Raw genomic sequence first — 54,868 nt, 5'->3', positions numbered from 1 at the left:
CGGACGCGTGGCATCATCGAAGTGATGCAATTACATCGGTGGCGGCTTTTATTGGTATATCTATCGCTTTAGTATTGGGTAAGGGATACGAGAATGCGGATGATTATGCCGCGTTATTTGCAGCTGGATTTATTTTGTATAATTGTTACCATATTTTTAGACCTGCTCTTGGTGAAATCATGGATGAAAATGTTTACGAGGAAGTGATCGAGGAAATCAGAAAATATGCTTTGGAGGTAGCGGGTATAAAAGCGACGGAGAAATGCTATGTTCGAAAGTCGGGAACAAAATATCACGTCGACCTACATGCGATTGTGGATAGTGAGATCACGGTGAAAGAAGGTCATGCACTGGCTCACGAACTCAAAGATTATCTGATCGAACATATACCCGACCTTGGTCATGTTATGATCCACATCGAACCGAGTACATATATAGACTAAACGGCCCTGTTTGGCAAGAATTAGCCTGTTCGTATATCAAATAGCGATGTTCGTATAATTTTGTCAATTTGTATTTATTTTTCCTTTAGCTTTATTCTAAATAACAATTTATTTCTCTGGAAATAGATTGTCTGTAAGTTTTCTCCTCCTGTTCACGATGAGGGTGCTTTGTTAAATATACATGCAGTTATGTTGGATGGATTGTTGGGAGAAGCTTATATCGTAAATAACATTGTATGCTAGTCAACAAAAGAATGAAAATAGTATTTGCCGTAACAGTAATTTTTGGAATGTTGTGTACACATGATGCGTTAGCGCAATTTGGAATGGGGCTTAGAGCCGGCGGGAATCTATCTGGTACAAATGGTTCGGCTTTTCGTTCCGGTAAAAGAATCGGTTTTCATATCGGAGGGGATCTTAGCTATCATTTTAACAAAAATCTAGCATTGCAGGCCGAACCGGTCTATAATTTAATGCGGATCCGTAATAACGATCAGACTGCAGAAAGTGAATATGGGATAGGAGCCGGAACCAGAAAATTGGAATATATGAGTGTGCCGTTGTATCTAAAGGTAAATTTTACCCGTACAATTGCGATTATGGGGGACTGGATTTCAATTTTTTGCTCAATGATGACCGTTATAAACTGAACAATGGAGCGAATGCATTTCGAAGTAAGCCCAGAACAGGTTACAGTTTAGGTGCAGAATTGGGTAAGGTTTATTTTCGGTATCGAAAATTTAATAGAACAAATGATATCATAGACAATTGGACTGCGGATATTGAACAATATCAACTGGGACTCAAATTCGAGCTGTTTTAAATCGATTTCAGTGCAAAATCCATTTGTGAAAGACTTTGCTAAACTATTGGTTTTTAATGCATAAAAATTGATATTGGCAATATAAACAGGAGAGGACCATCCCAATTTAATTGGGATGGTTTTTTGTGTTAAAAGCTACTACTTTTGTGCTTGAGTCTTTACGATTGCCTTATCAATGCTATATGCTAGAGGTTATTATCGGCAGATAACATTTCAATTTGCCATCTGATATGGTCCATTGTAATTGGATATTCGACCTCATTGACAAGATTCTCATAGATGTCGTTGAATAATAGATTATAATCTCCTCTATGTGGAAGCGGATAAGAAATATGCTTTTGATTTGTGTTGTCGATAGTCACCAATTTACCCTCACTGCCATTCGGTTCTACACCATAAGCTGGATTATCGGGAAGCATGCCATCTATCAATTGCTGTTCTTGCACATCAGCCATCGTTTTTATGAAGCTTCCTTTGGTACCATGTACCACAAAAGCGGGCAAAGGATCGGCCACAGCAAGGCTCCCCGTTAGAAATACATTCAGTTCATTGGGGTAGCGTAAATGATAATGGAAGTAGTCTGCTACTTGGGAGTTGGGTCGGTTAATTGAAGTTGTTTTACTAAATTTCAATGGTTTTCCGAAGAGCGAAATAGCCTGATCTATAATATGAGGCCCCAGATCATAGGTGAGACCACTGGAGATATATTGGTTGTTTTCCTTGAAATATTTTTGACCTAATTCCATTTTATAGCGGTCGAAGCGGAAAGATACTTCAGTTAATTTACCAAGATTGCCACTTTCAATAACTTTTTTACATCGAGAAAATGGCTGTCATAACGTCTGTTTTGATAAAAGAAAATCCGCTTCCCACTTTTTTTGCTGACCTCGGAAAGTTCGTTGAACTGCGTTATATTTTCCACGGCTGGTTTTTCGATCAGAACATGTTTTCCTGCTTTTAGGGCCTCTGTCGCGAACTCAAAGTGTGTATGATTTGGCGTGTTTACAATCACCAGTGCTATCTTATCGTCTGCCAATAACTGATCTACGGTATCATAGCTTTTGATTTCGGGATAAAGGTCTTGTGCTATTTTCTGTGACCGTTCGACAACGGCGACAAAGTTAAAATGTGGATTGCTATGGATGAAAGGTGCGTGGAAGACGCGACCCGACATACCAAAGCTTAGAATTCCGGTATTGATCTTGGTATTTTTCATTTTTATATGATCTTGTTGAAGCAAGGTTATTTGCTGTTGAGTATTCTTTTTGTAATTACATCTACGAACTGTTGGACCGAAGTAGGGTCTGGATATAAATATAAGTATATCTTGTCTTATTTTAGATCGATCCTTACATATTTGGATTGATTTTTCTTTGGGAAAATCACATTTTTTGTCCACTTTATCTGGATTTTGCCTATCCATACCTATATACCATCATTGTTTATTACAAATCTATGATAACAATAGGCCAGCGAAATACGCCGGGTTTAGAAGATCTAAAGAACTACAATTCTTACTCAAGTAAATATATCCAGTTGTTTTCATTCTTAAGAAGGACTTCATGTAGTATCACTTAATATGATCAAAGACAAGATAATTCTTGAAAAACGATGAGCTATGTGTAATAGTTTGATGAATTTTATTAGGTTGATTATTAGTTTATTGTGTATTATTCATTGGAGGGATAGTTTTTTGCCTTCGGTATTTTACAAGTTATGCAATATATAATATAGAGTTGGATGGTAAGATATGGGAGCGAAACCAGGTCATCGGACTCTACTATTTATAGTATAAGAGATATGGAAGTTTTAATCAGCTCATTAACAAGTAATGGACACAAATTAACACCTCAACGCCTACATATTATCAAGCATTTGTGGCGCAAAGTTATTATCGACAACATTGACGACCTTTATGTTGAGTTGCGAACAATACAGCATATCAGTTGGGCAACTTTGTACTCCACAATTAAATTGCTGCATGCTCTTGGTTGGCTCGAACTGCGTGGGAATGGTCCTAGAGGACGATATTATCGTTGGATCAGGAAAGATTTCAAAGCTGTGGACCTGTGCTAATCGCGGCAGATTCATGATCATATTTTTATCGACGAGATCTGGCCTTGGGAATCTAAAATTGTCCTTAATCTCTCCATAACAGCTATTTTGATTGTTCGCAAATAAAAAGTGGCTATTGGCACAGATCTATTGCAAACAAACTCGCATGACTACTGAAAAGTGTTTCATGTTGCAAGTTATGGATAGGGAAAGTAAATTGTCGTGTTGTTGAGTAAAAATATAGCCGATATAAAATGGAAAAAGGGCAAACCAATTTGTTTTGATTTGCCCTTTTTTGGGTAAGTAATCGGGCTCGAACCGACGACCCCTAGAACCACAATCTAGTGCTCTAACCAACTGAGCTATACCTACCGTGATTTTGATGATACAAAAGTACGATTAAACCCTCTTCCCTCCAAATATTTAAATGAAAAAAACAGGTATTAAAGTCAACTAGGTGAAGATTAGTTTATTAAATTTTAATAAAAAACGATTGTAATAGCCCGTAGGACGTGATTTGAGATTTTTACTTAAAATCAGGTCGATTTTTGTTAGGTAATTGAATCAAAAGTATAAAAAAGCGATCACCCGACTAGAGTGATCGCTTTTTTTATACAGTTATTGTGATATTAGATCATCTCAACACTTCTTTTTACAAAAGATGTTAGATCTGCACCAGATAACAGGCCTCTTGACAAAAGTGCTAGATCAAAGGCTTGTTTCGCCAGTTTCGCACTTTCTTCATCAGAAGAAGATAATATTCTTTTGATCAACGGGTGATTACCGTTAACCGTTACTTTGTAATTATCCGGCAATGAACCATAAAAGTTCATACCACCACCGCCAGTTTTGGCCATATCTTTCATACGACGCATAAACTCATCTATAGTAACGGATACGGGTAAGTCACTCTCACGAAGGGCATCTACCTCAACTTTCATATCCTGACGCGAAATCGCTTTTTCGAAAACTTCCAAAGTTTTTTTGATTCCTCTTCGGATAATGAAAGTTCGATCTTCTCATCTTTTGAATTAGCTTGTCGATCACATCTGCGTCTACACGTTTAAGCTGTACCTTTTCGCCTCCTTTTTGTTCCAAATAGGAGGTGAAATGTGTGTCAAGTGGGCCATCAAGTACCAAAACATCGTAACCTTTGTTTAACGCTGTTTGGATAAAACCATCTTGCTGAGCAGCATCATGTGTATATAAGTAAACAATATTACCATCTTTATCGACTTGAATATCTTTTACCTTTTCATAGTATTCCTTGATTGTAAAGCTCGCGTTGTTGGTGTTTTTTACCAAGCAGAAATCACTCGCTTTTTCCGCGAACTTTTCATCGCTTAGCATGCCATACTTGATAAACAAGCCAATGTCTGTCCATTTTTCTTCAAAACCTTTGCGGTCAGTTTTGAATATTTCATTTAATTTATCCGCAACTTTTTTGGTAATATAGCTGTTGATCTTCTTAACATTGCTATCTGCCTGTAAGAAAGAGCGTGAGACATTCAATGGAATATCTGGAGAATCAATTACCCCATGAAGTAACATCAGGAATTCCGGTACAATATCCTTTACTTCATCAGTAATGAATACCTGTCTAGAGTAAAGCTTGATTTTGTTGCGTTGGATTTCCAGCTCGTTTTTCACTTTAGGGAAGTAAAGAATACCAGTCAAGTTAAATGGATAATCTACGTTAAGGTGGATCCAAAACAATGGCTCATCCATCGAATAAGGATATAGTTCGCGATAGAAGGCTAAATAATCCTCGTCTTTTAACTCTGAAGGGGACTTTGTCCAGGCTGGATTTGTATTGTTGATGATATTGTCAACTTCTACAGATTTATATTTTGGTTTACCTTCCTCATCTTCTCCATCTGGCTCAGAGCTTGTCTTCGTGCCAAAACGAATTGGGATAGGAAGGAACTTTGCATATTTGTCCAAGATGTCCTGTAGACGAGCTTGACTCAAAAACTCTGTGGACTCGTCATTGATATGCAAAATGATGTCTGTACCACGTGTTGTTCTAGTCCCTGTTGAAATTTCGTAAGAAGTACTACCGTCACATGTCCAATGCGCTGGTTCGGCTCCATCTTGGTAGGATAATGATTGAATTTCTACGGTGTCTGCCACCATAAATGCAGAATAGAATCCTAATCCAAAGCGACCAATAATTTCATTTGCATCGTTAGCTTCCTTGAATTTCTCCATGAATTCTGTTGCTCCCGAAAATGCGATTTGATTAATATATTTTTGATTTCTTCGGCAGTCATACCAATACCATTGTCTGAAATCGTAATGGTTTTGGCCGCCTCATCAAACTTCACATCTACGATTAACTCACCTGTTTCGCCATTGTATTGCCCCAAAGATGCTAAACGTTTAATCTTTTGGGAAGCATCAACTGCATTAGATACCAGTTCGCGCAAGAAAATTTCATTATCTGAGTATAAGAATTTTTTGATTACGGGAAATATGTTCTCCGTGTGGATTGAAATACTACCTTTTTCTGGATTCATAATTTGTATGTTGCTATATTTAATTTTATGATTTTGGTGATTAATGAACAATCTGTGTTCCAAATAGCGATTGTAGGACAGGATGGCAGAAATTCATTCATTTTGTCATAATCGTTCAATGTACCCTAGTAATCGTATTTGAACCTATGTCAGGATAGCTTAGACAAAAAATATAGAGGCTCGGGATGGAAGCAAGCAAATGTTTGAATCGGTCGATCGGTAATCCTGTAGAAGATTTAGCTCTGCGAATAATCTTAATTTAATTCAGGGCTCTGTGGGAAGTTGGCGACATGCGCATATTTTGGACCTAGTCCGATAATAGCATCCTTCCAAAGCAATTCACCATTACCCTCAAAAATAATCTGATGATGGTATTTATTTTGAACAGCCCAGCTGTTTTCGTTTATTTCCTTATCCAATTGTCCGCTTGACCAACCTGAATAGCCGATGAAAAACTTAATTTCATCAGATTTAAGCTGATCCTGTTGAATCGCGTCAATAAGTTTTTCTTCATCACCGCCAAAATAGAGGTTTGGACCAACCTCTTCACCACTTAGTAGAAGATCAAACCGACTATGTACAAAAATAGGCTCTCCTGTGCCACAGGTCCACCTATATAGATCGGGAAATGACATTGCGCTATTGATTCCAATAATTGACCAATATAGACATTCGTTTTATTATTCAATACAAAGCCTAAGCTACCTTCTTGGTTATGATCACATAATAGGATAACAGACCTTAGGAATCGAGGGTCTAACATGAATGGCTCTGAAATCAGCAGGCTTCCTTTTTGTGGGTCTAATTCATTAAACATAGGACGCAAAATTAAGTATATGTCGAAATTAATCCTTTTTGTTTAACTCATGCGAGATTTGTGCCAAAAAAACGTTTTTGGCAATTTCTACTAAGTTTATAGAGAAAAAGCAATGATTTTAGTAAGTTTGTAGGAATATAAAAATAGGTTTCTATGTCCATTCAACATAAAGATATTGCAGCGATCAGACAAGATTACGTATTGGGTAACCTATCTGAATCGGATGTGGATCATGATCCCATCCATCAGTTTAAAAATGGTTTGATGAGGCTACTCATAGTGAGGTGATCGAGCCCAATGCGATGGTGTTGTCCACTGTCTCGTCACAGCATTTACCTTCTTCAAGGATTGTTTTATTAAAAGATATTTCAGAAGGAGGGTTGGTATTCTTTACAAATTATGAGAGCCGAAAAGGGGAAGACATGAAAGATAATCCGCATGCTGCGCTTTTATTTTTCTGGCCTGAGCTACAACGGCAAATCCGTATTGAGGGTATTATCGAGCTAGTGAATGAATCAGATTCGGATGAATATTTTCAATCGCGTCCTAAGGGTAGTCGCATAGGTGCCTTGGCATCCCCAAAGCCGTGAGATTCCAAACCGAAATTTTTTAGAGAGTAGAGTAGAAGAGCTTCAGAAGCAATATTTGGATGATGTGACTATACCTCGTCCAGCGCATTGGGGTGGTTATATTCTAAAACCAATCTATTTTGAATTTTGGCAGGGACGTGCTAGCCGTCTTCATGATCGGATCGTCTATAAAAAGGTTTCGGATTCTTGGAAAATCACGCGTCTAGCTCCATAACATAATATGACATTAAGAAGAAATTAAATTAAAACTAGTTTCCGCATTTGGAGATTCAGTAATCCAGAAAGAGGAGATGACTGGCTTACAAGCCGCTTTGTTTATCCATGTTGAAGATCTAGTTCCTGTTTGCTCTTTTCTTAGGGATACCGAGGGTCTATATTTTGATTTTTTGAGCAATATAACTGCTGTAGATTACGAAGATCACTTTACGATCGTCTATCATCTGAGTTCATTGCCTTATCAACATACAGTCGTATTGAAAGTGGAACTGGAGGGCAATCGCTCGTTGGATGAGCTGCCAGAAATCCCGTCTGTTACTCCCATTTGGCGTACAGCAAATTGGCATGAAAGGGAAGCTTTTGATCTGATGGGAATTTATTTTTCAGGACATCCGGATCTAAGAAGAATACTCCTGCCGGATGATTGGGAGGGTTATCCACTACGAAAGGATTATCAGGAGGCTGAAAAATATCATGGCATTAACATTAATTGATCTGTATGGCGAATCCAAAATATAAAGAAGCGTTAGATCGTTATGAAAGGCATCTCACGGAAATTTCTACGCAAGAGATGGTCTTGAATATGGGTCCGCAACACCCTTCAACACATGGTGTATTGCGTTTGCAGTTGATTACGGATGGGGAAATTGTCAAGGAAGTCGTTCCGCATTTGGGGTACCTGCACCGATGTTTTGATAAACATGCGGAATCTTTAAACTATGGGAAGACAATTCCCTTTACCGATCGTCTAGATTACTTGGCATCCATGAATAATAGCCATGCATTTGTGATGGGGTGGAACGTATGTTGGGGTTGGATAGTAAAATCCCCAAAAGAATAGAATATATTCGGGTACTGGTCTGCGAACTCAATCGCATTGCATCACACCTAATTGCTATTGGTACCTACGGCATCGATATCGGTGCCACAACTCCTTTTCTATGGTGTTTTAGAGATCGTGAACATATTATGAATATGTTGGAATGGGCATCCGGTTCGCGTATGTTATATAATTACATCTGGGTCGGTGGTCTTTTCTATGATTTGCCTGTTGGTTTTGAAGCGCGTTGCGCAGAATTCATCAACTATTTTAAACCCAAATTGATTGAATTGGATGAGATATTGACCCAGAATCAGATATTTATATCTAGGACAGCGAATATAGGTGTCCTACCGGCGGATGTTGCAATCAATTATGGTGTTTCGGGTCCTATGTTACGCGCATCAGGTATTAAATGGGATTTGAGGCGGATTGATGGATACTCCGTCTACCCAGAAATAGATTTTGAGATTCCAGTGGGGAAGGGAACTATGGGGAATATCGGAGATTGCTGGGATCGCTATAAAGTTAGGGTAGATGAGGTGCATGAATCTGTTCGTATCGTTGAGCAGTGCCTTGAGCGGCTGCAGAAAGATTTTAAGCGTACAGCTGATTTTGATCCACGTGCACTCGTGCCCAAAAAGGTGAATCTGAAAGCGCAAGATTACTATGTGCGTGCGGAAAACCCGAAAGGCGAGCTCGGTTTTTATTTTGTGACGAAAGAGAAATCCGATATTCCATTACGGGTAAAATCGAGGGGGCCAAGTTTCAATAACCTTTCTGTTATTTCCGAATTGGGAAAAGGAGTGTTGATTGCTGATCTCATTGCTATACTGGGGTCGATTGACATTGTTTTGGGTGAAGTAGATCGATAAATTGCAGTATTCTGCACATTATGAAGATGTTTTGATAAAAAATGGGATATTGTATTGAAAATGTTGCATGAAAACGCATAAAAATTTGCATATGTAAGCAATATTCATCATATTTGCAGTCTCATAATTTAAGTTTATAATTGGTTAATGAAAGCTCGTTACTCCCATAGTAGCGGGCTTTTCTTTTTTTAGTTATTATACAAAATATCCCATTTGTGAAGATTTCATCGAAATTCCTAGTATAGAATTTGGCTTAAATTATTACCTTTACGGGTCTTAAATAAAAGAAAAGTGGCGGAGAGTTTAGTAATTATTCCAACATATAATGAGAAGGAAAATATTGAAAAGATTATTCGTAAAGTTTTTTCCTTATCACATGCATTTGATATCCTAATTGTGGATGACGGGTCGCCTGATGGCACAGCAGATATCGTAAAAAATTTACAATTGAACGAGTTCGCTGACCGCTTATTTATAGAAGAACGGAAAGGGAAGCTGGGCTTGGGGACCGCTTATATTCATGGGTTTAAATGGGGCTTGCCAGAGAACATTATCAATATATCTTTGAAATGGATGCTGATTTTAGTCACAATCCGGAGGATTTGGTCCGTCTGAGACAAGCCTGTGTGGATGGTGCTGATATGAGTATTGGTTCTCGGTATATAAAAGGCGTAAATGTTGTCAACTGGCCGATGAGCCGGGTCTTGATGTCATATTTTGCGTCTGTATATGTCCGTTTTATCACAGGAATTAAAATTCAGGATGCTACGGCTGGTTTTGTCTGCTTTACACGGGAGGTGTTGAAGACTATTCCTTTGGACAAGATTAAATTTGTTGGCTATGCTTTCCAAATTGAGATGAAATTTACGGCCATACAATATGGTTTTAAAGTTGTGGAGGTACCTATCATATTTACGGATAGAACCGAAGGCACATCTAAAATGAGTACGAGTATCTTTAAGGAGGCTTTTTTGGTGTGATCCAGTTGAAACTGGGGAGTATCGGAAAAAGCTATAAGAGAAATTAATAATCTTGGTCAATGAACGAAAATTTAGATCCAAATCCGGAACGTTTGAACAATACAGATCGTGACATCGAACGGGCGTTGCGACCTCAAGCATTTGAAGATTTTACAGGGCAGGCAAAAATATTGGAGAATCTAAATATTTTTGTGAAAGCTGCACGATTGAGAGGAGAAGCTTTGGATCACGTTTTGTTACATGGCCCTCCAGGATTAGGTAAAACGACACTTTCGCATATTATTGCCAATGAAATGGGGGTAGGTATAAAATTACCTCAGGCCCGGTCTTGGACAAACCAGGAGATCTTGCGGGCTTATTAACAAACTTGGAGGAGGGTGATGTGCTGTTTATTGACGAAATCCATCGTTTAAGCCCTTTGGTGGAAGAGTATCTCTATTCGGCCATGGAAGATTTTAAGATCGATATCATGCTGGAAACAGGTCCTAACGCCCGTTCTGTGCAGATCTCATTAAATCCTTTTACACTGATTGGCGCGACGACACGATCTGGTTTGTTAACGGCTCCGCTGCGCGCACGTTTTGGGATCAATTCACGGCTTCAATATTATGATGCAAAACTATTGACAACGATCGTACTTCGGTCTGCACATATTCTGAATACACCTATTTCTGATGAGGGTGCTTACGAGATAGCACGTAGGAGTAGAGGGACCCCACGGATCGCAAATGCTTTATTGCGTCGTACGCGGATTTTGCTCAGATAAAGGGAAATGGAAGTATCGATCAAGAAATTGCAAAATATGCGCTACAAGCGCTGAACGTGGATGAAAATGGCTTGGATGAGATGGATAATAAAATCTTGACTACAATTATTGATAAATTCAAAGGTGGGCCAGTAGGACTTAAAACTGTTGCTACTGCAGTAGGAGAAGACGAGGGTACAATCGAAGAGGTGTATGAACCCTTTTTGATTCAGGAAGGTTATATTATGCGTACCTCGAGGGGGCGTGAATGCACTGAAGCTGCCTATAGACACCTTGGTCGGGCGCATAATCCAAAAGGAAATACATTGTTTTAATTCTAAATAGCCTCCTAGAGGCTATCTTCAATTGTTTCGAAGGATCCGCTTCGTTCGGCTCAATAAAGCTGGACTAGGTTTTATTTTCTGAAAATGATCTATCTGAGCAAAAAGCTCTTCTTTTACCCACGAATGTTTCTTGCTCAGATTATTTAATATGTCTAAACAGTTGACCAAAACAGCTACAGGGCATTGTTGTTCGATCATCCATTGAAAAGCCTGTTCAATAAGTTCTTCTTCGGTCTTTTCATCGAGATCATAGCGTTTATTCTTCTTTGAGGTCAAATACATCAAAACTTTGCTATAACTCCTAAGACCGCTCCAGTTTTTTTGTTTTTTCAAATTCTCAAAAATTGTGGTAACAATCCATCAAGCAACGCCGTGTCCTTTAATACAATGGTTTCAAATACCCAGGCAGCCCGGAAAGAAACGGTTTTATCTTTCTCTAGTGAGATGTCTAGTAGGTCCCGAAGGCTAATATCCCCAAGCATATTCAAAGAAAAATCCGTTACCTCAAATGATCTTAAGGTAACGGATAAAAACTTTATTTTTTCGATGTAGGTCATAAAACCTATTATTTTTGAGGTTTTTCTCTATTCATTTCGGTCATATCGACTTCATTCATTTTGGAATCACCCAAGAGATATTGGCTGAAATAATCGCCCATTTTCCAGAAGAAATATTCCGTCATATCACCAAATCCATGCCGTTGCCCAGGTAAGAGTAGGAAATCGAATCGTTTATTAGCTTTGATCAATGCCTCGACCATCCGGATCGAATTTGCAGGGTGAACATTGTTGTCTATATCACCCGTGGCAATCAATAACCTTCCTTTTAGATTTTTGGCTAATTCGGTATTCTTGTTGATCTGGTATGAAAAAGTTGTATCACCTTTTGCCGACACTTTTTCTGTCACACCATGGTGGCGTTCGCTCCACCAGCGGTTGTAGATTTGATTTTCATGGTTTCCAGCTCCCGATACCGCTACTTTAAAGAAGTCAGGGTAAACAAGCATTGCTGCAGTTGACATAAAACCACCACCAGAGTGCCCGGTGATACCTACGCGATTGATGTCAATAAATTTATAACGGTCAGCAAGCTGCTCTGCTGTTACCTTTTGTCTTCCAATCCATAATCACGTAGATTGCCATAACCATAGGTATGGTACCATTGTGAACGGGATGGATGTCCGCCTCTATTTCCCACGGTAACAACGATAAAGCCAAATTGGGCCAATCGATCTATCCGATCCATGCTCCGTCCAAAAGATTTATTGACAGCTTCTGTTTGTGGGCCTGGATAGACATATTCTACAATAGGATAGGTTCTTGTACTATCAAAATCAAAAGGTTTGTACATGACACCATAGAGGTCTGTGGTACCGTCGCCAGCCTTTACTTTAAACGGTTCAGGGAATTTATAACCTGCAGCAAATAGTAACGACAGATCTGCCTTTTCAAGTGTCATAACCTTCTGCCCATTGCTACTTAATAATACAGATTCTGGTGTTGTATTTACTCTCGAGGAGTTGTTGACAAAATACTTGGAGGATTCGCTCATCTCAATCTGATGATCAAAGTTTCCTGGATTCAGCAGTTTAATTCCATTGCCGTTGAGATTAACACTGTAATGATGAAGGTAATAAGGATCTTCATTCTTCTCACGACCGGATGCTGTAAAAAACAAAGTCTGTGTTGTTGGATCTATCCCCGTAATTTCCTCACAATGAAAACTTCCTTTGGTAATTTGGTTAATTAGTTTACCGTTGGTATCGTAGTGGTAGTAATGTCCCCATCCATCTCTTTCGGACCAATGAACCAAATGCTTTCCATTTTCGGTCAGGAGTGGTTTTGGACATCAAGATATACGTTGGAGCGTTCCTGAATAATAGGATTGACCGTTCCATTTACATTCACCTTTAATAAGTCTATTCTTTTTAAGTCACGGCTGGAACGGGAGATATAGAACTCTTCGTTATTTCCTAGCCAGTAGTTAATGTAATAATCCTCTTTGTATGAATTTCTGTCTGGCGTTTTGGTCCAGTTGGAGATAGTTTGGTTTTTAAAAGCTGCGATATTTATCCTACGTGGTGCCTTTGTTGCCGCTTCAAAGATATAGAATTCAGTTTCGGTCGAGTCAACCTCACCTGGCATTTGGTATTTATAAGTTTCCAGGGTAGGGCGAGCAGAACCTACATTATTGATCACCCACAAAGGTTTTAATGATCTGTTATCTTTTCTTGTCAGGGTAAAATAGCGACCGTCTGGTGACCAGCTGATCCATACACGTTTGCGTTTCGTTTCACTGTCTTTATCCTTTTCGTCACCTGTGGTCGTGCTATATTCATCACCGCCCCAAGCATAGTATTGTACGCCGTCTTTTGTAATCTGATGTTCGACAATGGTGCTATCTTTTTCATTTTTGACCGCTTTGAGATAGTTGGCTTTGTCCATCCAATAGAGATTAAAGTCTTTGGCGAAGTAGACGGTATTGGTGTCGGGTGAAAAACTTGCCCAAGCTAGCGGCGCTTTAACCTTAGTAGAATCGCTGATTTCAGTTACTGTCTTTGACGCAAAATCATATTCTAGATAAAAAGCTTTTTCTTTGTTGTGTCTGATTTGTTTTTAAGCTTTTCGATCTCATCTTTAGACTTCACCGTGTCTTTGGTACTCTGGATCTGAAATCTAATCTTTTTTCATCTTTTGTGAATCTTAGCCCTTGTAATTCCAGGTGCTGTGCATCAACAGGATTTTTAACAATCTTGGTTATTTGGGCGGCTACGCTCTCACTGTCAAACAGGGTTTCTTTCTTTTTAAGCGCTGGATTGACTATATACCAGTTTTTGCCTTGTGGACTTGCGTAATCATACCAGAAACGATCCGAAAAGTTGATCCAGTTTGGTTTGATGCTTGTAGAGAAAATCATTTTTTTAATTTCTCTGGGGAAAATTTGGCGGCCAACTGATAATTTGCTTTTACCGGAGGTTCTTGAATCTGCTGTCCAGAGCCGAAATAGGGTAATAGACTGGCTGCAAAAATAAAATAGAACTTATGCATTAAATAAATATAGATAATTGTGTAATCTTGGTTTTGACCACTAAAATATTCATTATTGTACAGTCGTACGAATGATTCGTGTAATAATACTATGATGGATAGAAGTTTTCATTAAAATTTACCAAAAAAAGTTCCTGCGTGGCTCGGGTAACACCAGTATATAACCAGCGAAGAAACTCAAGATCGAGCATTTCATCGTTAATATAACCCTGATCGACAAATACAATAGGCCATTGTCCCCCTGGGCTTTGTGACAGGTGATCGCAAATGCAAATTTAATTTGCAGGGCATTGTAATAGGGGTCCTTTTTAATGGCTTCAAGCCGATCTTTCCTGTCTAATATATCTGCATAATCCATACCGATCTCTTCGTACAGGTTCTTCTGACTTTCATAGGAAAGGTTGGGACCTTCTGTATAGAGACTATCTAAAATAACGCGACAAGTGATCGGTTCGATTTCATCAATATCCATAAATTCCAGTGTAACGTCGGCAAATCTATAGCCATGTTGCTCGTGGATATTGCTCACCTTCCGGACTTTGGCCATATCACCATTCGCGATAAAGCCATCGCCCATATTGTTTTCCTGTAGCCAGAAGTAGTTGTTCTTCACAACCATGATATAGTCTCCACCTGTTAGTTCTTCATCCCTAAAAAGAATCCTGTTGCGGATGTTCTGATTATATAAGTTTGCTGAACGGTTCGAACGGCATATGATCATGGTGTTCTCTACGCCATATTTATCATAGGCATAATTTATTCCCTCTATTAACCGTTCACCTGTCATTCTATAAAGGTCTTTAAATCCTTTTGTTATGAATTTTGGAAATGGGAAGTCATGTTGCCCTTCCTCAGCCGATATGATTTCATTTCGTATTTTGGTCGCATTGTACAGTATGCCCGAATCTTGGGACTGCCGAACCACGGTGGTCAGTTCAAAAGGATAGACACAAAGGTGAAATTCATTTTCAAGGTAGCCCGGATTCAATGCTGGGCTGTCTAATAAACCAACAGGGGGCAACTGAGCGGTATCACCGACAAATAAGAGGCTACAATTCTTGCCAGATTGGACATAGCGAAAGAGGTCATTTAAAAGACTTTTTGAAAATACATTTACTGATTCATTGGAAATCATAGAGGCTTCATCTATGATAAACAAGGTATCTTCGTGCAAATTCTCCGCTAAGGTGAAGTCCAGCTGAAAGGAAATGGCAGATTTTTTTCGGTAGATCTTCTTGTGGATGGTCAGTGCCTTTCGTCCGAATAATAACTCATTACCTTAGCCGCTCTACCGGTTGGCGCTAGAGTACAGCCCTTTTTTCAATGCAGGCAATACTTTGACCAATGCCGCAATTAATGTTGTTTTACCGGTCCCGGCATAGCCTTTGAGGACAAAACAAGACTGCCTGTCAAAAGCAAGCAGAAATTCTTCCAATAGCTCGAATGCTTCCAACTGCTGTGTGGTTGGTTGCCAGGGAAATTGTTGTATTAGCAGATTTTTGATGAACACTCCCAAAGTTATTTAAAAGGTTTGTCTTATCCTCTAGAAAAAGCTATTTTTGCTTTAACAAGTTTTTATTTTTACAATTCAGCGAATGAATTATATTTCAAAACAATTTAACATTCATTACTTACCCGAGTATAATCTTTTGGTAAAAGCTGGCTTCCAAAAGGATGTATTAGCAGTAGTTGATAAGAAGTCAGTAGCACCTATATTGATTGAATATTCCTCGGAGGAGCCAATTTTAGATGCAACAAGAATAATGAGTTTGCCATTTCGATTCGTTCGGATTGTGATCCCACATCAAAGCTTTACATTTATACCAAAGGAAGTTTTTCAGCAGGATAATATTGCGCAATATCTACAATTTTTGGGCACATCAGACCTTGAAAATACATTTATTTATTATTTAGATAATCTTGGTTTGGTGGCTTTGTATCAATTTGATAAGCTTCTTTTAAATCGCTGGCGCAGGTTGTTTCCGGATGCTGTTATTCTTCCTGAATTTGCCGTTGTGTTGGATCGTGCACAAGAACGTATATCTATTCGGGGTAGTGTATTGGGGTTGCACTTTGTAGCTGATAACATTGTAGACTTTTATTTGTTCAAGAATGGTGTTTTTCAACTTTACAACAGCTTTGAAATTCATAATCTTGATGATGTTAGTTATTACATATTGAACATATTAACACAATTTGGCTTGGGCGATTCTATCGATAAAGTTCTACTTTCTGGTGAAGTTCCCAACGAATCTTTTTATAAGCGCATAGCGTCCTATGCCGGAGATATCGAAGTATTGGATTTAAAAACAAAGGTTGTCTTGGCGGATCAGGACGTGAATAGTAACTTGACACCATACAACATATTATTTGATTCAATATTATGCGAATAATAGGAGGTAAAATTGGTGGCTTAAGGCTGAATCCACCAACCAATTTGCCGGTTAGGCCAACCACAGATATCGCTAAAGAAGCCTTGTTTAATATTCTGCAGAATCGTTTGGAATTTGATGGCTTAAATTGCCTTGATCTTTTGCAGGAACCGGAAATATTAGCTTTGAGCTAGCATCTCGGGGTGGAGCATGTTGATTCTGTCGATTTACATTTTAAATGTGTACAATACATTACGGACACTGCTAAAAAAATGAAGCTCGAACAGATCAATGCCAGGAAAGCAGACGTTTTTAAATTTATTACCAGCTGTAAAAGTACCTATGATTTAATTTTTGCAGATCCGCCTTACGATATTCCAAAACTGCCCCAATTGCCAAAATTGGTTTTTGATAACAATCTATTGAATAATAATGGGCTTCTTATTGTCGAACATCCTTCTACAAGACAAATGGAAGACCATCCGAATTTCATAGAAACCAGAAAATACGGTTATTCATCTTTTTCATTCTACGCAAATCCCTTATAATATGAAAATTGCTGTTTTTCCCGGCTCATTTGATCCCTTTACCTTAGCCCATCAGGATCTGGTTGAAAGGGCATTGCCATTATTTGATAAAATCATTATCGCTGTAGGCTATAATGCGAACAAAAAGGGGATGTTAGATCATGACGAGCGAGTCAATGCTATACAGGATGTTTTTCGAGGTACAGAGGCGATTGAAGCTGTGAAGTATAGTGGTTTGACAGTAGACTTCTGTCAGAACGTGGGTGCGAATTTTATATTGCGTGGTTTACGAAATACGGGAGATTTTGAATTCGAAAATGCCATAGCGCAAAATAATTTATTATTGAATCCCGCTGTGGAAAGTTATTTTTGATGAGTAGATCTGGAAAGGGCCATATATCGTCAACTATCGTACGAGATGTCTGGTTTAACGGGGAGATGTTAGCGAGATGGTACCTATGGAAGTTCTAACCTTATTGGATGAGAAGAGATCACCAAAAGGCTAATCGCTCAATTTACCAGTACGAAATATAAAATATCCCGACAAAATATAATTTTGTCGGGATATTTTATATATTGAAATACAGTTTATTATGATGTAATATGTAAAGTGTATCTTTATTGTAAGATCAGGTATAAAACCTTTTATAAGCATACTTGCCAAATAATATTCTGATTAGTATTTAATATAATCTTAAGTACCTTATTATCAATACTTTGATATTGATTCAAAATCAATTTTCTTCATATGCGCTCGCTGTATTTAATAGAGACATTTCTTCAGTTGACAAATTTATTTTGGTTGCTCTAGTTAGCTCCTCAAGTTGTTGCAGAGATGTGGCACTTACAATGGGAGCGGTGACAGAAGGTCGATGAAGAATCCAAGCAAGTGCAATTGTTGGCATAGCGGCTTGTTGATTGTGTGCTACTTGAGCTAAAGCGTCCAGAATACGAAGTCCGCGGGTATCAAATCTGCCTTTTAAGGCGTCAGATCGTTTTGCTTCTTTAATGTCATCTATCGATCTATACTTGCCTGAGAGAAATCCGCTTGCAAGAGAGTAATAGGTGATCACGCCCAAGTGATTTTCGAGCGCGAGTTGCTCATAATCTTTCTCATATTTTGAACGGTCGTACAAATTATACTCGGGCTGGATAGCAATATAGGCAGGGAGATTATGCTTCTCTGCGACAACTAATGATTCCTTTAGGCGTTCAGGGCTTAAATTAGACGCTCCAATCCATTTTACTTTACCGGCATGGACCAATTCCTGGTAAGCCTCAAGCGTCTCATCTATGGCTGTTGAAAGGTCATCGTGATGGGACTGATAAAGATCTATTGTGTCTATTTGTAATCTCATGAGTGATTCGTCAACAGACTTTATAATATGTTCTTTTTCAAATTGGGTTTGTCATTGCCGAGCCGACGTCCGCCCACTTTCGTCGCAATCTGAATTTTATCTCGCACATCCCGTTTACTGATCCATTTACCAATAATGGATTCGGATTCTGATCCTGTATGACCGGGCACCCAATGGGAGTAGTTGTTAGAGGTGTCTATAAAACTAAAGCCCATATCGACAAATGCATCTAAAGAGCAAATGACTGTTGCTCATCAACAGTCCAACCAAATACATTTCCGCCAAAAACAATCGGTCTAAATTCAATTTCACTATTTCCTAACTTTACCTTTTCCATGATTTACCTAATATTTTCAGCTTAAAATTAAGAAAAAAATGCCAGTTAAGCCTTTGAAGAGGCTTTGCAAATAGTTTTATAAAAATTTCTAATTCATTTTCAGGTAGTTTAGGAAAAGAAGTGGGAGAGAGTTTGGAAAAATAAAAACTTTCCTTACTTTTGCATCATCCCAAACGGATATGCCCGGATGGCGGAATTGGTAGACGCGCTGGTCTCAAACACCAGTGGGAAACCGTGCCGGTTCGACTCCGGCTCCGGGTACAATAAAAAGGCTCTTCAATTTGAAGGGCCTTTTTATTGCTCACGGCCAGTAGGGATCTCTTATAAGTAAAGTTCCCAGCTTCCTTACACATGAAAAGATCTGGCTATATCTATTAGGTTGGACATTCTTATCACTAGGTTCGACACAACATACCACTTCGTTTGCTATTTTTATGCCATTTTATTGGTATTTCTCTGCTGTTTTATTGCTATTATACCGAAGAATAAGCAGAGAAATAGCAAAGGAATGGCAAACCAATACCAAGGAAAGTCCAAAGAAATAGCCTAGAAAGGCAAAGAATAACCAAACAAACGCCAATAAATAAGCAAAGAAACAGCAACAAATAAAAGAATAGGCAATAAAAAACACCATAAGAGAAGCCCTATGGTGTTACATAAATATATAGTTTGATTAGTTTTTCGCTATGACCATTTCTGGTTCTTCTTTGCCGCCATGACAAGTTTTACAAGAAATTGCTTTGGCCGGTGAGCTATCCCAGCTACGATTAAAATATTTTTGTTAATCTTTTGGGTCATCTTGATCATTGCTCGGCCAATTTCCTTTTTATGGTTCTCATCACTCGCAAAATCCAGCTTTTTAGGATCCTCTTTTGAAGGAGCATGACAAAAGCCACATTTTACACCTAATGCGACATTAAACTCTTTCATTGTTGAGATCAACTCATCATGCGAGATATTCTTTGGTAAGACCTTTAAATTAGTTGGTTTAGGTTCTTCCTGAGGTTTTTCCTGTTGGAAGTTAAATGCACTCAAGGCAATGACTATAGCAAATACAGAAGCAATTGCTCCAATTTTTTTGATGTGTTTCATTTCTCTTTTCCTTATGCTTGACTAAATATAGCGATAAGAAAATACTTTAGCAACGAAAAATGAAGTTATTATGACAATTTAGATTGATTATTATTTACGGATCCCGTCATCTACAATCCAGTTTTGGCTATCTAGCTGGTAGTTGATAGTCAATAATTTCCCTTGATTCTCACATCTTTTAGCTTTACTGTGTCGCTAGAAACCCAAGTACTATCATTAATCTGTTGGAACCGAACCCCTGTAATATTTGGTACGCCAGTAAAGAATTCTATTTTAAACGATTCGGCGCCTCCTTCACGTAGAATGCGGATCAATCTATTGGATCGATCAACAGACAATGAGTTGCCCTGAAATTGAACCCGGCCAATATAACTTCCGGTAATTCCAGCAGATCCTTCACCATCCGTATTTTCATTCTTCTTACACGAAAAAAAAGTGATAAGGCATAAAATGAGTACGACTAATGGTTTGAACAACTTCATATGTGTAAATTTTGTGCTAAAATACGGTTTTTAGATGAAAAACTCAATTTATCAAACCGGAAATGATATTGATAGTCAATGCCACCACGAATGTGTTAAGTGCAAAGGAGAGGAGGCCATGAAATAGCGCAACCCGTCTTATCTTTTTCGATGAAATACCCACATCAGATACTTGAAATGTACAGCCCATGACAAAAGAAAAATAGGCAAAATCCAAATAGTCCGGTTTGTCGTCCCCTGAAATTCCAATCCACTACCCTTGGAACCATTTTCATAATATAAACGTGCATAATGGAATGTATAAATAGTATGGACTAGACACCACGAAGCAAGTATAGCAAGCATACAGATAATGATAATAAATGAATTATCAAGCTGTTTATCCTTAGTCGATATAATGATCATCAGTACAGAAATAAAGCAGCTAACCGTAACTAATATTATAAATAGGGATACAAAAAGTCGGCTACCGTCTTCCTGTTGTGCTTTCTTAGCAATTGTGTTTACCTGCATGCTGTAAAACGTATACCAAGAAACCAATATATAGGAAATACAAAAGCCAAGCCAACATAAAACCAGACTTAACAATGTGAAGGTTTTAATCGGGGAAAAGATATATACAAGTATAAAAACACAAATTGCGATTAGAGCCCGGTGAATGGACTTCATTTGATGCAGGACTGTCCTTATTTTTTCCATGATCATAAATTAACAATCGAACTGTTCGCTCGCCTCAAAAATCAACGGTTTTCCGCCGTTGGAAAGAAATAATAGTGTAGTTTCTTCCTCATAGTGACTTGGATTGGAAAAGATAAAATCCAACTGCCCATCACGATCTATGTCACCAACAAACTGTGTAGACATAAATATATGATCATATTGATCTTTTGAAATAAAGTTATTTCTTTGGCTCCCCAAAGGTGGCATTAAGCTTGTAATGTGCGACTTCGTGAAATAGTTTTTCATGTCCTTTTTCATCCGTCTGCACTTCAGTGGATTTGATGTCTCCAAATCCTTTCAGAATAATATGTTGTTTTCTAAAGGTATATTCTACGGATTCTTTGGGCCAGATTTCCGAATGGTTTATCTTCATATTTTCCACGGCGCCCGGTTTTAATCCCTTTATATTCAGAAACAAAAGCGAGTTCCTTTTAGACTCGACACTTTTTGACGGAACCTGAGCACATTCATCGTAACTATCCTTAATTTCATAATCCACTTTCTCCAGATAATATTTTCCCTCACGCTCATAGAGATCAAACCAATCCTTATTCAATACAGCGGTCGGATCCTCTTTTTCCCAGATGCGATAACTGCGAACCAAGAAAATCTGCCCTTTTGAACTATCGGCTGCTGCCGAAATTGACAAGGCTGTACTGTCTTTTGACGTCAAAGATGAACTATCTTTTGTGGCAATTGTGTCTATCGGAGTATCATTCTTTTTCGTCGTGGGACTGTGACAAGCTTGGATGAATAATAGCCCAAACAATAAGGTCAAAGCAGAATAGCTGTTCATATATTGTGAATTTTTATTTAAATATATAAAAATTCACAATATATAAACCCTTTAGCTTTGTTAGGAGAGTGCTTCCTTAAGTAAGGAAAATGATTTCAGGCATTTTTCATCATCAAAGATATAGGAGGTCGCCATAATTTCATCGACTTTATGATCTTTGACAAATTTTTCTATCTCTGGGGTGATCTTATTTTTATCTCCCACAAAAGCGCAGGATGCCATGCTGTGTACAGCTTGTTCGATGGCCGGAATGCCTTTATAAATCACCTCTTCCGTCGGAGGAGACAATGGTCTCCTTGTATTGGTTACTATACCAGCAAATAAATTATAGAAGCTGGTTGACAAAAACTCAGCCTCTTCTGTGCTGTCTGCAGCAATAACATTGACACAAGAAATAAAATAAGGTTTATCCAAGACCTCCGATGGTACAAAGTTTTGATGATAGATCATGCTTGCTGAGGCAAATTGAGCCGGCGCAAAATGTGTCGCAAAGGCGTAGGGAAGCCCTAAACTAGCCGCTAAATAAGCGCTATCCGTACTAGAACCCAGAATATAAAGAGGGATTTCCAGTCCTTCACCGGGGAATGCCCGCACCTTTGCATCATAATTATCGGTGCTGAAATAACGCTGAAGATCTTTGACCTCCTGCGGAAACTGAAAGGCAGTATTCATATTATTTCTTCGCAATGCCATTGCTGTTAATTGATCGGTACCTGGTGCGCGACCTAAGCCAAGATCAATTCGACCGGGAAATAACGTTTCCAATGTGCCAAATTGTTCGGCAATCACTAGGGGAGCATGATTAGGCAACATGATACCACCCGAACCTACTCTGATCCGGTCAGTATTTGAAGCAATATGTTGTATAAGTAGTGAGGTTGCCGAACTTGCGATATACTCCATATTATGGTGTTCAGCTACCCAGATTCTTTTAAAATCTAGTTTTTCGATATGTTGGGCAACTTTTACACTGCGAGCGATAGCACTAGCTGCATTTTCTCCCTTTTTGACAGGAGCTAAATCTAATGCTGATAATACGATTTTATCCATGCATTAAAATTACGGAGAAGAAATAGGACAATTGTAATAAAATTGTCTATTCTAGGATTCGCTGTGTATGTATGACAATCAGCTGATCATTCAATGTTGTCGTGAAGAAGCTGAAGGTGTCACCGGAATCTTTGATCTTAAACTTCTTTTTATCTCCTCCGTTTTTAATGGAAAATTTTTGGCGATAATATCCGCAATTAGAGGGCTTTTCCTTTTCTTAAATTCTGTGAAAGATTCAACCTGCTTTATCACAAATATTTTGCCCGGAAAATCAGGGATTTTCTGATCCGATGTATATAAATGGGTGCTTTTGTGTAGTTTTTTTACATCAAACCGATCAACGATTGTTTTAAACGCACCGGCTTTGGTCAGGGCAACATCCGGCTCATAAAGATAGGATAGAGGTGCACTATAATCGACAAGGGTAGCGCGTTCCTCCTCATAAGTAAAAGAGATGATCTGTTGTTCCTCTTTGAACAGTCGGACAGCATGAATGACCGGCTCGCCTATATATCCTTTCTCTTGAATAAAAATAAGTTCTTTACAATCATTTTGCAAGGAAACGACATAAACATCCTTTACATGGACTAACATGCTCAATGCTGAGGAGATATCCAACAATGGCGCAAGCTTGCTGATAATGACATCTGATCGTTCGAAAAAATCGTTTTGCAGAGCCACCAAATTGGGTTCACATTCGTCCAGTAAAAATACTTTCTTATTTTGAACTCTACGCGAAGGATCCAGATAGATATAATCAAAATGCGCCTGTGGATTGTTAAGTATGTAATCTACACCATTTGTGGCAATAACCTCAACATTTGTGGCAGACAATATCCTGGCATTATATGCAGAAATTTGTGCAAGATCAGGATTGAGTTCACATGAAATCACTTGCTTTGCCCGCCTTGAAAAATAAAAGCTGTCGACACCAAAACCGCTTGTCGCATCAACTAAATTTGTACCTTCCTTAATAAGGGAACTTTTGAATAATGCTGTTTTTTCTGATGAACACTGTTCTAGATTTAGTTTAGCAGGAAAATAGACTCCTGGAGTCCCTGCCCACAAAGGTATTTTAATCCGTGTACGCTGCTTACCATCGAGTTGTGCAGCTAATTCAGAAGACGATATTCCTTCAAAAGGAGATTTCTTTAAAGCTATTTTAGTAGGAGACTCGCTCAGGTTTTTTCCAAAAACAGCTGTACCTCCTTTTGAAGAATCAATCTATTCATTTATATTTTCTTAACAAGAAGCTGGCACGTATATCTATCTTTTAATTCACTGATCACCTCTTTATCAACCAGAACACGATCGATCGTTTCCTGGTTATAATAACGGATCGTGATTAACTCAAGACCAGACTCATAGGTAACTTTAAATCGTTGTTCAAGATCGTTAATTAAATCCACCAAATTCTTTCCAGTGTCATCCACGGAGACCGTAAAATTGATCGCTGTGTTGTGCATCATATTTATTTTGATACGATGTTCATGGAATAGATTAAAGATGTCTCTGAGGTTATCTTCCACGATGAAAGAAAAATCCCTGGGCGAAATGGAAATAAAAATCTGATTTACTTTAAATATAAACGAGGGAACCGGTAATGTCTGATTTGTACTTCGAATTATCGTTCCGGGAGACTCCGGATCAACAAAAGAACGCACATTTAAGGCAATTTTCTTATTCTGCAGTGGTTTGATCGTTTTCGGATGAATTACGGTCGCACCATAATAGGTCAGTTCGATCGCATCCGTATAAGATAGTTCAGGGATCAATTCAGTTTTTTCAAACCATTTAGGATCAGCATTGAGTACACCCGGGACGTCTTTCCAGATTGTTACATTTTCGGCATTTAAACAAGACGCAAATATCGCTGCAGAATAATCAGATCCTTCACGACCCAAGGTCGTTGTGAAATTCTCAGATGTGGATCCAAGAAAACCTTGTGTAATGACAATATATTCGTCTAATATGGATGGAAGTTCAGCACGGATTTTTTCTTCTGTTTTGTTCCAGTCAACTGCAGCCTCGCGATAGGTGTTATCAGTTAGAATATAATCGCGGGCATCTAACCATTTTACTTTCTCTCCGATAAAAGCAACATAGGCAGCGACAATTTTAGTCGATATCAATTCACCCATGGATACAATTTGGTCAAATAGATAGTCATAGGAATCTTGTGGATCCTCTTCCAAAATCCATTCGATCTCGACGAAACAATTGGCAATTTCATCGAATATTGGGTGTTCACCATCAGGAAATAGGTCCTGAAGAATTTGAAAATGGAATGCTTTGGCATCTTCAAGGGTTTGAAGCTGCAACCCTGTATTGTTATAATATTCTCTGGTCAATTTCTCCAGAAGGTTTGTCGTCTTACCCATGGCAGATATAACGACCAACAAAGCTTCACCTTTGTATTTCGAAATAATCTTTGCTGAATTTCTGACACTTTCCGCATCCTTTACTGATGCACCTCCAAATTTAAAAACCTGCATTTATTTTATTGAGTTTAGTTGATTGCTAATTGATACTATTGATATAATGTAACCCTTTTTCTGACATTAGATCTTTAATAGCGGTGTAAGGGATGCGTAATTCTGTACTACCTTCCGCATAGGATTTAATTTCATAGATATTATAGTAGAATAATAATTCGTTTTTTTCAAACGTAAAATTATCTGCGAGTGAAAACTTGCCCTCTTCAAAAAAATACTTTCCATTTAAGGAATCATCCTTATTTAACCCTTCTTGTTTACGAAAGCATTGTTCGACTATTGTTGTAAATCTGCCTTTATTTTCTTTGCGAATAATATCGTCAATCGTGATAGAACGATTAGACTGCCTATCAAAGTTTGAATATAACGTTACATGGTCGCCATGAGCTCCGCCAGTATATTCTTCCTGTTTCGTTCGTAAAGCAAGATAGACCGGTGTGTTAGCAACTACATCTACCTGAAGATCGCGATTCCAGGTTGCAGTAGATTTGCCGTTGTTATCATCCACATATTCATTGTAAGCACTGATAAAACGATGAGCAGCTTCCTCCATGCTTGTATCCCCTTCAAGATGAACAATAGATGAAACAAGATCATTGATTTTTACTTCATCGAATACAGGGTAGCTTGCCCGAAAGTATGTGGTATCCAACTGATCATCTCCTTTTAGAAAATAATTACTATGCTCATCAACCATTTTTTTATGATATGAGAGCGTATCTCCTGTTTTCGCAAGAGAAGGTGTGGCACTTTTGTTTTGACATGAATACAACAAGCTACCTATAAATAAAATTTTCAAAAAAGATAAAACCGCATTGAATTGATTGCTTCCCTCTAATTTAATATGTGATTGATACATTAATCCACTCTGAATCAAAATCAGCTTTATACCGCTCGTAGAATTTTATGGCCGACTCGTTCCAGTCCAAAACTTGCCATACCATGCCATGATAACCGCATTCTTTGCCGTAAGCCAGTGTTCTGTCAAAGAGTTGTTTGCCCATTCCCAGTCCACGCATTTTTTCGGTGACGATTAAATCTTCCAGATAAAGCCTTCTTCCTTTCCAGGTGGAGTATCTGACGTAATATAATGAAATTCCAACAATTTCGTCGCCAACTTCCGCTACAAATGCACCCCAAATAGGGTTATGTCCAAATCCAGCTTCTTCAAACTCCGCGAGAGAAACGGTCACCTCATCCGGTGCTTTCTCATAGATAGCCAATTCTTTGATTAGCTCAAACATTTGTGGGCAATCTGATTTAATTGCTGCGCGTATAATTGGTTTAGTCATTGTTTTTATAATGTTTAATTACTCTTTTACCAAAGATTGTACTTCCAATACGGACCATGGTAGATCCTTCTTCAATTGCTAATTTATAGTCCGATGACATCCCCATAGAAAGGATATTAAAATAGTCGTCTTTACGGTAGAAGCTGGCTTTAACTCCATCAAATAACATCTTTAGTTCGTAGAACTCTGCTTTGATCACCTTTTCATTGTCTGTATTGGACGCAATCCCCATTAGCCCACAAATTCGGATATTTTTTAGTTCCAGGAATTCTTCATCACGAAGCAGCTCGATCAATTCGGCATGATCCAAACCGAACTTGGTATCCTCGTCAGCAATATATATTTGCAATAAACAATCGATGTTACGATTCGCTTTTATCGCATGTTTATTAACTTCTTTTAGCAGTTTTAGGAGTCAATAGAAGCAATTAGACTAATAAATGGCGCAATATATTTTACTTTGTTCGTCTGTAGGTGTCCGATCATATGCCATTGAATATCTTTGGGTAAAAGCTCTGCTTTCTCAATTAATTCTTGAACATGATTTTCACCAAAAATACGTTGTCCAGCCTCATAGGCTTCCATGATTTCTGAATTGGACTTTGTCTTTGAAACTGCTACAAGCTGAACGCCCTTTGCTTCGGTTTCCAATCTTAAAGCTTCTAAATTACTCGCAATACTCATTTCCGATATAGTTTGATGATGTAAAAAGTGCCAAATGTCGGTGCTTTTTGTAAATTTGTACAAAACTACGAAATGCTACGATTAATACTGAATCTACTTGCGGTGATTTTTTTATTTGGTTCCTGTGTCAGACCAGAGGAGAAGGATATTATCTCACAAAGCAAATTTGTAAATGCTTTGACAGAAATCCAATTGACAGATTCATATCTCAATATTTTGCCCATTGATAGTGCACGCAAAGTGATGGTGCCTTTGTACCAGGTGACTTTTGATAAATACGGACTGGATTCCGTTTCTTTTAAAAAGAACCTGGACTATTACGGTAAAGATGCTGAGGTCATGTCAGCCATTTACAAGAAAGTGGAAGATAACTTGACGAAGGAAAATAAGTTTTATACGGATATCGAACGTAAAAAGCAAGATTCTATCCGAACAAGGGATTCGATTGTCAATGCAAGGATTCAGGATAGTACAAGTCGTGTGATGCGACAACAGCAACAGTATCAAGAACGTATTGCTGCGCTTATCCACTACAAACCAAGTAAGGAGAAATTCAGTTTTAAAGAAGCGTCTTCGTTGTTTAACAAAAATTTCCAACAGAAAACAGGTGTTAGCTTGGACAGCTATTTAATGAACCAGCTAACTAATGGTAGTTCAATTACTCCAGCTGGATCACCGCCACCTACTTCCTCTGGAAATCCTGCGTCCCCAGCAACAACACCTGGCGTTTCGGCAAAGGACACAGCAACGTTACCAAAACAAATGGAGCAAAGGCTTGAAAACCTATTCTTACTCCACCACAGGCATTGAAGCCTGTATCAAAACTTTAACCATCAAAGAATATAATTTTATGGTATATCCATTAAATGCGATAGATAAACTCGGCTTTTCCGAGATAAAAGATAAAATAAAACAAAAATGCCTGAGTGAATCGGGCCGTGAGCTGGTCGAAAAATTCAGCCACAAACTCGCTTTGATCAGATAGATCGTTTTTTGAGACAGACAAGTGAATTCAAAGATCTTCTTGTCAATGATGGAGCATTTCCCGTAGAGAATTTTTTTCCTTTAAAATCCATTATTGAAAAAGCGAGGGTGGAAGGTGCTTTTCTACTTGAAGAAGAGTTTTTTCGTGTCCTGTTGTCCTTGAAAACTGTTTATGCCATCATTCGCTATTTTAACGAAAGAGAGGGACTTTATCCGAATTTGGAAGTGCTATTTGAGCATTTACCTATCGAGAAGGGAATCATCCGTGATATTGAAATAGTGATTGACGAGCGAGGAAAACTCAAAAATAATGCTTCACGCTTATTGCTCGAAATCACTCAACAAATACAACGGGCAGAACAAGATGCGCTCAAACGTATAAATAGTATCTTCAAAAATGCCCAGGACAGTGGCTGGACTGCGGATGGGAATTTGACTGTACGGGATGGACGTCTATGTATTCCGATCTTGGCTGAAAATAAAAGAAAGCTTAAAGGATTGATTCATGACGAGTCTGCAACAGGTCAAACGGCTTATATTGAGCCAGAAGAAGTTTTTCAGCTCAACAATAAAATTAGAGATCTTGAATTTGAACGCAGGAGGGAGGTCATCCGAATTCTTGTGGAACTCACAGATAAAGTGCGCCCGCATCTCCCTTTATTGTTATCCTATCATGGCTTATTGACCAAGGTTGATTTTGTTAGAGCCAAAGCATTGTTTGCCTTGGATATTGAGGCCGAGATGCCTGAATTGTCCAAAGAGGCGGAGATCAATCTCATCAATGCGCGTCATCCATTGCTCATACTTAACGAACACCATAAAGGCACTGTAGTTCCATTAAATATACAAATCGACCAGTTGCAACGTGTTATTGTTGTCTCTGGACCAAATGCCGGTGGTAAGTCAGTATGTATGAAGACAGTGGGCTTGCTGCAGATCATGGTGCAATCAGGTCTATTGATCCCAGCTGAACCGACGACGAAAGTAGGTGTATTCAAGCAAATATTTGCGGATATTGGTGACGATCAATCTATTGAGAGTGACCTCAGTACCTACAGTGCACACTTGTCGAAAATGAAGTATTTTACGGAATTTGCCAATGGACGTACCTTGGTACTCATTGATGAATTCGGAACCGGAACAGACCCTCTATTTGGCGGACCTATTGCCGAAGCCGTATTGGAATCGTTGAATAAAAAGCAAATTAGAGGCGTTGTAACAACCCATTACTCAAACTTAAAGGTATTTGCGAGCAATACAACGGGTCTGGAGAATGCTTCCATGTTATTCGATAACCGCGAGATGCGCCCAATGTATATTCTCCAGATCGGTAAACCCGGAAGCTCTTACGCCTTCGAAATTGCACAGAAAATCGGCTTAGGCAAGGATATTCTAGAGGCCGCCAAAGGGAAAATTGGTGTACAACAGAAAAAGGTAGATACCTTGTTGATCGATCTTGAACGGGAGAAGAAAGAGGTGTTTGACACGAAAGTTGCCATCAATAAAAGAGAGAAAGAACTTGAATCTCTCAAATCGGAGTACTTGGAATTACAAGGTTATCTTGAAGAAAATAAGCGGGTTATCCTGAAAAAGCCAAAGAGGAGGCTCAGGAAATCATCAGAAACTCCAATAAATTAATCGAAAATACGGTTGCACAGATCAAATCAGCGAAAGCTGATAAGGAGAAAACCCGTGAATTGCGCAGTAATCTGGATCAAGCTTTGAAAGCTGTTTTGCCGAAAGAGCAAACAGTAAAGCATGTCATTAAAGAAAAATAACGGAATCCTCCGAATTAAGTATAGGTGACTGGGTACAGATTATTGATAATGGTGCTGAAGCACAGGTTGTTGAAATTGCCAAAAACAATTTGATTCTTGCTATGGGAGAATTGAGAACAGTACAGAAGCGAAAGAATGTCATTAAGCTCGAAGGACGAGAGAATAAGAGATCAGCAAAAAGCTTGTCTAAATCATTGTCTGCGGGTACTGTCGCAGATTTTAATCCGGAACTTGACCTCAGAGGGATGCGCACCGAAGATGCGTTGAATGAATTGGAGAAAGTACTGGATAGGGCTGTTATGGTAGGCTACCCATCTTTAAAAATTATCCACGGTAAAGGAGACGGCATTTTACGAAAATTCATTCGGGATTACTTGCGTAAATACAGCCATGTCAGTCGGTTTGAAGATGAACATCAAGACCGCGGTGGAGACGGAATAACTTACGCTTATTTATAGCAATAAAAGAACTCGCACATGTAAAATGCGAGTTCTTTTTACCTTTTAGATCGTTTGATCTTTGCCACCAAAGGTAATCATCACCATACCTACAATAATAACAAATATACCGACAACCTGCTGCCAGCTCAGTGGACTTTTAAAATAAAATGCCATTGCCAATTGAACCGTCAGAAAAGTCCCACCTGAACATAATGCGATAACAATAGGTTGAGAGACATTCTTAAATAATTGAATCAGAAACCAACTTGCTGAAAGCAAAATAATATTCCCAACAATCAACGCCGCCCATTTATATTTGGGGTGAATACCGCCAAGTTTAAATAGGATGGAGGAGACAATTTGGCAAGCCCAAAATGCCGCAAAATAAAGGTAATTTAACATAATTGTCGCTATTCGTATCTACTGTAAGCACCGTTAAAAGATTGACGCATTAACGAGAACTGGTCTATTACACTTTTAAGAAATTCCTCATCGAGCAATTCAAAAACACCATTTACGCCGCCTATGATGTCAACCTCTGCAATTTTATAAGATTGCTCCAGATTTCCTTGTTCAAATTTGATGATGAATTTCTGGTTCATTCCAAAGATGGAAATCTTGCAATCAGGATGGGGAGTTCCGCTATTAATCTCATGTAAATCTCTTGTTTTAAAAATTACCATAAAAGTATAAAAAAACGCCCAAATGAAATACATTTGAGCGTTCAGGATTATGATATGATTAGAAAAAGGCTGATTATACAACTCCCTGAGCTTTCATGGCATTAGCCACTTTAATAAAGCCGCCAATATTGGCACCTTTTAAGTAATTAACAAAGTCACTTTCTTTGCCATATTTTAAACAAGTTTCGTGAATGCTTTCCATAATTGTTTTCAGACGGCTATCAACTTCCTCAGTACCCCATTGTGTACGGATCGAGTTTTGGGACATTTCCAGACCACTTACGGCAACCCCGCCAGCATTTGCAGCTTTCCCTGGTGCAAAACTAATTTTTGCATCTAAGAAAACCTTAATAGCTTCGGCAGTGGAAGGCATATTAGCGCCTTCAGCAACACAAATACAGCCATTTGACACAAGTGTTTTCGCATCGGATTCATCCAATTCATTTTGTGTCGCACATGGTAATGCAATATCACATTTAAATTGCCAAGGTTTTTGTCCCGGTAAAAACTGTGCATTTGGATAACGAGCAGGGTATTGGTCTAAATTCCGTCCTAAAGTTGCTCCAAAAGCCATTTTTTCTGTGTCAAAGCCATCTGGATCATACAATGTACCCAAGCTATTAGAAACAGTAATTACTTTTGCACCTAATTGCATTGCTTTTTCAACAGCATAAAATGCAACATTACCAGCACCTGAAACTGTTGCCACTTTTCCTTTTAAGGATTGTCCTTTATGTTTAAATATACAATCTACGAAGTATAGTAGGCCATATCCGGTAGCTTCTGGACGAATATAGGAGCCGCCCCATAATTCACCTTTGCCTGTTAGAACCCCAGTAAAATTGTTCTGAAGACGCTTAAATTGTCCGAATAAAAGCCAATTTCACGTCCTCCAACACCAATATCCCCAGCAGGAACATCTGTATCTGCACCTATATGACGATATAATTCCGTCATAAAGCTTTGACAAAAACGCATGATTTCATTGTCTGATTTGCCTTTAGGATCAAAGTCAGAACCACCTTTACCGCCACCTATTGGTAAGCCTGTTAAACTGTTTTTGAAAACTTGTTCAAAAGCAAGAAATTTCAAGATACTTTGATTCACAGAAGGAGCGAAGCGAAGTCCGCCTTTATATGGACCGATAGAACTATTCATTTGCACACGGTATCCACGGTTTACCTGTACTTCATGATTGTCATCTAACCAGGTTACACGAAAAGAGATAATACGTTCAGGTTCGGTGAGTCTTTCAAGAATTTTTTGATCGAAAAACTCAGGATGATTGTTGGTGATATAAGGAAATAAATCCTCTGTAACTTCTTTTACAGCTTGTAAGAATTCTGGCTCATTTGGATTGCGTTTCTCAACGCTCGCAATGAACTCGTTAAAATTTTTTGACATGTTTTAATTAGTAAAATTTCCCTTTGGCTGGTACTAATTTATGTATTTTTTAATAAAAATCCAATTTTTGTTAATTTTTATAAATTTTACGTTGTTATAATGAAATTTCGAATTCTATAAAATATGTCTATTTAGCTTGATAATATAGAATTGTAGCCGAAATCAAATCATCCGCGTATTTTATTCGATACTTTAGCTAAAAAAAGAATCATTTTCGTTTTTATAATAGAACAGACTAAACGTAATGATTTGTGTAATTCTAAGCCTTATATATTTTAAAATTTATAAGGCCATTACATGGTGAAGTCTCAATAAATTGTAAGATCTGATTTTACGCGGAATTAAAATAGCTATGTGCAATGAGATTAGAGTCTTCGTTATAACAATGTAGCAATACTATTGGGAAAAAGGGAGGGTTTGCAAATTACTATTTAACATAATATAAATTATAATAAATATGTATAGTGATGAGAATGGAGGTTTTTAATGAATTATTTAATATAGTTATTGCTGGTTTTTGATATTATATAAAATAAGTTTTCTTACAATGATTTACAAATAAGGCTTACATATTTTAAATAAAAAGGAATCCAAGCGAAACGCTCAGATTCCTCAATAAATATTTAGGTTGAATATTTACAGATTGAAAAATGCTAATCAACTGCCTGAATCATCAAAGCACCAACTGTTAAGTTAGTCCGTGGATCTATGACAATGGCTTGAGAATTTGCAGAATTTTCTGTCTGTAAATCAAATACAAGATTTTCAGCAGATTTGATTGCAATCCGACCAATATCATTGAGCTTGATCGTTTCGTCGAAAACTTTTTCCTGTGTGTTGATGTCAAATTTATAAAGCACATCGACAATCTTAATTTTTGTCAATTTACTGTGGCTTTGAAGCAAGTAGATCTGTTCGGTATCCAAGGGCTTATTGTCAAACCAACATACGTTTGCTTGTATATTGCGCTCAAATTTTGGCTGTTTTTCAACATTTGCAATCGTGTCGCCACGGCTAATGTCCACATCGTCTGTTAAATGAAGAATAACTGACTGTCCATTTTCTGCTCGGTCAAGCTTTAGGCCGTTAAATTCTATCGCCTTTATGGTACTATATGTTTCAGAAGGATAAATAATCACCTGATCGCCTACAGTAAGCCCCTCTCCTAACACTCTACCGGCATATCCTCTATAGTCATGGAGGTCATCTGTTTGTGGCCTTACAACCCATTGTACAGGGAATCTCCATTCGCCGCTTGATTTTCATGAATTTCAACATTTTCCAGGTAATCCAATAGCGATTCTCCGGAATACCAGAGCATACGATCGGATTTATGAACAATATTGTCACCTTTCAATGCGGATACTGGGATAAAATCAACGTCCTGAAGTCCCAAGTTGGCAGCCAATTGCTGGTAATCATTTTTGATTTGTTCAAAAACAGTAGCGCTATAATCTACCATATCCATTTTATTGACACATACTAATACCTGCTTCATCGCTAGTAATTTAGCAATAAACGAATGCCTTTTCGTTTGTTCAATAACCCCTTCCGTGCATCTACCAAGATGATAATCAGCTCAGAATTGGATGCGCCGGTAACCATGTTTCGCGTATATTGGATATGGCCCGGAGCATCAGCGATAATGTACTTTCGATGATCGGTCTGAAAATATTTGTAAGCGACATCGATGGTTATCCCCTGTTCGCGTTCTGCCTTTAGTCCATCCGTTAATATCGCTAAATCTACTGTTCCATCATCATTTTTTCGGTTGGCACGCTGTATCGCTTCCAATTGGTCATCCAAAATAGAATTGGTATCGTATAGCAATCGACCAATTAGGGTACTTTTACCATCGTCTACCGAACCAGCTGTTATAAATTTCAATATATTCATTGTTGTCAATATCAAGTATTAGATTTGAGGAATTAAAAATATCCCTGTTTTTTGCGTTCTTCCATTGCTGCCTCGGATACTTTGTCATCCATCCGAGCCCCACGTTCACTGACTGTTGATGCCTTGATTTCCGCGATGATATCATCCAAAGCAGTTGCTGTAGAATCTACTGCTGCTGTACAGGTCATATCTCCGACCGTCCTGAAACGAACAGATTTAGTCTCAACAACATCTTCCTCATCAATATTCAAAAATGGTGCTGCTGCCATTAATTGTCCGTTACGGGTAATTACCTCCCGCTCGTGACTAAAATAAATGGATGGTAATGCAATCTGTTCGCGTTTGATATAATTCCAGACATCGAGCTCAGTCCAGTTTGATATCGGGAATACCCGTACATTCTCGCCTTTGTTTATCTTACCGTTGAAAATACTCCACAACTCTGGTCTTTGTCTTTTTGGATCCCATTGTCCAAACTCATCACGAACTGAGAAAATACGTTCTTTTGCACGTGCTTTCTCCTCATCCCTACGTGCTCCTCCGATACATGCATCGAAACCGTGTTTCGAGATCGTATCGAGTAAGGTAACAGTCTGAAGTGCATTACGACTTGCGTTTTTACCTTTCTGCTCAACGACTTTGCCCTGATCTATACTATCTTGGACATAGCCAACAATAAGTTTTTCTCCAATTTCTTCAATAAGACTGTCACGGAAAACAATAGTTTCTGGGAAATTGTGCCCAGTATCAATATGAACCAGTGGAAAGGGAAATTTACCCGGTCTGAAAGCTTTTTTGCTAGATGAACCAATGTAATGGAATCTTTTCCGCCCGAGAATAATAGTGCTGGTTTTCAAACTGTCCAGCGACTTCTCTTAATATATATATTGCTTCCGCTTCTAAATGATCTAAATAGTCCATTCTTTGAAATAATAAAATTTGATTTAATGAATTCGGGTATACGCTTTTTTATGATTAAGATTTAACAGCATGTAAACCACATTCTTTTTACTCTGATCTTCCCACCACCATCTTCCGGCACGAAAATCTTCTCCTTCCTGAACAGCTCTTGTACAGGGTTGACAACCAATGCTCGGAAATCCTTTGTCATGTAAGACATTATAGGGAATATACTGTTCTTTACAATACATTTTTACCTGATCAAAGGTCCATTCAAACAGCGGATGGATTTTTATGATATCATTTACTTCGTCGTACTCTACAAAATCCATATCATGTCTATTGACCGATTGTTCAGACCGAATGCCGGTAATCCAGATTTTTTTCCTTTGATAGCACGCTGCAATGGTTCAATCTTTCTGATCCGACAACATTCTTTACGGTTTTCAACAGATCCATAGAAAGAATTAGGCCCCTTTTACTGATAAAATCTTCCAGCAATATTGTGTTTGGTGTGTATGTCTTGATATTCAGTTGATAACGTTCCAATGTGCGGCTCCACAAAGAGTACGTCTCTTTGAATAATCGACCGGTATCTAAAGTGAAAATCTCGATACCGATATTGTTTTTGCCGATCCATTCGGTGATAATCTGATCTTCTATCCCAAAAGATGTCGAAAAAACAACTTCTGAAGGATATAGGGATGCAATTACTTGCAGCATCTCCACTCCCTTTTATCACCGATAATTTCTTTAATTTCCTTAACGCTCATGACGTAATATATTTTTGGTATGTTCGTTCAGCTTCTTTACCTTAAATTCAAAGTCCCCTTTCAACTGTTCACGATATTCACTCATCAGTGAAAGCGTTTCGTCGATTTCAGCTGGTAATAGATCATTGAGCAGTTCCTTCACCCTTTTGCAATCGTTGGCGATTTGCCGTTTGTGGAAATCGCAACTTTTAGATTGCCTTTAGTAACAATTGATCCCAAATAAAAGTCGCATAGATCTGGTTTATCCGCGGCATTGAAAAGTATATTGTGAAGTGATGTTAACGCACGAAGTTCATCATTCAGTTCCATATTGTTCGTGGCCGCAATCACAAGTTGCTTGTGTTCAATGTCAGTCGTCTCAAAAGGACGTATATGAAGTTGAATGTGAGGATAATTCCTGAGTAATAGTTCAAATTCTGGAACAATTTCCCTTGCAACAACAGTTAGGTTCAATCGCTCATCATTTGTTATCAATGCCTGGAATTTTTCCAACGCAACTTTTCCTCCTCCGACCAGTAAGGTCTGGATCTGATCAAGTTTAACGAATATGGGAAACAACTGATTCATATTTATAATGCAAGCGCCTTTTCTTTAATCTGTTGAAACGATCTGTGTTTCGCCACCACTTCACCTATGATGATAATAGCTGGTACCCCAACTCTTTTTCAGTAGATTCATCTAATATATTGTCTATTGTTCCCAATACAACCTTTTCATTGGGCAGTGAACCGTTCTGAATCAAAGCGATAGGTAAATGATGAAGATTTTTATCCCGGTAGATGGCCACGATCTCTGCTAATTTTCCATAGCCCATCAGAACGACTACAGTCGCATTGGATTCCGCTGCTAGGTATAGATCGCTAGATAAACTACCATCAGATTTTGACCCTGTTATCACCCAAAAGCTTTCACTAATCCCTCTATAGGTCAAAGGAATCTGCTGTAGCCCCGTCAGACCGATAGCGGAGGAAATACCCGGTACAACGGCTGTTTCAATACCATATTGTGCCACATGATCGATCTCTTCACCCCCACGTCCAAAGACAAAGGGATCTCCACCTTTCAAACGCACCACATGCCCATAATTTAAAGCATAATCAACCAGTAAGCGATTGATTTCATCTTGTGATGTTGAAAGCTGTTCAGCACGTTTTCCGACGTAAATTTTTATACAATCTGCCTTCGCATAATCCAATAGTTCTTCATTAACCAGCGCATCATACAAAATAACATCCGCTTTCTGGATTGCTTTGATCCCTTTAAGGCTAATCAATTCTGGGTCTCCTGGCCCAGCACCTACTAAAGTTACTTTTGCTTCTATCGACATTCCGTTCCCTCCTAAGCCAATACAGGCGTTAAATTTTTACGTTGATAAACCTCATTGATAAACTTTGTGGCTTCTTGTAGATAACCTGTTGCAAAAACCTCCGTAGGTTCATTTTTACTGATTTGTAAGACAAGCTCCGGAAATGACTGATCAAAGTTATATTCCCGGACTCCACAAAATGTGTCTGGAATTCATTGATCACTGTATTTTGTGTGCTTGCGCTAATACCTTTATCTAACAGCAAGGCTTTCGCTGCCTGAACAAAGGCATTGTATGCATGATAGATAGCGTCTGCGAATTTTGCTTCCCGAATGTCTCATTTGCCCATTGCAGCTTTTCCTCCGCCTCATAAATCAATGTTGCTACCAGATCGATCACTACCCCAGCACACTCACCCACACCTATCGCTGTTTGAAAAGTACCTTCATGTCCCCAATCCACAAACTCATCTTCCGAAAGCGTTGTTAGATCTGACAGTGGCTTTAATAGATTGTAAAAATAATTTTTACCTTGTCTGTCGTAATACGCATGAAAGTTTTCAGTTTCTTCCGCATTCTTTTTGTAATCGTTCAGTACGAATTCAACCACATGCAATACTCGTTTGGTGGGTACTTTGATAATCCGTTCGGCTACCCGGCCTTCACCATCGCCGATCGTGCCACCACCGAGCATAACCTGGGCGGCAGGAACTACCTTACCCTCTGCTTTAACTGAGCTGCCATGGAAGCCAATATGTGCCAGTCCATGTTGGCCACAGGAATTCATACAACCGGATATCTTAATTTTCAAATCTCTGTTGAAAATAAAATCTTGGTGGAATTCGGCGATATATGACTCAATGACCCGCGCCATTTCGGTACTATTTGAAATGCCAAGATTACAGGTGTCCGTGCCAGGGCATGTTGTCACATCTGCAGTACTGTCAAAGCCTACCTGAGCAAGATCTAATGATTTTAGCAGTTGATAAATATGAGGTAGCGACTTTTCGGTTGCATACTTCAATAGCAAACTTTGGTTTTGTGTTATCCGGATATCATCCGCAACGAGATCATTTAGTCCAGCGATCAAGGACCGCGCTTTATCGGTACCGATGTCCCCGGTGGAAACACGTACATAGACACCATAATAGCCTGCTTGCTTTTGTTCAAATGTATTCGTATTCTTCCATACCTGATAGTTTAAATCGGTATCGAGATCAAGTACGGTGATTTGGCTGTCATCCGGTGGTAGCGGTTGTTTAATTTTGGTTCGATCGATAGCGAAAGCTTTTACTTTTGTAGCAATCTTTTCTGCTTCGATCAGATTTAACACCTCTTCCAAGCCAAGTTTCTGAATAAGATATTTAAAGCGAGCCTTGTTACGGTTGTTGCGTTCGCCGTATCGGTCAAACACTCTTAAGGTAGCCTCTATATAAGGAATTAGCTCATCTTCCGGTAGAAATTCATTTGTTAGCGATGCTAAAAATGGCTGTGATCCCAGTCCACCTCCTAGCAAGACTTTGAAACCACGTACTTCTACACCATCGACATACTTTAATTTTGGAATAAAACCCAAGTCATGGATATACGAGAAAGCGGTGTCCTCTTCACTTGCAGAAAAAGACATCTTGAATTTTCTACCCATCTCCGCACAGACTGGATTACGTAGAAAATATTCAAATGTCGCCTGTGCATATGGTGATACATCAAAAGGTTCTTTCGGATCAATACCCGAAGTTGGTGAAGCCGTTACATTACGAACAGTATTACCACAGGCTTCCCTTAGGGTAATATCGTCCTCTGCCAATTTTGACCAAAGTTCTGGCGTGCGATCCAGACTGACGTAATGAATCTGAATATCCTGACGTGTGGTCAGATGCAGGTTGCGACTTGCATATTCATCAGAGATTGCTGCGATTTTGATCAATTGTTTAAAAGTAACTTTTCCAAATGGAAGTTTGATACGAACCATTTGAACCCCTGGTTGTCTCTGTCCATATACTCCCTGGCAAGGCGCAGTGATCTAAATTTCTCATCAGCGATCTTACCTTCGTGAAATAACCGAATCTTTTTTCAAGTTCAATAATCTCCTTTTCCACGACTGGATTTTCTAATTCTGTACGGAAGCTTTGCATAAAACAAATAAAATCTATTGATTTAGTATTCTTTTCTCGATGTCAAATGTAAAAATATTTTTTAATATTCTATAATATCTACCAAATTAATATATATTTGCCGTATAAAATTTAATATACTAAACCTGTAGACTAATAGGTGTAATGATAAAAGATGTTTTATAGTCCTTGTTTTTAGCTTTATAGTTGTATCTAAGATCACGTCATGCGCGCCAAAAGTAAAGAATGGATATAGCAAAGAGTTAGGGTTTGAAGGTAATATTTCATTATCTGGAGCCTTTGCCCTCTACCCTTTGGTGGTAATCTGGAGTGAAGACTTTAAAAAATTCACCCTCATGTTCGTTTTAATATTTCCGCAGGCGGAGCGGGCAAAGGAATAGCCGATGTGCTAACTGGTATGGTAGACATTGGTTTGGTATCACGGGATCTTCATGCGCAAGAAGTTAAAAAAGGTGCAGTTCCTATTATCGTTGCTAAAGACGCTGTGATTTGTACATTGAATCCGGGCAATCCGAATTATAAAGCATTACTGAAACGAGGTTTAACACGGGAGGAACTTGCGGATATTTTTGTCAATCGAAAATTTAAAACATGGAATCAAATTGATCCGCAGTTTACAGCAGATCCGATTAATGTCTACGTGCGTTCGGATGCCGCCGGAGCGGCAGAAACCTGGGCCAAATTTTTGGACACAAACAGGAGGATCTGCAAGGTGTTGGCATCTTCGGAGACCCTGGCATCGCCCAAGCGATTAAAGATGATAAGTTTGGCATTGGCTTCAACAACATTAATTATGTATATAATTTAAAGACAAACAAAGTATTTGATCATATTGATGTATTGCCATTGGATTTAAATAAAAATGGGAAAATCGAAGCAGATGAGCAATTCTATGGCTCCCTGTCGGACTTGACAGCAGCGGTTGCGGCGGGAAGATACCCTGCCCCCTTCGCGTGATCTGACATTTGTCACACGTAATAAGACAGAATCTCTGCTCTTGAAGGAATTTATCTCATTTGTACTACAGAAACAGGCGCAATCACAATTACTGGAAAATGGTTATGTACCATTGAGTGCAACACTGATTAATGAAGAACTAAATAAGTTATAGCATGCTAAATACACGTCTAGTTAAAGATACTTTAGTAAAACGGTCCACATTATTATTGCTGCTGATTTCGCTTTCAGTTGTCCTTATTATTGCGGTCGGTTTAACCGTAAAATCCATTCCACTATTTGAATATAGCAATGTATTTCAGCTGTTGACAGACAAAGTATGGGCGCCTATGAAGGGCTCATTCGGATTTTTGCCTTTTATCGCTGGCACACTCGCTGTCACATTGATATCCCTTGCCATTGCCATACCACTGTGTATATTAACAGCTGTTTATCTGACTGAATATGCTTCAGATGCATTGAAAAATATGATGCTCCCGCTTGTTAATGTTTTGGCTGCCATTCCTCCAGTGCTATATGGTGTTTGGGGCGTGTTATTTATTATACCATTGATCCAGCTTTATATTGCTCCGATTTTTGGCGTGGTGACATCTGGTTATTCGGTGTTAGCCGGTGGGGTCGTGTTGGCAGTCATGATATTTCCGATCATGATTTCAATTATGGTTGAGGTGCTCCAAACGATTCCATATGAATTAAAAGCAGCCTCTTTGTCTTTAGGAGCAACAAAATGGGATACCATAAAACATGTTATTCTCAAAAAGCAAAGCCCGGGATTATTGCGGCAATTGTCCTATCAACCTCTCGTGCGTTTGGAGAAACGATTGCGGTATTAATGGTTTGTGGTAATGTGCCTAAGGTTCCTACGTCCATCTTTGATGCCGGTTACCCCATCCCAGCTTTAATTGCCAACAATTTTGGTGAGATGATGTCTATCCCACTTTATGAGTCAGCATTGATGTTTTCAGCATTATTGCTATTTGTGATCATATTTGTTTTCAATTTAATATCACGTCTGATCTTGAGACGTCTCGAAGGAGGTTTAGATGGATAATACCAAAAGAAGGTTATTGAGCGAAAAAAATCGCGAAGGGTTTCATGCATCTGTCCGGAATCACAGTGACTGCTTCCCTATTTTTTATTGTAGGTACGATCCTCTATAAGGGGCTTCCCTATCTCAATTGGGAGATGGTCAGCCAATTGCCCAAAGGTGGGTTTTACATCGGCAAAGAAGGCGGAATCTTAAATGCCATATTAGGTTCACTCTATCTGGCAGGTGTAGCGACTGCCCTTTCCGCTTTTATTGGCATCCCAATATCTCTTTATCTTAATATTTATTTAGGAACAAATTCCAGAGTAACACAGTTTTCAAAGCTTTTGTTCGATGTACTTTACGGTGTTCCATCCATTGTTTATGGTGCTGTCGGCTTTGGTATCATGGTCTATTTTGGTATTAGAGCTTCGCTATTGGGTGGTATCATTACGGTCACACTATTGACGATCCCTATTGTGGTACGGACAGTAGACGAATTAATCAAAACGATTCCTGAAGATTTGAAAAATGTCACGCTTTCCTTGGTACAACACGTTGGGAGCTCGCTAAGGTTATGTTGCGGAGCATTCGCGCTGGACTATTAACGGCTATTCTGTTGGCGTTTGGAAGGGCTATTGGTGATGTTGCTGGTGTGCTATTGACAACAGGCTTTAGTGATAATCTGCCTAAATATATAGATGAACCTGCAGCAACACTTCCCTTGGCCATATTTTTTCAGTTAAGTAGTCCAATTCCTGAGGTACAGGGGCGAGCTTACGCTTCAGCCCTGGTTTTAACAATCATTATTTTAATTATCGTAGTATGCACGCATATCCTTCAATCGAAACAAAAGAATCGTCGTTAAACAGCCCATTAACTGATCCCCATATACAGATTAAGGATCTTAATGTATATATCGACGGACGACATATCTTAAAAAATATTAATCTTGCCTTACCCAACAATAGTGTAACTTCTATTATAGGGCCTTCGGGTTGTGGTAAGACCACCTTGCTGAAAACACTTAATCGACTGGTTGACGATACGAAAGGTGTTGAAATAACAGGGTCTGTGCTCGTGAACGGTGAGGATATTTATGGTAAGGATGCTGAGGTAACACATATTCGTAAGAAGATGGGGCTTTTATCCCAAAAACCTTATCCCTTACCGATGTCCATCTACGATAATGTCGCTTATGGCCCGCGTATACATGGCACCAAGAATAAAAAGGAACTGGATAAAATTGTCGAGACACAATTGCGAAATGTAGCCTTATGGGATGAGGTCAAGGATCGTTTGGGGCAGTCTGCAAGTGGTCTTTCGATTGGACAGCAGCAACGACTTTGTTTAGCCAGGGCCTTGCTGTTGAACCTGAAATTATACTTGGCGATGAATCGACTTCCGCATTGGACCCATTATCCACAGCAAAAATTGAAGAATTATTAATTGAGCTTAAGCAGGATTATACCATTGTTCTGGTTACACATATCTTACGACAAGCTAGAAGGGTGTCCGACTATATTCTTTTCGTTTATGGGGAGAAATCCTTGAATTTGGTCCCACTGAGCAAGTGTTGTTAAATCCACAGCATGAGATTACAAAACAATATGTAAAAGGTTTTATCTCCTGATAAACTGCCTATCGTTTATATATATAAAAGTCGAAGATTCTAGGAGGCTCCATAAAATCTTCGACTTTTCACTTCTTTACTTTTATTACAGCTTCTTTATCTCAGGTCGAATAAATCATCAACACCTAATATCTTTTTAGAAGTAAATCCTTCCGCATACTTTGCCTGGATATAACGGCCAAATTCTCTCGCTCTAGCAGCAGTAGATTCCATAAAATCCGGATTGGAGATATAGGTTTGTGGCTCATCTGGATTGGTGTTTTCACCTGTATAGAATTGTGTTTTATAGGCTAGGATTGACTTCTCCTTGATAGTATAGTAGTCCGTAATATCAATAACCACGTCAGGTTTGATATAATAATCCTGTACAAACTGTAATACTAACCGTGGTCGAAAGGCTTCTTGGACATGATTATTTTCATCTTTTGTTTCCACTTTTCTTAAACCCGAAAGGAAACAAGCTTCATTCACAAGCTGTCCTGCCCTGCCATGATCAGGGTGACGGTCGGTAATCGCATTGGTAATAACAATTTCAGGTTGGTATTTCCTTATTGCACTTATAATAGCCATTTTTTCTTCGATAGCATTTTCGAAAAACCATCTCTGAGACCAAGATTTTCGCGAGTAGCCAATCCCAGGATCGTTGCGGCATCTTTTGCCTCTTGCGCCCTTGTCTCAGCTGTACCGCGTGTGCCTAGTTCGCCCTGTGTCAGGTCTACAATTCCTACTTTTTTCCTTCAGCAACATATTTTGCCATTACTCCGCCTGCCCCTAATTCTGCGTCATCGGGATGCACAGCAATGACTAATAAATCTAGTTTTAGCATATTGATATCCTCTTTTTGTTTACAGCTTCCAATTTCACCAAAATCGGTTAAAATGATTCTGCAGTTAATTCTTTCATATTGCTAGCTTATTTTGACGATAGCCAACATAGATGGACTTACTGCTGTGAAGCCGAGGTCAAAGGTAGAAAGTTTGTTGTTTACTCCGCTAAAAGTCGTTCGATATTACGACAAATTTTACCTGACAATGGCGAAGTCGTGGGGTAATAGAAATCCACAACCTCTCCCTGCTTGTTGATCAGGTACTTGGAAAGTTCCAGGAAGGTTTACTATTTATATGACCGTTTTCTGTCTTATTTGAAAGAAAATTATACAATGGCGTCGTATAGGTACCAACGACATGGCTACGCTTAAAAACTGGAAAACTGACTTGTTGGTTTATTCGACAAAATGTCTCCAACGTACTGCCTGTCAGGGTTCTTGATTCCGAAAGTTATTGGACGGGAATGCAAGTATCTCAAACCCCTTTTCTTTATACTTTTGGTAGAGCTTTTCAAGCGATTTAAATTGTCTCGTAAACAGACACTGACTCGCTGTATTGACGACCAACAAAACCTTTCCTTCAAAATCCCCTAGAGATTTCATGGTTCCATTGAATTGCAAGGCATCAAAGTCATAAATCGTTTTCATATTATCTTAATTTAGGTATTTACATGAGGATCCGGATACTTTTTCAAGTCTCCTTGTAATTAGCATATCGAAATCTACATGACCGGTTTAGGTCTTGATCTTTCAAATTCCCGGATAATGTTTTCGATTTCGAAGTCCTCCTTTGGATCGTACGCAGATTTTAGATTATGCCCAAAAATTTTGGCAACCCCTTGATAAAAGAACGCGGAGATTCCACCTTTCATTTCTTTTACCATTTCGTAGCTTGTATGCCCTGTATAACGATCGATCAGTTTTATAAGAATTTTACCCTGGGAAATGGTCATGTTTTTAATTTCCCTATTAAACATTTGTTTCACGTCATTTTCACAACGCTCTACCAAGGCTTCATGCTCCTTTTTTCAGATGTCATGGCTAGATCCCGATCCAGCTGGTCGTATCTTTTTGTGCATAGATCGCATAAGGAAGTACCTTCAGTACATTTCGTCTAAAGCGTAGATATTCCCGTCTTGCTTCCTCGCTTGACCATACTCGTTTTCTGACAATAACAACCTCAGGGATGGGAAACCAAGGCAGAATCTCGCCCGAAGGTAATGTTGTTTTCATATAATCAGTCACAGTCTCTTGCGCCCCTTCACCATACAATGGAAGAACAAGAGATTGAGCCTGTGTCACACCTGACAAGGTCCCAAGAAGAAAAAGCAAACCACCTACTATTGTCTTCATCTGAATGACTATATAACTCTTTTAATTTGTCAATGCTATTATATTTTGGTAAATTTATTACAAAATAAGTTAGCTTGATAATCGTATTCGAAATACATTAACTAAATTAAACAAAAATACTCAAAAAACATCATTTACCTGCAACGTTTATGAAAGATTATGTGATTGATATAGAGGCAGAAAACAAAGAGATAAGAAAACGTTACCGTGCATTATTGCGTGCCTGCAAGCCTACTTTGCAGCGCGGGGATAAGCAAGAGATTCGGAAAGCTTTTGATTTGGCATTGGATAGTCATAAGGAAATGCGCCGCAAATCAGGAGAACCTTATATTTATCATCCTATTGCTGTGGCGCAAATTGCTGCTGAGGAAATAGGCTTAGGTACGACCTCCATTGTATGCGCTTTGCTCCATGATGTTGTTGAGGATACCAATGTGACCTTGGACGAAATTGAGGAAATGTTTGGAAAAAAAGTTCGTCGCATTATCGACGGATTAACTAAAATTTCCGGAATATTCGATCCTAATAGTTCAATGCAGGCCGAAAACTTCCGTAAAATGCTGCTCACTCTTGCAGACGACGTACGTGTTATTCTTATCAAATTGGCGGATAGGCTGCATAATATGCGGACGATGGAGTTTATGGCAAGAGATAAACAGCTGAAGATTGCTTCGGAGACCAGTTATCTCTATGCCCCTTTAGCGCATCGCTTGGGTCTGTATGCAATTAAATCAGAATTGGAGGACTTGTCCATGAAGTTCACCGATCCGGATACCTACAAATTTATTGCCCGAAAACTGAATGAGAAGAAGGCTGAGCGCGAGAGATTTATTGGTGATTTTATTGACCCTATTAAAGAAATTCTAGAAGAACAAGGGATTAAAGCATCTGTGTTTGGAAGGCCCAAATCCATCCATTCGATCTGGAACAAGATGCGCAAAAAGTCAATTCCATTCGAGGAAGTATATGATTTATTTGCCATCCGTATCGTCATCGATGCGGTAGACGAAAAGGAAAAAACCGAATGTTGGAAAGTATATTCCATTGTTACGGATTTATATCGCCCCAATCCAGACCGTTTACGCGATTGGATCTCCTCCCCAAAGGAAATGGTTATGAATCTTTGCATACCACAGTGATGGGCCCCAAAGGCCAATGGGTAGAGGTACAGATTCGGACCAAACGGATGAATGAAATTGCAGAGAAAGGATTTGCGGCCCACTGGAAATATAAAGAGTCTAATTCAGATTCTGGCCTGGATCAATGGATCAAAAAGGTACGCGATGTATTGAGCAGCCCTGATCAGAATGCCATGGATTTTGTGGATGATTTTAAGATGAATCTGTTCTCCGATGAGATTTTTATCTTCACGCCAAAAGGTACACTGATTCAATTACCCAATAATGCCACGGCCTTGGACTTTGCCTTTGAGATTCACTCCGATATAGGTGCAAGTTGTATTGGTGCCAAAGTGAACCATAAATTGGTCCCACTTAGCCACGTCTTGCAAAATGGTGATCAAGTAGAGATTATTACATCGAGTAAGCAGTCTCCAAAGAAGATTGGCTCAATTTTGTCGTTACCGCAAAAGCGAAATCTAAAATTAGATCCTCCCTTAAAGAAGAAAAACGAAGAGTCGCAGAGGACGGTAAGGAGATTCTGGAACGTAAATTGAAGTCTTTAAAAGTAACCTACAATACAGATAATATCAACAAGATTGCTAATTATCTGAAATATCCAAGTTCTCAGGATCTTTTTTATAACGTCGCAAAAGGCATTGTTGATATCAAGCAATTGCGCGAGTACGTGGCGCATGAGAAAGCAGTTGAAATTAATGCGGGTTCTTCTTCTGGCAATCAGTTCAATAGCCATATCGGTGGTTTGGTCGAAAAGATCAATAAGAAAGAGTTTGATACCATCCTTATTGGAGATGATATGCAAAAAGTTGACTATACCCTAGCCCCTTGTTGCAATCCGATTCCTGGCGATGATATTTTTGGCTTCCTGACAGTCAATGACGGTATCAAGATCCATCGTACCAGTTGCCCCAATGCGTCCAAGTTAATGGCGAATTATGGCTACCGTATCCTGAAGGCACGCTGGGCTTCTACAAAAGACTCTGCATTCCTGACTGGGTTGCATATTGTGGGGATCGATGATGTCGGATTGGTCAATAAACTCACAACGGTTATTTCCCAAGAGTTTGCCGTTAATATTCGCTCCTTATCCATATCGAGTAATGATGGTATTTTTGATGGGAATATTATGGTATACGTCAATGATACACAGCAATTAGAGAGCTTGATGAAAAACCTCAAACAAGTAAGAGGGATTACAGGAGTAAATCGTTATGAATCTGAAAATTAATCAAATGAATATCACAATTTAGAAATACTATCAAATGTCAATCTAAATTGGTAAATTTGTACAAGAATATTTTTACTATGAATCAAGCTGAAAATTTTGCAACTGTAAAAAAATCTTTGAAGCATACTTAGAAAATAAAAATCTAAGAAAAACTCCAGAGCGTTATGCTATCTTGGAAGAGATCTATTCACGTACTGATCACTTTGATGTTGAGTCTTTGTATATCCATATGAAGAACAAAAATACCGTGTCAGCCGTGCTACAGTTTATAATACCCTCGAATTATTAGTGTCTTGTGATTTGGTTACTAAACACCAATTTGGCCGTAATATGGCTCAATTCGAAAAGTCTTACGGTTTCAAACAACACGACCACGTGATTTGTATTGAATGTAATAAGGTTGTAGAGTTTTGTGACCCTCGTATCAACCAGATCCAAAGCCTTATGGGGACCTATTGAAGTTTGACATCAAACACCATTCTTTAAATTTATACGGTGTATGTCAAGATTGCCAGGAAAAAAATAAAAAGAAGAAACCGTAGCCCAAGAAGCTATTTCAAATTAATCTTATATTTTTGTTAAATATAATAGTACATTTGTTCAGGAATGTTCAGGAGAAAAATTCCTGAACATTTTTATTTTTAATGAGTCTATTTTTATTAATAACATTTTAATTACTATACTTTAAAAGCTATGCAAGTTGATGTGCTTTTGGGCTTACAATGGGGTGACGAGGGTAAAGGTAAAATCGTAGACGTATTTTGTCCAAAATACGATTTAATCGCTCGTTTCCAAGGCGGCCCTAACGCCGGACACACGTTGGAATTTGATAACAAAAATTCGTGCTCAACACAATTCCATCTGGTATCTTCAATGAAGGTACACTAAATCTTATTGGTAATGGTGTCGTTATTGATCCGATTATCCTAAAAGAGAATTAGACAACCTTAAGACAGCTGGTTTTGATCCGGTGGGTAAAGGCAATTTGGTGCTAGCGCGCAAAGCACACCTTATTTTGCCAACACACCAATTATTGGATGCCGCTTCAGAATCGAAAATGGGCGCAGGCAAGATTGGATCTACCTTAAAAGGTATCGGCCCAACGTACATGGATAAGACTGGTAGAAACGGCTTACGTGTAGGTGATACGACTCTTCCAGATTTTCAAGAGCGTTATCAAAAGTTGAAAGAAAAGCATTTAAATATTCTTTCACACTATGGCGATATTCCTGATTTCAGTGAAAAGAACAAGCGTTCCTAGATGCTATAGAATTTATTAAAACCATTCCTCATGTTGATTCAGAGCATTTAGTCAATCAATATCTGAAAGAAGGCAAACGTGTATTGGCTGAGGGAGCTCAAGGTACCCTTTTGGATGTGGATTTCGGTTCTTATCCATTTGTTACTTCATCAAATACAACTACTGCTGGAGCTTGTACCGGTCTTGGTATTGCTCCCAATAAAATTGGTAAGGTATACGGTATTTTCAAAGCTTATGCGACCCGTGTAGGTGGAGGTCCCTTCCCTACTGAACTCCATGATGAGACCGGTGAAAAACTTCGTCAATTAGGTCATGAATTTGGTGCTACGACAGGTCGTGCCCGCCGTACAGGATGGATTGATATCCCAGCACTAAAATATGCGATTATGCTGAATGGTGTGACTGATTTAATCATGATGAAGGCCGATGTATTGGATACTTTTGACAAAATCTACGCTTGTACACATTATAAATATAATGGTGAAGTAATTGATTACATGCCATACGAGATTATTACCCATCAGGCAGAACCGATCTTGGAAGAAATTCAGGGTTGGAAACAAGATTTGACTGGTATCACATCCGAGGAGAGATTCCTGAGGCATTAAACAACTATATTTCTTATTTGGAGAAAGCACTTGAAGTTCCTATCACAATTTTATCGGTAGGTCCGGATCGTAAACAAACACTGGCTTTATCAAAGTAAAATATGAGGATCGAAAGTTTTGATCTTCTCGATTCTAAAGATAAATTTCATCAAAAAGCCCTGCATTGGTCGGGGCAATTTGATGAAATTTCTTTCTTTAATAGCAACGGCGCGCCTGACGAATGGGGAAGATTTGAGAGTGTATTGGCGGTGAAGGCCTTGCATTCATTTTGTGCCGATGATGATGTATTGGATCAATTACAGCAATTCTTAGTCAAACATCAATGCGAGTTTATTCCGGGATTTCTATCCTATGATCTTAAGAATGAGATCGAAAATTTACATACTAGCGCCACTGATAAGCTCGGATTTCCAGCTGCCTATTTTTTTGTTCCAACCATTACGGTCAGATGGGCCGCTAATCAAGTTCACATCCAAGCCGATGATCCAGTTGCGGTGTATCAGTCCATCTGCGGCACAGTAATCCCACAGATAAATGCCAACCCAGAGATAAAGATACACTCAAGGTGGACGAAAGAAGAATACTTTGCCGCCTTTGATAAGGTACAGCAACATATCCAGCGTGGTGATATCTATGAAGTAAATCTCTGTCAGGAGTTCTTCGCCGAAAATGCAGATATTAACCCGATGGAAGTTTATCTAAAATTGAATACTGTATCACCTACTCCATTCAGCAACTTTTTTAAAGTTGGCCATCATTATATCATGAGCGCTTCTCCAGAACGTTTTTTGGCGAAAAGACAAGGTAAACTGATTTCTCAGCCCATTAAAGGCACTGCCAAAAGAGGTGTTACAGCGTACGAGGATCAAGAGATTGTCAGTCGTATGCTCCAATCGCAGAAAGAGATTGCCGAAAATGTAATGATTGTTGATCTTGTCCGTAATGATTTAACGCGAAGTGCCCTTCCTGGAACTGTTGAAGCAACACGTTTGTTTGAAATCCAATCTTTTAAACAGGTACATCAGATGATATCTACCATCACCTGTACTCAAGATCCAAAGATGCCCAATATGGACGTATTTAGACATACATTTCCTGCGGGTTCCATGACAGGGGCGCCCAAGATTGCTGCTATGCGAATCTGTGATCAGATTGAAGATTCCAAAAGAGGTGTATATGCGGGTTCCATAGGCTATTTTGATACCTTACATGACGAATTTGATTTTAATGTCGTGATCCGCTCTCTCCTTTACAATCAGCAGGAACATTACCTCTCTTTTCATACAGGCGGGGCAGTTACCAACCAAGCATTAGCAGAACAAGAATATCAGGAGTGTCTTTTAAAGGCTTCTGCAATCTTTCATGCATTGAATACTAGTTTGAAATAATAAAACTATACTAATTTTGTAGAGAATATTTTTTGCTTCAACTATTTTTTCGAACTTTGTGCTGTTGACAACGCAAATCCCTATATCGATATACATACACATCGGCCTAATACTATACAGGACGGTTCTACACTATCTGTTGTAAATATAGCATTGAACCATAGTGAATCTATTATTAAAGGAGACTGCTCGATTGGTTTACATCCATGGTATATCAACAACAATACGGAAAAAGCATTGGAATTGATGCGTACAATGATACAAAACGCGAATGTTGTAGCATTAGGTGAATGCGGTCTGGACAAAAATAGCACTGTTCCCTTTGAGGAACAGCAACAGGTTTTGACCAGCAGATTCTATTGGCTATATTTTTCAGAAACCGCTGATTATTCATTGTGTTCGTGCTTTTCAGGAGATTCAGGCTTCTTTGGCAAAAGAAAAATTTCAACTCCCGGTTATCTTTCATGGTTATCGCAAGAATTGGATCTTAGCCAAACAGCTCATTGATAAAGGGTACTACCTTTCAATCGGTGTCCATTGTTTGGATGGCAGCCAGGATCAAGTCGTAAAAAATATTCCCCTTGCACATTTATTTTTGGAAACAGATACCGATACAGCAACGGAAATTGCTAACCTATATCAATATGTCGCTCAAGTTCGGTCTATTCCAGTAGAGATGCTAAAGCAGGCATTATATCATAATTATAAGATTGTATTAAAAAATGAAAGATTTAAGTTGGCTGTCACGCACTGAGGCATTGGTCGGTAGGACAGCTTTGGAAAAATTAGCGGATTCACACGTAATGGTTCTGGGGCTAGGTGGTGTAGGTTCCTTTGCTGCAGAATTTATCTGTCGTGCAGGGGTTGGTAAAATGACCATTATAGATGGTGATACAGTAGACCCATCTAACAGAAATAGACAACTCCCAGCTCTTGCAACGAACCATGGTGAAGCGAAGGCTGAAATCATGAGACAGCGTCTTTTGGCTATCAATCCAGAATTGGAGTTGACCGTGATCCAAGACTTTATTATCCCCGAAAAAATACCAGCTTTATTGGACATGAAACCTGACTATTGTGTGGAAGCCATTGATAGTATCACACCAAAGTTATTCTTCATCAGACTGGCACTGGATGCAAAAATGCCATTTGTAAGTTCAATGGGTGCGGGCGGTAAAGTTGATCCAACTAAAATTGAGATTGCCGATATAAGTAAGTCCTATAACTGCAAGTTAGCCCAGCATATCCGCAAAAATTGCGTAAACATGGTATCCGTGACGGTGTTAAAGTTGCCTTCTCAACTGAATTGCCAGACAAAAATCCTTGCTGTATACCGATGGAAGTAATTTCAAGAAATCGGCTTATGGAACAATGTCCTATCTACCGGCAGCTTTTGGCGGTGCGATTGCTTCAGTTGCTATTCGGGATCTGATGGAAAATGCTTAAATTGGTACTAAATAAACATATGCATAAATTATAAGAGCTACTCGCCTATGGGTTTGTAGCTCTTATTTTTGTTATGGATACGAGTGAGCTATCGACTCGTTACTCCTTTCATATCAAGACCTTTTGGTTTAATATGTTCCAATCTTTTCTTTAACGAATCCAATTGCGATTTTTCAATATTTCCGGTAGCGATAATTGTCCCCTCCTTTACTTGAGCTGTAATCGTCGGAAAATCCTTTAAAACCCGATTGACATCTCTGGTTAAAGTCGAATCCACCGCCCCCTCCACTATTTCATGATATTTTTCGCGTGCATCTTCTGGTTCCGGAAGATTGACCATAATATTGTTATGGATCGATTTGATATTTTCACCGCCGGCCAACTTTGTTTTCTCTTCAATAATCTGTTTCAATGAATCTGATCCTAATTGTCCGTTCAAGGTAACATTACCCGCTTCTACATCCACTGCTATGCCTTGGTTATCAGCTAAAGCTTCTTCAATTTTAGACTTTAACTTATCATCGGATTCTGGTGACCGGCATGAGTGAACAAAAGGTAAAACACCTAATGAAAATATCAAAAGTAAGTTGTTTAATTTCATCGTATCGTTTTATTTTCGTTCATAGTAAAAACAGTTAGATTGAGATATTGTTTAGCTTTCCTGTATTTTGGCGATTAATAGACTCCTGTAATTGTCTGATTTAGTTTGTTAAATAGAAAACTCTCCCCTACTTTTTTACTTAGAAGCAACTGACCTATAGGTGATACCGGTGAAATTGCAAAAACACTAATGTCGCCTATTTTCAAAGCACCAATACTAGTTGCAATAAAGTAAAGTCCTGCGTTGGTCTTGACAAGGCTCCCCAATTTGACAAAGTCTGTCACCTCGGCTATCGTTGCCTCAATATTGGTCAGCTGTAACAGGTCTTTATTCGCTTCCAGAAGCTGACCCTGATAGCGATTGATATCTTGTTGGATCATCTCGCGGGAAGTTTCATATTTGTCACCAGCGCTACTTTTTGTATCGTCATTACTGGAATCTCTAGCGGTTTCCAGAGCAGATTCAATCATCGCGATCCGATCATTTGTCCGTGCGATGGAAACTTCTAAAACCATCTTTTTTATATCAAAATAGCTATTTGTCATTCTGAAAAATAAGAAATATGTTTTATTCAAAAAAATATAAAAACAATAGGCTTAAGTTCAACAGTATAGAAAAAATTAAGCTGTAAAAAACATGAGTGGTATTGCAATAAAGTAAAAAATTACTACATTTGTGCACTGAAACACGGAAAGGTGTCAGAGTGGTCGAATGAGCAGTCCTGGAAAGACTGTATACGGGATGACTGTATCGAGGGTTCGAATCCCTCCTTTCCGCAAAATAAAGAGCAACTGTAGAAAGTTGCTCTTTTTTGTTTCGTAGAAACTCCTCTTCTTTATTCCTGAAAAAATTTGATAAAGCACACATACACATTTTTTGATTTTATCATGTAAACTTTTATCTACTGTTTTGGCGGCTTACTGTTTTAGCGCAAATAATTTAATCATTGTTTCACAATAAAAACAATTTATTACGTTATCTTTATTAGAGCGTAAATCGCATTTATCACATAAAAATTTATAATAGAAAAAATGGGAAAATTTGTAGTGAAAACAAGAAAAGATGGCGAATTCCAGTTTAATTTAAAAGCTGGAAATGGTCAGGTTATTTTGAACAGTGAAGGATATAAAACAAAGGCGAACTGTTTAAATGGGATTGAATCTGTAAAAAGGAACGCCCAGGATAATGATAAATTTGAAAGAAAGACTTCAACAAATGGGAAGCATTATTTCAACTTGAAAGCAACCAACGGCCAAGTTATAGGAACAAGCGAAATGTATGAAAGTGCGAATGGAATGGAAAACGGTATTGAATCTGTAAAATCAAACGCACCAGATGCAACGATCGAAGATCTTGATTAGCGAATAAAAAATGATTTGTATAATCAAGTGCAAGTAGAGCCCGATATTATATGTCGGGCTTTACTCATATCAGAACATGATAGGTTCCGCTTTCAGAAAGCAATAACACTTTTACAAATGCCGATCCCTCTCTGCTATTTCTAAATCATTAATACTCGCGTACCGTTTGCTCATCAGACCATTTTCATCAAACTCCCAGTTCTCATTTCCATAAGCTCTAAACCATCTTCCATCTTTGTTTTTATATTCATACTCAAATCGGA

Annotated in this window: 60 protein-coding genes, 3 tRNA genes and 19 pseudogenes (2 of these 82 only partly in view); 35 read left to right on the top strand and 47 right to left on the bottom strand. The window is 38.7% G+C overall.

The genetic code is table 11. From position 1 onward, the window contains the following. The 3 genes from KUH03_RS44170 to KUH03_RS44160 form a co-directional block, all read left to right on the top strand. Positions 1–443, top strand: the 3' portion of a protein-coding gene (locus KUH03_RS44170; RefSeq protein ID WP_257090872.1) for a cation diffusion facilitator family transporter. 442 nt of this gene lie to the left of the window's left edge; the window shows 443 of its 885 coding nt (coding positions 443–885); its start codon lies off the left edge, out of view; its stop codon occupies positions 441–443. Positions 444–697: 254 nt separating this feature from the next. Then, positions 698–1,093 (top strand): PorT family protein, encoded by a 396-nt coding sequence (locus KUH03_RS44165; RefSeq protein ID WP_257090871.1) that lies wholly within the window; start codon positions 698–700, stop codon positions 1,091–1,093. Further along, complete coding sequence (locus tag KUH03_RS44160) at positions 1,066–1,266, top strand: hypothetical protein (RefSeq protein ID WP_257090870.1); 201 nt, start codon at positions 1,066–1,068, stop codon at positions 1,264–1,266. The genes KUH03_RS44165 and KUH03_RS44160 overlap by 28 nt, the downstream gene beginning before the upstream one ends. Positions 1,267–1,451: 185 nt before the next feature. Here KUH03_RS44160 and KUH03_RS44155 read toward each other — a convergent pair whose 3' ends face one another. After that, positions 1,452–2,072 carry a Gfo/Idh/MocA family oxidoreductase gene (locus KUH03_RS44155; RefSeq protein WP_257097908.1) on the bottom strand — a complete coding sequence of 207 codons (621 nt, stop codon included), beginning with the start codon at positions 2,070–2,072 and terminating at the stop codon, positions 1,452–1,454. Next, complete coding sequence (locus KUH03_RS44150) at positions 2,045–2,482, bottom strand: Gfo/Idh/MocA family protein (RefSeq protein WP_257090869.1); 438 nt, start codon at positions 2,480–2,482, stop codon at positions 2,045–2,047. Before KUH03_RS44150 ends, KUH03_RS44155 begins: the two co-directional genes overlap by 28 nt. A gap of 584 nt (positions 2,483–3,066) precedes the next feature. Here KUH03_RS44150 and KUH03_RS44145 point away from each other — a divergent pair. Next, positions 3,067–3,342, top strand: coding sequence for a transcriptional repressor (locus KUH03_RS44145; RefSeq protein ID WP_167457179.1), 276 nt, complete (start codon positions 3,067–3,069; stop codon positions 3,340–3,342). Positions 3,343–3,619: 277 nt separating this feature from the next. Here the strand turns inward: KUH03_RS44145 and KUH03_RS44140 are convergent. From KUH03_RS44140 to KUH03_RS44120, 5 genes and pseudogenes are all read right to left on the bottom strand, one after another. After that, positions 3,620–3,693, bottom strand: a tRNA-His gene (locus KUH03_RS44140). A gap of 257 nt (positions 3,694–3,950) precedes the next feature. Further along, positions 3,951–4,262: a hypothetical protein gene (locus KUH03_RS44135; RefSeq protein WP_257090868.1), complete on the bottom strand. Its 312-nt coding sequence runs from the start codon at positions 4,260–4,262 to the stop codon at positions 3,951–3,953. Further along, the gene (gene htpG, locus KUH03_RS44130; protein ID WP_257090867.1) at positions 4,252–5,532 is read right to left on the bottom strand and encodes a molecular chaperone HtpG; all 1,281 of its coding nucleotides are present in this window, start codon (positions 5,530–5,532) and stop codon (positions 4,252–4,254) included. The genes KUH03_RS44135 and htpG overlap by 11 nt, the downstream gene beginning before the upstream one ends. Continuing rightward, positions 5,475–5,750: an ATP-binding protein gene (locus KUH03_RS44125; protein ID WP_257090866.1), complete on the bottom strand. Its 276-nt coding sequence runs from the start codon at positions 5,748–5,750 to the stop codon at positions 5,475–5,477. Before KUH03_RS44125 ends, htpG begins: the two co-directional genes overlap by 58 nt. 344 nt (positions 5,751–6,094) lie before the next feature. Further along, positions 6,095–6,603 (bottom strand): annotated as a pseudogene (locus tag KUH03_RS44120) (YqgE/AlgH family protein). A 207-nt stretch (positions 6,604–6,810) separates the two neighbouring features. Here KUH03_RS44120 and KUH03_RS47700 point away from each other — a divergent pair. The 7 genes and pseudogenes from KUH03_RS47700 (at position 6,811) to ruvB (ending at position 11,218) form a co-directional block, all read left to right on the top strand. Further along, complete coding sequence (locus KUH03_RS47700) at positions 6,811–6,945, top strand: hypothetical protein (RefSeq protein ID WP_306429367.1); 135 nt, start codon at positions 6,811–6,813, stop codon at positions 6,943–6,945. Next, positions 6,942–7,247, top strand: coding sequence for a pyridoxal 5'-phosphate synthase (locus tag KUH03_RS47695; RefSeq protein WP_306429366.1), 306 nt, complete (start codon positions 6,942–6,944; stop codon positions 7,245–7,247). The genes KUH03_RS47700 and KUH03_RS47695 overlap by 4 nt, the downstream gene beginning before the upstream one ends. Continuing rightward, on the top strand, positions 7,222–7,461 hold the full coding sequence (locus KUH03_RS47690) for a pyridoxine 5'-phosphate oxidase C-terminal domain-containing protein (protein ID WP_306429365.1): 240 nt from the start codon (positions 7,222–7,224) through the stop codon (positions 7,459–7,461). Before KUH03_RS47695 ends, KUH03_RS47690 begins: the two co-directional genes overlap by 26 nt. Before the next feature lie 76 nt (positions 7,462–7,537). Continuing rightward, complete coding sequence (locus tag KUH03_RS44110) at positions 7,538–7,957, top strand: NADH-quinone oxidoreductase subunit C (RefSeq protein WP_306429364.1); 420 nt, start codon at positions 7,538–7,540, stop codon at positions 7,955–7,957. A gap of 77 nt (positions 7,958–8,034) precedes the next feature. Further along, positions 8,035–9,158, top strand: a pseudogene (locus tag KUH03_RS44105) (NADH-quinone oxidoreductase subunit D). A gap of 291 nt (positions 9,159–9,449) precedes the next feature. After that, a pseudogene (locus KUH03_RS44100) lies at positions 9,450–10,185 on the top strand (polyprenol monophosphomannose synthase). A 12-nt stretch (positions 10,186–10,197) separates the two neighbouring features. After that, positions 10,198–11,218 (top strand): annotated as a pseudogene (gene ruvB, locus KUH03_RS44095) (Holliday junction branch migration DNA helicase RuvB). A gap of 27 nt (positions 11,219–11,245) precedes the next feature. Here the strand turns inward: ruvB and KUH03_RS44090 are convergent. From KUH03_RS44090 to KUH03_RS47675, 8 genes and pseudogenes are all read right to left on the bottom strand, one after another. Then, positions 11,246–11,560: a hypothetical protein gene (locus KUH03_RS44090; RefSeq protein WP_257090865.1), complete on the bottom strand. Its 315-nt coding sequence runs from the start codon at positions 11,558–11,560 to the stop codon at positions 11,246–11,248. 232 nt (positions 11,561–11,792) lie between these two features. After that, positions 11,793–12,275 carry an alpha/beta hydrolase family protein gene (locus KUH03_RS44085; RefSeq protein ID WP_373564912.1) on the bottom strand — a complete coding sequence of 161 codons (483 nt, stop codon included), beginning with the start codon at positions 12,273–12,275 and terminating at the stop codon, positions 11,793–11,795. Between the two features lie 53 nt (positions 12,276–12,328). Then, entirely contained in the window at positions 12,329–13,039 is a 711-nt protein-coding gene (locus tag KUH03_RS44080; RefSeq protein WP_373564593.1) for a DPP IV N-terminal domain-containing protein, read from the bottom strand. 17 nt (positions 13,040–13,056) lie between these two features. Continuing rightward, positions 13,057–13,836: a DPP IV N-terminal domain-containing protein gene (locus KUH03_RS44075; RefSeq protein ID WP_257097900.1), complete on the bottom strand. Its 780-nt coding sequence runs from the start codon at positions 13,834–13,836 to the stop codon at positions 13,057–13,059. 34 nt (positions 13,837–13,870) lie between these two features. Beyond that, entirely contained in the window at positions 13,871–14,143 is a 273-nt protein-coding gene (locus tag KUH03_RS44070) for a hypothetical protein (RefSeq protein ID WP_257090864.1), read from the bottom strand. A gap of 220 nt (positions 14,144–14,363) precedes the next feature. Beyond that, the gene (locus tag KUH03_RS47685; RefSeq protein WP_306429363.1) at positions 14,364–14,465 is read right to left on the bottom strand and encodes an ATP-binding domain-containing protein; all 102 of its coding nucleotides are present in this window, start codon (positions 14,463–14,465) and stop codon (positions 14,364–14,366) included. Between the two features lie 740 nt (positions 14,466–15,205). Beyond that, positions 15,206–15,484 (bottom strand): annotated as a pseudogene (locus KUH03_RS47680) (AAA family ATPase); the annotation flags it as partial. A gap of 78 nt (positions 15,485–15,562) precedes the next feature. Continuing rightward, positions 15,563–15,727: a hypothetical protein gene (locus KUH03_RS47675; protein WP_306429362.1), complete on the bottom strand. Its 165-nt coding sequence runs from the start codon at positions 15,725–15,727 to the stop codon at positions 15,563–15,565. 142 nt (positions 15,728–15,869) lie between these two features. On the opposite strand from KUH03_RS47675, the gene KUH03_RS44060 reads away from it, so the two are divergent. The 3 genes and pseudogenes from KUH03_RS44060 to coaD all read left to right on the top strand — a co-directional run bounded on the left by KUH03_RS44060 (position 15,870) and on the right by coaD (position 17,546). Beyond that, positions 15,870–16,667 (top strand): DUF3822 family protein, encoded by a 798-nt coding sequence (locus tag KUH03_RS44060; RefSeq protein WP_257090863.1) that lies wholly within the window; start codon positions 15,870–15,872, stop codon positions 16,665–16,667. Further along, positions 16,658–17,194, top strand: a pseudogene (locus KUH03_RS44055) (RsmD family RNA methyltransferase). Before KUH03_RS44060 ends, KUH03_RS44055 begins: the two are co-directional and overlap by 10 nt. Before the next feature lies 1 nt (position 17,195). Continuing rightward, positions 17,196–17,546 (top strand): pantetheine-phosphate adenylyltransferase, encoded by a 351-nt coding sequence (coaD, locus tag KUH03_RS44050; protein WP_257090862.1) that lies wholly within the window; start codon positions 17,196–17,198, stop codon positions 17,544–17,546. Positions 17,547–17,907: 361 nt separating this feature from the next. Here coaD and KUH03_RS44045 read toward each other — a convergent pair whose 3' ends face one another. Beyond that, positions 17,908–18,531, bottom strand: coding sequence for an aldo/keto reductase (locus KUH03_RS44045; RefSeq protein WP_373564592.1), 624 nt, complete (start codon positions 18,529–18,531; stop codon positions 17,908–17,910). Between the two features lie 20 nt (positions 18,532–18,551). Further along, positions 18,552–18,746, bottom strand: a complete 195-nt coding sequence (locus KUH03_RS50100; RefSeq protein ID WP_373564591.1) for an aldo/keto reductase — start codon at positions 18,744–18,746, stop codon at positions 18,552–18,554. A 303-nt stretch (positions 18,747–19,049) separates the two neighbouring features. Between KUH03_RS50100 and KUH03_RS44040 the strand changes: the two genes are divergently transcribed. Next, positions 19,050–19,129 (top strand) — tRNA-Leu (locus KUH03_RS44040). Positions 19,130–19,552: 423 nt separating this feature from the next. On the opposite strand, the gene KUH03_RS44035 is transcribed toward KUH03_RS44040, so the two are convergent. From KUH03_RS44035 to KUH03_RS43985, 11 genes and pseudogenes are all read right to left on the bottom strand, one after another. Next, positions 19,553–19,960: a c-type cytochrome gene (locus KUH03_RS44035; protein ID WP_257090861.1), complete on the bottom strand. Its 408-nt coding sequence runs from the start codon at positions 19,958–19,960 to the stop codon at positions 19,553–19,555. A 149-nt stretch (positions 19,961–20,109) separates the two neighbouring features. Beyond that, the gene (locus KUH03_RS44030) at positions 20,110–20,442 is read right to left on the bottom strand and encodes a hypothetical protein (RefSeq protein WP_257090860.1); all 333 of its coding nucleotides are present in this window, start codon (positions 20,440–20,442) and stop codon (positions 20,110–20,112) included. Between the two features lie 43 nt (positions 20,443–20,485). Continuing rightward, positions 20,486–21,111 (bottom strand): annotated as a pseudogene (locus KUH03_RS44025) (DUF1345 domain-containing protein). A gap of 39 nt (positions 21,112–21,150) precedes the next feature. Further along, entirely contained in the window at positions 21,151–21,306 is a 156-nt protein-coding gene (locus KUH03_RS44020) for a hypothetical protein (protein ID WP_257090859.1), read from the bottom strand. A 34-nt stretch (positions 21,307–21,340) separates the two neighbouring features. Next, positions 21,341–21,958 carry a hypothetical protein gene (locus tag KUH03_RS44015; RefSeq protein ID WP_257090858.1) on the bottom strand — a complete coding sequence of 206 codons (618 nt, stop codon included), beginning with the start codon at positions 21,956–21,958 and terminating at the stop codon, positions 21,341–21,343. Between the two features lie 60 nt (positions 21,959–22,018). Next, positions 22,019–23,008, bottom strand: coding sequence for an LLM class flavin-dependent oxidoreductase (locus tag KUH03_RS44010; protein ID WP_257090857.1), 990 nt, complete (start codon positions 23,006–23,008; stop codon positions 22,019–22,021). A 90-nt stretch (positions 23,009–23,098) separates the two neighbouring features. Then, on the bottom strand, positions 23,099–24,076 hold the full coding sequence (locus KUH03_RS44005) for an RsmD family RNA methyltransferase (protein WP_257090856.1): 978 nt from the start codon (positions 24,074–24,076) through the stop codon (positions 23,099–23,101). Between the two features lie 164 nt (positions 24,077–24,240). Continuing rightward, positions 24,241–25,503, bottom strand: a complete 1,263-nt coding sequence (locus KUH03_RS44000; protein WP_223583365.1) for an aspartate kinase — start codon at positions 25,501–25,503, stop codon at positions 24,241–24,243. Positions 25,504–25,528: 25 nt separating this feature from the next. After that, on the bottom strand, positions 25,529–26,200 hold the full coding sequence (locus KUH03_RS43995; protein ID WP_257090855.1) for a DUF3298 and DUF4163 domain-containing protein: 672 nt from the start codon (positions 26,198–26,200) through the stop codon (positions 25,529–25,531). Between the two features lie 142 nt (positions 26,201–26,342). Continuing rightward, positions 26,343–26,795 carry a GNAT family N-acetyltransferase gene (locus tag KUH03_RS43990; protein WP_120257494.1) on the bottom strand — a complete coding sequence of 151 codons (453 nt, stop codon included), beginning with the start codon at positions 26,793–26,795 and terminating at the stop codon, positions 26,343–26,345. Beyond that, positions 26,788–27,479 (bottom strand): annotated as a pseudogene (locus tag KUH03_RS43985) (YggS family pyridoxal phosphate-dependent enzyme). The gene KUH03_RS43990 and the pseudogene KUH03_RS43985 overlap by 8 nt, the downstream one beginning before the upstream one ends. 72 nt (positions 27,480–27,551) lie before the next feature. On the opposite strand from KUH03_RS43985, the gene KUH03_RS43980 reads away from it, so the two are divergent. Together KUH03_RS43980 and KUH03_RS43975 are read left to right on the top strand one after the other, a co-directional pair. Then, the gene (locus KUH03_RS43980; RefSeq protein ID WP_257090854.1) at positions 27,552–28,289 is read left to right on the top strand and encodes a DUF4296 domain-containing protein; all 738 of its coding nucleotides are present in this window, start codon (positions 27,552–27,554) and stop codon (positions 28,287–28,289) included. 40 nt (positions 28,290–28,329) lie between these two features. Then, a pseudogene (locus KUH03_RS43975) lies at positions 28,330–30,699 on the top strand (endonuclease MutS2). 45 nt (positions 30,700–30,744) lie between these two features. Here KUH03_RS43975 and KUH03_RS43970 read toward each other — a convergent pair. The 12 genes and pseudogenes from KUH03_RS43970 to KUH03_RS43920 all read right to left on the bottom strand — a co-directional run bounded on the left by KUH03_RS43970 (position 30,745) and on the right by KUH03_RS43920 (position 39,777). Then, the gene (locus tag KUH03_RS43970) at positions 30,745–31,083 is read right to left on the bottom strand and encodes a hypothetical protein (protein WP_257090853.1); all 339 of its coding nucleotides are present in this window, start codon (positions 31,081–31,083) and stop codon (positions 30,745–30,747) included. 8 nt (positions 31,084–31,091) lie between these two features. Next, complete coding sequence (locus KUH03_RS43965) at positions 31,092–31,283, bottom strand: hypothetical protein (RefSeq protein WP_257090852.1); 192 nt, start codon at positions 31,281–31,283, stop codon at positions 31,092–31,094. Positions 31,284–31,437: 154 nt separating this feature from the next. Continuing rightward, positions 31,438–32,768: pseudogene (gdhA, locus tag KUH03_RS43960) on the bottom strand (NADP-specific glutamate dehydrogenase). A 653-nt stretch (positions 32,769–33,421) separates the two neighbouring features. Then, positions 33,422–33,940, bottom strand: coding sequence for a hypothetical protein (locus KUH03_RS47660; protein ID WP_306429358.1), 519 nt, complete (start codon positions 33,938–33,940; stop codon positions 33,422–33,424). Between the two features lie 47 nt (positions 33,941–33,987). Continuing rightward, positions 33,988–34,664: pseudogene (locus tag KUH03_RS47655) on the bottom strand (GTP-binding protein). Between the two features lie 32 nt (positions 34,665–34,696). Further along, positions 34,697–35,585, bottom strand: a pseudogene (gene cysD, locus KUH03_RS43950) (sulfate adenylyltransferase subunit CysD). A gap of 23 nt (positions 35,586–35,608) precedes the next feature. Further along, positions 35,609–35,896: a phosphoadenosine phosphosulfate reductase family protein gene (locus KUH03_RS43945; RefSeq protein WP_257090851.1), complete on the bottom strand. Its 288-nt coding sequence runs from the start codon at positions 35,894–35,896 to the stop codon at positions 35,609–35,611. A 22-nt stretch (positions 35,897–35,918) separates the two neighbouring features. Next, positions 35,919–36,287, bottom strand: coding sequence for a phosphoadenosine phosphosulfate reductase family protein (locus KUH03_RS43940; RefSeq protein WP_257090850.1), 369 nt, complete (start codon positions 36,285–36,287; stop codon positions 35,919–35,921). 39 nt (positions 36,288–36,326) lie between these two features. After that, positions 36,327–36,479 (bottom strand): hypothetical protein, encoded by a 153-nt coding sequence (locus KUH03_RS43935; RefSeq protein WP_257090849.1) that lies wholly within the window; start codon positions 36,477–36,479, stop codon positions 36,327–36,329. Then, positions 36,476–36,904 (bottom strand): bifunctional precorrin-2 dehydrogenase/sirohydrochlorin ferrochelatase, encoded by a 429-nt coding sequence (locus KUH03_RS43930; RefSeq protein WP_257090848.1) that lies wholly within the window; start codon positions 36,902–36,904, stop codon positions 36,476–36,478. The genes KUH03_RS43935 and KUH03_RS43930 overlap by 4 nt, the downstream gene beginning before the upstream one ends. 64 nt (positions 36,905–36,968) lie before the next feature. Beyond that, complete coding sequence (cobA, locus tag KUH03_RS43925) at positions 36,969–37,664, bottom strand: uroporphyrinogen-III C-methyltransferase (protein ID WP_306429357.1); 696 nt, start codon at positions 37,662–37,664, stop codon at positions 36,969–36,971. 11 nt (positions 37,665–37,675) lie between these two features. Beyond that, positions 37,676–39,777, bottom strand: a pseudogene (locus KUH03_RS43920) (HEPN domain-containing protein). Positions 39,778–40,162: 385 nt separating this feature from the next. Here KUH03_RS43920 and KUH03_RS43915 point away from each other — a divergent pair. The 7 genes and pseudogenes from KUH03_RS43915 to KUH03_RS43885 all read left to right on the top strand — a co-directional run bounded on the left by KUH03_RS43915 (position 40,163) and on the right by KUH03_RS43885 (position 43,394). Next, a complete protein-coding gene (locus KUH03_RS43915) occupies positions 40,163–40,585 on the top strand; it encodes a PstS family phosphate ABC transporter substrate-binding protein (RefSeq protein WP_257090847.1) in 423 nt (140 codons plus the stop codon). A 114-nt stretch (positions 40,586–40,699) separates the two neighbouring features. Beyond that, on the top strand, positions 40,700–40,888 hold the full coding sequence (locus tag KUH03_RS43910; protein ID WP_257090846.1) for a hypothetical protein: 189 nt from the start codon (positions 40,700–40,702) through the stop codon (positions 40,886–40,888). Position 40,889: 1 nt separating this feature from the next. Continuing rightward, positions 40,890–41,567, top strand: a complete 678-nt coding sequence (locus KUH03_RS43905; protein ID WP_257090845.1) for a PstC family ABC transporter permease — start codon at positions 40,890–40,892, stop codon at positions 41,565–41,567. Further along, positions 41,567–41,785, top strand: a complete 219-nt coding sequence (locus tag KUH03_RS43900; protein WP_257090844.1) for a hypothetical protein — start codon at positions 41,567–41,569, stop codon at positions 41,783–41,785. The genes KUH03_RS43905 and KUH03_RS43900 overlap by 1 nt, the downstream gene beginning before the upstream one ends. A 44-nt stretch (positions 41,786–41,829) precedes the next feature. After that, entirely contained in the window at positions 41,830–42,369 is a 540-nt protein-coding gene (locus KUH03_RS43895; protein ID WP_257090843.1) for an ABC transporter permease subunit, read from the top strand. Continuing rightward, positions 42,339–42,629, top strand: a complete 291-nt coding sequence (locus KUH03_RS43890; RefSeq protein ID WP_257090842.1) for a hypothetical protein — start codon at positions 42,339–42,341, stop codon at positions 42,627–42,629. The genes KUH03_RS43895 and KUH03_RS43890 overlap by 31 nt, the downstream gene beginning before the upstream one ends. Next, a pseudogene (locus KUH03_RS43885) lies at positions 42,587–43,394 on the top strand (phosphate ABC transporter ATP-binding protein). The gene KUH03_RS43890 and the pseudogene KUH03_RS43885 overlap by 43 nt, the downstream one beginning before the upstream one ends. A gap of 96 nt (positions 43,395–43,490) precedes the next feature. Here the strand turns inward: KUH03_RS43885 and KUH03_RS47650 are convergent. The 4 genes from KUH03_RS47650 to KUH03_RS43865 form a co-directional block, all read right to left on the bottom strand. Continuing rightward, positions 43,491–43,964: a hypothetical protein gene (locus tag KUH03_RS47650; RefSeq protein WP_306429356.1), complete on the bottom strand. Its 474-nt coding sequence runs from the start codon at positions 43,962–43,964 to the stop codon at positions 43,491–43,493. A 685-nt stretch (positions 43,965–44,649) separates the two neighbouring features. Beyond that, positions 44,650–44,868, bottom strand: coding sequence for a redoxin domain-containing protein (locus KUH03_RS43875; RefSeq protein ID WP_257090840.1), 219 nt, complete (start codon positions 44,866–44,868; stop codon positions 44,650–44,652). 74 nt (positions 44,869–44,942) lie between these two features. After that, on the bottom strand, positions 44,943–45,197 hold the full coding sequence (locus KUH03_RS43870; RefSeq protein ID WP_257097899.1) for a DUF4294 domain-containing protein: 255 nt from the start codon (positions 45,195–45,197) through the stop codon (positions 44,943–44,945). Between the two features lie 64 nt (positions 45,198–45,261). Then, entirely contained in the window at positions 45,262–45,573 is a 312-nt protein-coding gene (locus KUH03_RS43865) for a DUF4294 domain-containing protein (RefSeq protein WP_257090839.1), read from the bottom strand. Between the two features lie 149 nt (positions 45,574–45,722). On the opposite strand from KUH03_RS43865, the pseudogene KUH03_RS43860 reads away from it, so the two are divergent. The 9 genes and pseudogenes from KUH03_RS43860 to KUH03_RS43830 all read left to right on the top strand — a co-directional run bounded on the left by KUH03_RS43860 (position 45,723) and on the right by KUH03_RS43830 (position 52,643). Next, positions 45,723–47,940: pseudogene (locus tag KUH03_RS43860) on the top strand (bifunctional (p)ppGpp synthetase/guanosine-3',5'-bis(diphosphate) 3'-pyrophosphohydrolase). A gap of 112 nt (positions 47,941–48,052) precedes the next feature. Beyond that, positions 48,053–48,482, top strand: a pseudogene (locus KUH03_RS43855) (Fur family transcriptional regulator). Between the two features lie 151 nt (positions 48,483–48,633). Continuing rightward, positions 48,634–49,201 (top strand): annotated as a pseudogene (locus KUH03_RS50095) (adenylosuccinate synthetase). Positions 49,202–49,284: 83 nt separating this feature from the next. Next, positions 49,285–49,907: pseudogene (locus KUH03_RS50090) on the top strand (adenylosuccinate synthetase). 3 nt (positions 49,908–49,910) lie between these two features. Beyond that, a complete protein-coding gene (locus tag KUH03_RS43845) occupies positions 49,911–51,197 on the top strand; it encodes an anthranilate synthase component I family protein (protein WP_257090838.1) in 1,287 nt (428 codons plus the stop codon). Between the two features lie 153 nt (positions 51,198–51,350). After that, positions 51,351–51,533: pseudogene (locus KUH03_RS50085) on the top strand (TatD family hydrolase); the annotation flags it as partial. A gap of 22 nt (positions 51,534–51,555) precedes the next feature. Continuing rightward, on the top strand, positions 51,556–51,951 hold the full coding sequence (locus KUH03_RS43840) for a TatD family hydrolase (protein ID WP_306429900.1): 396 nt from the start codon (positions 51,556–51,558) through the stop codon (positions 51,949–51,951). Further along, positions 51,920–52,543, top strand: coding sequence for a tRNA threonylcarbamoyladenosine dehydratase (locus KUH03_RS43835; protein WP_257090837.1), 624 nt, complete (start codon positions 51,920–51,922; stop codon positions 52,541–52,543). Before KUH03_RS43840 ends, KUH03_RS43835 begins: the two co-directional genes overlap by 32 nt. Beyond that, positions 52,521–52,643 carry a hypothetical protein gene (locus KUH03_RS43830; RefSeq protein ID WP_257090836.1) on the top strand — a complete coding sequence of 41 codons (123 nt, stop codon included), beginning with the start codon at positions 52,521–52,523 and terminating at the stop codon, positions 52,641–52,643. Before KUH03_RS43835 ends, KUH03_RS43830 begins: the two co-directional genes overlap by 23 nt. Before the next feature lie 88 nt (positions 52,644–52,731). Here KUH03_RS43830 and KUH03_RS43825 read toward each other — a convergent pair whose 3' ends face one another. Beyond that, positions 52,732–53,244: a BON domain-containing protein gene (locus KUH03_RS43825; protein ID WP_257090835.1), complete on the bottom strand. Its 513-nt coding sequence runs from the start codon at positions 53,242–53,244 to the stop codon at positions 52,732–52,734. A gap of 74 nt (positions 53,245–53,318) precedes the next feature. Continuing rightward, positions 53,319–53,759 (bottom strand): GreA/GreB family elongation factor, encoded by a 441-nt coding sequence (locus tag KUH03_RS43820; protein ID WP_257090834.1) that lies wholly within the window; start codon positions 53,757–53,759, stop codon positions 53,319–53,321. A 173-nt stretch (positions 53,760–53,932) separates the two neighbouring features. On the opposite strand from KUH03_RS43820, the gene KUH03_RS43815 reads away from it, so the two are divergent. Beyond that, positions 53,933–54,021 (top strand) — tRNA-Ser (locus KUH03_RS43815). A gap of 254 nt (positions 54,022–54,275) precedes the next feature. Next, entirely contained in the window at positions 54,276–54,605 is a 330-nt protein-coding gene (locus KUH03_RS43810; protein ID WP_257090833.1) for a YegP family protein, read from the top strand. Between the two features lie 111 nt (positions 54,606–54,716). Here the strand turns inward: KUH03_RS43810 and KUH03_RS43805 are convergent, their stop codons facing one another. Next, positions 54,717–54,868, bottom strand: partial view of a nuclear transport factor 2 family protein gene (locus KUH03_RS43805; RefSeq protein ID WP_257097895.1) — the 3' portion only. 7 nt of this gene lie beyond the right edge of the window; 152 of the gene's 159 nt are visible here — the last part of the coding sequence; its start codon lies beyond the right edge, outside the window; its stop codon occupies positions 54,717–54,719.

The organism is Sphingobacterium sp. E70, from assembly GCF_019285695.1.
Taxonomy (GTDB): Bacteria; Bacteroidota; Bacteroidia; order Sphingobacteriales; family Sphingobacteriaceae; genus Sphingobacterium; species Sphingobacterium detergens.
This window is presented reverse-complemented; position numbering and strand designations above follow the sequence as displayed.

Excerpts from the sequence above, each read along its gene's own strand:
- KUH03_RS44165 (WP_257090871.1), top strand. The coding sequence starts at position 698 with ATGAAAATAGTATTTGCCGTAACAGTAATTTTTGGAATGTTGTGTACA.
- KUH03_RS44150 (WP_257090869.1), bottom strand. The coding sequence starts at position 2,482 with ATGAAAAATACCAAGATCAATACCGGAATTCTAAGCTTTGGTATGTCG.
- KUH03_RS44145 (WP_167457179.1), top strand. The coding sequence starts at position 3,067 with ATGGAAGTTTTAATCAGCTCATTAACAAGTAATGGACACAAATTAACA.
- KUH03_RS44135 (WP_257090868.1), bottom strand. The coding sequence starts at position 4,262 with ATGAAAGTTGAGGTAGATGCCCTTCGTGAGAGTGACTTACCCGTATCC.
- htpG (WP_257090867.1), bottom strand. The coding sequence starts at position 5,532 with ATGGAGAAATTCAAGGAAGCTAACGATGCAAATGAAATTATTGGTCGC.
- KUH03_RS47700 (WP_306429367.1), top strand. The coding sequence starts at position 6,811 with ATGTCCATTCAACATAAAGATATTGCAGCGATCAGACAAGATTACGTA.
- KUH03_RS44110 (WP_306429364.1), top strand. The coding sequence starts at position 7,538 with ATGACTGGCTTACAAGCCGCTTTGTTTATCCATGTTGAAGATCTAGTT.
- KUH03_RS44070 (WP_257090864.1), bottom strand. The coding sequence starts at position 14,143 with ATGATTTTCTCTACAAGCATCAAACCAAACTGGATCAACTTTTCGGAT.
- KUH03_RS47685 (WP_306429363.1), bottom strand. The coding sequence starts at position 14,465 with ATGCTCGATCTTGAGTTTCTTCGCTGGTTATATACTGGTGTTACCCGA.
- KUH03_RS44060 (WP_257090863.1), top strand. The coding sequence starts at position 15,870 with ATGAATTATATTTCAAAACAATTTAACATTCATTACTTACCCGAGTAT.
- coaD (WP_257090862.1), top strand. The coding sequence starts at position 17,196 with ATGAAAATTGCTGTTTTTCCCGGCTCATTTGATCCCTTTACCTTAGCC.
- KUH03_RS44045 (WP_373564592.1), bottom strand. The coding sequence starts at position 18,531 with ATGAGATTACAAATAGACACAATAGATCTTTATCAGTCCCATCACGAT.
- KUH03_RS50100 (WP_373564591.1), bottom strand. The coding sequence starts at position 18,746 with ATGGGCTTTAGTTTTATAGACACCTCTAACAACTACTCCCATTGGGTG.
- KUH03_RS44035 (WP_257090861.1), bottom strand. The coding sequence starts at position 19,960 with ATGAAACACATCAAAAAAATTGGAGCAATTGCTTCTGTATTTGCTATA.
- KUH03_RS44030 (WP_257090860.1), bottom strand. The coding sequence starts at position 20,442 with ATGAAGTTGTTCAAACCATTAGTCGTACTCATTTTATGCCTTATCACT.
- KUH03_RS44020 (WP_257090859.1), bottom strand. The coding sequence starts at position 21,306 with ATGTCTACACAGTTTGTTGGTGACATAGATCGTGATGGGCAGTTGGAT.
- KUH03_RS44015 (WP_257090858.1), bottom strand. The coding sequence starts at position 21,958 with ATGAACAGCTATTCTGCTTTGACCTTATTGTTTGGGCTATTATTCATC.
- KUH03_RS44010 (WP_257090857.1), bottom strand. The coding sequence starts at position 23,008 with ATGGATAAAATCGTATTATCAGCATTAGATTTAGCTCCTGTCAAAAAG.
- KUH03_RS44000 (WP_223583365.1), bottom strand. The coding sequence starts at position 25,503 with ATGCAGGTTTTTAAATTTGGAGGTGCATCAGTAAAGGATGCGGAAAGT.
- KUH03_RS43995 (WP_257090855.1), bottom strand. The coding sequence starts at position 26,200 with ATGGTTGATGAGCATAGTAATTATTTTCTAAAAGGAGATGATCAGTTG.
- KUH03_RS43990 (WP_120257494.1), bottom strand. The coding sequence starts at position 26,795 with ATGACTAAACCAATTATACGCGCAGCAATTAAATCAGATTGCCCACAA.
- KUH03_RS43980 (WP_257090854.1), top strand. The coding sequence starts at position 27,552 with ATGCTACGATTAATACTGAATCTACTTGCGGTGATTTTTTTATTTGGT.
- KUH03_RS43970 (WP_257090853.1), bottom strand. The coding sequence starts at position 31,083 with ATGTTAAATTACCTTTATTTTGCGGCATTTTGGGCTTGCCAAATTGTC.
- KUH03_RS43965 (WP_257090852.1), bottom strand. The coding sequence starts at position 31,283 with ATGAACCAGAAATTCATCATCAAATTTGAACAAGGAAATCTGGAGCAA.
- KUH03_RS43945 (WP_257090851.1), bottom strand. The coding sequence starts at position 35,896 with ATGGATTTTGTAGAGTACGACGAAGTAAATGATATCATAAAAATCCAT.
- KUH03_RS43940 (WP_257090850.1), bottom strand. The coding sequence starts at position 36,287 with ATGCTGCAAGTAATTGCATCCCTATATCCTTCAGAAGTTGTTTTTTCG.
- KUH03_RS43930 (WP_257090848.1), bottom strand. The coding sequence starts at position 36,904 with ATGAATCAGTTGTTTCCCATATTCGTTAAACTTGATCAGATCCAGACC.
- cobA (WP_306429357.1), bottom strand. The coding sequence starts at position 37,664 with ATGTCGATAGAAGCAAAAGTAACTTTAGTAGGTGCTGGGCCAGGAGAC.
- KUH03_RS43905 (WP_257090845.1), top strand. The coding sequence starts at position 40,890 with ATGCTAAATACACGTCTAGTTAAAGATACTTTAGTAAAACGGTCCACA.
- KUH03_RS43900 (WP_257090844.1), top strand. The coding sequence starts at position 41,567 with ATGGTTTGTGGTAATGTGCCTAAGGTTCCTACGTCCATCTTTGATGCC.
- KUH03_RS43895 (WP_257090843.1), top strand. The coding sequence starts at position 41,830 with ATGCATCTGTCCGGAATCACAGTGACTGCTTCCCTATTTTTTATTGTA.
- KUH03_RS43890 (WP_257090842.1), top strand. The coding sequence starts at position 42,339 with ATGTTGCGGAGCATTCGCGCTGGACTATTAACGGCTATTCTGTTGGCG.
- KUH03_RS47650 (WP_306429356.1), bottom strand. The coding sequence starts at position 43,964 with ATGGCTATTATAAGTGCAATAAGGAAATACCAACCTGAAATTGTTATT.
- KUH03_RS43875 (WP_257090840.1), bottom strand. The coding sequence starts at position 44,868 with ATGAAAACGATTTATGACTTTGATGCCTTGCAATTCAATGGAACCATG.
- KUH03_RS43870 (WP_257097899.1), bottom strand. The coding sequence starts at position 45,197 with ATGTTTAATAGGGAAATTAAAAACATGACCATTTCCCAGGGTAAAATT.
- KUH03_RS43865 (WP_257090839.1), bottom strand. The coding sequence starts at position 45,573 with ATGAAGACAATAGTAGGTGGTTTGCTTTTTCTTCTTGGGACCTTGTCA.
- KUH03_RS43845 (WP_257090838.1), top strand. The coding sequence starts at position 49,911 with ATGAGGATCGAAAGTTTTGATCTTCTCGATTCTAAAGATAAATTTCAT.
- KUH03_RS43835 (WP_257090837.1), top strand. The coding sequence starts at position 51,920 with ATGAAAGATTTAAGTTGGCTGTCACGCACTGAGGCATTGGTCGGTAGG.
- KUH03_RS43825 (WP_257090835.1), bottom strand. The coding sequence starts at position 53,244 with ATGAAATTAAACAACTTACTTTTGATATTTTCATTAGGTGTTTTACCT.
- KUH03_RS43820 (WP_257090834.1), bottom strand. The coding sequence starts at position 53,759 with ATGGTTTTAGAAGTTTCCATCGCACGGACAAATGATCGGATCGCGATG.
- KUH03_RS43810 (WP_257090833.1), top strand. The coding sequence starts at position 54,276 with ATGGGAAAATTTGTAGTGAAAACAAGAAAAGATGGCGAATTCCAGTTT.